This window comes from Streptomyces sp. NPDC001933 (genome assembly GCF_042890955.1).
Classification (GTDB): Bacteria; Actinomycetota; Actinomycetes; order Streptomycetales; family Streptomycetaceae; genus Streptomyces.
The window spans coordinates 1-57671 of sequence record NZ_JBIASS010000019.1 but is presented as its reverse complement, the minus strand read 5'-3'; the positions used below and the strand labels follow the sequence as shown (position 1 = coordinate 57671).

The following is a 57671-nucleotide window of genomic DNA, read 5'->3' as shown; positions in this document are numbered from 1 at the left end:
ACGGTCATGATCACCGTTCCGGCGACCGTGCTGGTCGTCGTGATCGGCTCACTGGCCGGATACGCCTTCGCCTGGATGGAGTTCCCCGGCCGCGACTGGTGGTTCCTGGTGGTCGTGGGGCTGTTGGTGGTCCCGGTGCAGGTCGCCCTGGTCCCGGTCTCCAAGCTCTTCGGCGCGGTCGGGATCTTCGAGACGACCTTCGGCGTGATCATCTTCCACACGGCCTTCGGGCTGCCCTTCGCGATCTTCCTGCTGCGGAACTTCTTCGCGGAGATCCCGAGGGAGCTGCTGGAGGCGGCCCGGCTGGACGGGGCGGGCGAGATCCGCCTCTTCACCCGGGTCGTGATGCCGCTGGGCGGTCCGGCGATCGCCTCGCTCGGGATCTTCCAGTTCCTCTGGGTGTGGAACGACATGCTGGTGGCGCTGATCTTCGCCGACTCGGACTCACCGCCGATCACGGTGGCCCTCCAGCAGCAGGTCAGGCAGTTCGGCAACAACATCGACGTGCTGGCGCCCGGCGCCTTCGTGTCGATGGTGATCCCGCTGGCGGTCTTCTTCGCCTTCCAGCGCCAGTTCGTCTCCGGCGTGATGGCGGGCGCGGTGAAGTAGCGGCGGGTGGAGCGGGGCGGCGCCGCCGCCGGACGGGCCGGGGGGCCTGACCGGCGGCGGCGCCGTCAGCGTTGCTGGCCCGCCATCACCGTGATGAGGCCGATGACCACGAGCAGCGAGCCGCCCCAGGTCCACATCGAGGTCCGTTCGTGCAGCACGGTCGCCCCGGCCAGCACGATCAGCAGGTACCCGAGGGCGTTGAACGGGTAGGCGATGGACAGCGGCACCTTGGCCAGGGTCGCCATCCAGGCGAGGGCGGACACCCCGAAGACGACCAGGCCCAGGACGACCCAGGGGCTGGTCGCGGCGCGCAGGGCGACGGACCCGCCGCCGTGTCCCGCGGCCGCCGCCGCGCCCTTCATCCCGTGCTTGAGCATGATCTGGCCGCCCGCCGAGGAGAACACGGCGAACAGCAGCAGCATCAGACTGGGGAGTGTCAAGACCTTGCTCCTGACTGCGGCGCCCGGGGACTGCGGCTCCGGGGCGGGGGCGGGGCGGGGGACGGCGGCCTCAGACGCCGACCCGGTCGGCACGGACGTACTGTCGGTTGAGGATGTCCTGTACATCGATGTGCTCTCCAGCGATGATCGTCTCGGCCGCGTGCGGGGTGAGCAGTGCGACATGCTGATAGCCGAACAGCGTCGGCCGGATACGGGTGAGCAGCTTCGACGCCCCGCCCAGGACCGCGGGGAGCGGTCCGCCGCCGAGCAGCGCCCAGAACGGGGCCCCGGTCGACGCGATGTTCAGGACGTCGTAGCCCGCGTCCCGGACCGTGCGGCGCAGGCTGGCCCGGGTGAAGAAGCGCAGATGCGTTTCGTCGAGGATGCCGCGCCGGTCGTATCCGAAGACGCCGAGCGCGACCCGCAGCCGTGAGTACCAGTGGCTGAAGTTCGGTACGGAGAGCAGCACATGGCCGCCGGGCCGCAGTACTTCGGCGACCTCGGCGAGCACCCGCTCGGGGTGGGAGAGGTGTTCGATGACGTCGCCGGCGACCACGTAGTCGTAGTCGACACCGATCTCGGCCGGCAGCCCCTCTTCCAGGTTGGCGAGGTGGAAACGGGTGCACCTCTCGCGCACGCCGGGGACCTCGACGTAGTCCACCCCGGTCACCTCGTGGCCGAGGGCTTCGAGGCGCTGGGCGAACAGGCCGCCGGAGCAGCCGAGATCGAGGACCCGGCCGGGCGGGAGGCTGCGCATCTTCTCCAGGATGACGGCGTGCGAGGAGCCGTCGCCCTCCTTGAACGCGTACTCGACGGGTTTGGGGATCCAGCCGCAGGTGCCGAATCCCTTGACGGCGAGCCGGTATTCGAGGACGTCCTTGACGACGTCCTTCGCGTACTTCATGCCGTTGACGTAACAGATCTCGTCGCCGTAGTACGTGGGGACGGGGATCTCCTTGATCCGCATCCCTTCGTTGAGCAGCTGGACGATGATCTGGGTGTCGAAGTCGAACGCGTCGGTGTTCCGGTGGATCGGCAGCTTCTTGAGCGCCGCGACGCTGTAGGCGCGGTATCCGGAGTGGAATTCGGTGAGCTGCGATCCGAGGAGGGTGTTCTCCAGACGGGTGAGAATGCGGTTGCCGAGCCATTTGTACATCGGCATGCCGCCCTTGAGCGCGGATCCGGATTTCATCATTCGCGATCCGAAGACGGCGTCGCATTCGCCGCGTTCGATGGGTGCGACCATGTCCGGGAGGAATTCCGGGGCGTACTGTCCGTCGCCGTGCAGCAGCACGATGATGTCCAGTCCGTGCTCGGCGGCCAGCGCGTATCCGGCCTTCTGGTTTCCGCCGTATCCGAGGTTCTTGGTGTGCCGCATCACCACGGTCCGCGGCATTCCCTCCGTCTGCGACCAGCGGCAGCCCGCGGTGAAGGTCGCGTCATGGCTCGCATCGTCGAGAATGAGGATTTCGGCGACCTTGGACCGGAAGTCCTCCGGAATGCGGTCGAGGGTCCGCTCCAGCGTCGTCTCGGCGTTGTACGCGACCACCAGGATGCCGATCCTGGGGCTCGGGCTTTCCTTCACGGGACGTTCTCCAGTTGCGCTCGGTACTCGGTGCTCGGTGCTTGTTGCTCGTTGTCTGGCGCTTGCGGGGAGGGTCAGTTGACGGCGCAGTCGGTGGGCTGCGAGGTGCAGGGCGCCGGGAGCGGGGCCCGCCCGGCGGGCGGCCGGGCGGACGGCTCCGGCCGGGCGGCGAGGATCTTGCGGACTCCGCTGACGAGGCCCGCGGCGAGAACCACCCAGCCGAGCTCGGCGAGGTGAAGGACCGTTTCGCTCCAGTGCACGGCGGACCGTCCCCGGTACCCGAGGACCGCCGTCAGGCCGAGCAGGCAGCTGTACACGGCGCCCTCCCAGAACCCGACGACGAACAGTCCGGCGGCGGCCCAGGTCAGGTACTGGAGCGCGGACGCGGTGGAGAGCAGCAGCAGCAGGCCCGACGTGACGGCGACGACGACCGGCAGCTGCGCGGGCCGCAGCCAGGCGAGCCAGACCCCGGCGGCCACGCAGACCAGCACGAAGAGGAAGTGGCCGTCGCCCTCGATGAAGGTGATGAAGGACTGCGGCAGGCCGAACAGGTCGGCGAACCGGACGAGCCCCCAGAGGCGGTAGCCGCCGCCCGCGTACTCCAGGACGTTCTCCTTGAGGTTCTGCGGAACGGTCAGCAGGACCGGCCCCCAGACGACGGCGGCCAGGGCCGCGAACCCGGCGGAGAAGCGGACGAACGCCGGCCGGCCCGCCCGCAGCGCGACCAGGAACAGCGCCGGGATCACCACCACGGGGATGAACTTGATGCTGATCGAGAGCGCGGCGGCCACCCCGGCGGTCAGCGGTGCCTTCCGGTCCACGAGGAGGTGGGCGGCGACCAGGGCGAGGGTGATGGCGACCGCGTCGGTGTTGCCGTGGTACCCGGAGGTGGCGATAAGTACGGGGCTGGCGGCCACGCCCACACCGCAGGCGACGGCGGCGCCGAGCGAAGCGCGCCTGCGCACGATCTCGAACACGACGAGTGCGCAGAAGAAGTCGGCGATCGAGGCGGGCGATCTGATCAACGTGCCGAAGGGGATTCCGAGTTCGGACAGTTCATTCAGCCCGAGAAGCATCCAGCCGGCCAGTGGCGGATGGTTGTAGACGGGCAGCCCCGGCAGCGGCTGTTCGTAAATCCGAATGGGCCCGTACCGCACGATCGCCTTTGCGAAACCATGAAAGATTCGCACATCGGCCGGTCCCGGCATATTCGCCGCGATCAGCATTCGGGTGATAAGGCCCGCGGCTGCGGCAATGAGCACCACCGCCCTTGCGCGTGACACGTTCCAGGTTTCGCATCGCATTCGGATACCCATGAAAGCAGAACGTAGCAACAAGAAGACGCTGAGCGACGCACCGATGGCCACGCTTAGATGGACCATTACTCGAATGTTTCGCGCATTCGCGCAAACATTCGCATCCCTGAATCACTCGAACGGTTCAGGGGGCATGTGGTGGTGCGAGGGATCTGCCCGGCCGGCAGCGGCACGGCCGGGCAGTCCGGATCACAGCATTCGGCCGACCGCGGACCACGGGGTCCGGCCGGCTGCGGATCACAGCATTCGGTCGACCACGCCCGCCGCCGCGCGCCCGTCGTCCAGGTCGCAGAAGTCCCGGCGGAACGCCTCGTACGCCTGCGCGTGTCCCGCGGTGGCCCGTTCCGGGTCGCGCAGCGCCTCGATCAGGCCGGTGGAACCGGGGATCAGCGGGCCGGGGGCACGGGCCTCGAAGTCGAAGCAGAAGCCGCGCATGGTGTCGCGGTAGTGCGCCAGGTCGTGGGTGTGGAAGAGCATCGGGCGGCCGGTCCGGGCGAAGTCGAACATCAGCGAGGAGTAGTCGGTGACCAGGGCGTCGCTGATCAGCATCAGTTCGCCGACGTCCGGATAGCGCGAGACGTCCCGGACGAAGCCGCTGCCGCTGTCGGGCAGGCGGCCGGTCACCAGGTAGTGGCGGCGCACCAGCAGCACGGTGTCCCCGCCGAGTTCGCGTTCGGCGGCGGCCAGGTCGAGCTTCAGGCCGACGGCGTGACGGCCGTCGCCGAGCGGCTGGTCCTCCCGCCGGGTCGGCGCGTACAGCACGACCCGCTTGCCCTCGGGGAGGGCGAGCCGCTCGCGTACCGCCGCGGCGATCTTGATCCGGTCCGAGGCGTGGAACAGGTCGTTGCGGGGGGAGCCGCACTCCAGGATCTCGCCCCGGTAGCCGAAGGAGCGTCGCAGGACCGGGGTGGCGAAGCTGTTCGGCGAGACCAGGAAGCTCCACTGGCGGGCGCGGTGCTCGATGGCGGCGGTACGGGCGGCGTCGGCCCGGCCGGTGCCCGCCGGATCGAGGCCGATGCGCTTGAGGGGGGTGCCGTGCCAGGTCTGGACGACGCACTGGCCCTCGCGCCGCTCGAACCACCGGGGCAGCTGGGTGTTGGTGACGACGTACCGGCTGCGGGCCAGCGCCTCGTGCCAGGCGGCGGAGCCGTGCTCGACGGCGGTGGCACCGGCCGGGATACGGGCCTGCTGGTCGCGCACCGCCCACAGGTGTTCCAGCTCGGCGCCGCGCCGGACCACTTCCTCGTGGACGGCGCGCGGCGAGTCGGAGTACTGCCGGCCGTCGAAGCTGCTGTACAGCACCGTGTCGCGCAGCGGTGCGGTGCGCCGGGCCCGGTAGCGCTCGCGCAGCAGCCGCTCGGCGCGCGGGCCGCGTTCCGCCGCCGTGAGCACCGGCGCGCTGTCGATCAGCAGCTGGTCGTGGCAGCGCCGCTCGACGGTGTACGTCCGGCCGCCGAGGGTGCGGGCGGCGGGCAGGGTGCGGTGGGCGGCGGCCGGGATGCGCAGCGCGGCGTCGTCCGCCTCGTCCAGGGCGCCCCGCTCGCGGAGGAAGAGGTACCAGTGCCCCTGGCCCAGCGGCAGTTTCCCACCGGGGCCCTCGACGGCGTCCGGCCGCAGCGCGGCCCTGAACCGGCGGGCGCCGGCGGCCCCGGAGAGGGTGAGGGCGAAGCGGGCCTCCTCGCCGTGGCCGCTGTGCCTGGCCACCAGGTCGACGGGCCGTTCCGGGAGGTCGGGGAAGGTGCCCTCCAGGAGGATCTGCCCGTCCTGCGTCCAGGTCGCCAGGTCGACGGCCGGCTGCACGGGGCGGTCGCTGATCAGCAGATCGCCGCGGGGACCGGCGGTGAGGCCGAGTTCGCGCCGCTCCCCGCCGGTCCCGGCCAGCGGGTAGCGGCCCGGCAGCACCGGTCCCGGCACATCGACCGGGGTGCGGCGGCCGTCCGGTCCGGCGAGGTGGAGGCTGTACGGCACCTGGGCCCGGCCCTCCCCCTCTCCCATGTCCGGCCGGGCGTCGGCGAAGGCGCCGAGCGGGATGTCCGCGGTGAACCGCCGCCAGCCGGCCGCGGATGGGGCGGCGCCCTCGTGCACCGTCACCAGGCGGTCGAAGGCGGTGCCGGAGGGGTGGTGGGTGAGCGCGAGGCGCAGCGGCCCGTTGCCGAGCCGGTCGCGGATCATGCCGTCGATGACCACGGTGGCGGTCCCGTCGCCGGTGTCGCCCGCGCGGTGCGTCTCGAAGCGGGCGTCGATCCGCTCGGCGTGCAGCACCAGCCTGCCGCCGTCGAAGGCGGGCACGATCCGGTGGTCGCCGTCGGGGCGGTGCACGGGCGGCGGGGCGGCCGCCTCGTCGGTGGAGAGCTCCGAGCGGCGCAGCATGCCGTGTCCGGCGATGCCGATCTCCGGCCGCCAGGTGAGGCGTTCGGCGCTGCCGCCCGGGTCGATGCGGAGCCTGGCCGGGTCGACGACGGTCTCGAAGCCGGACCGGTCGTAGTCGTGCAGGCTCTGCCGGGACCGGGCGGTTGCCTCCGGCTCGTCGGCCGTGCGCAGCCGCAGCGGCACCACGTGCCGGCGTCCGGCCCGCAGCCAGCCGGCCCGGAACTCGGCGGTGCGCGGTCCGGCGGGCAGGTTGCGGATGTACGCGTACCCCTTGAGGTGCAGCTTGCCGCCCTGCCAGTGGGCGTCGAGCAGCCGGGCGGTGAGCGGCAGGTCCCGCGCGCCCACGCGCAGCACCGAGCGCGGCACCGGCCGGGTGAGGACCGGGTAGGAGGCGCTGCGGCGGCGTACGCCCCGGACCGTGAAGGCGCCCGGTTCGGCCTTGTCGAGGGCGAGCAGGTCCAGCAGTTCGCCGGTCCGCCGTTCGCGCACGAGGTGCCACATCAGGCGCAGCCGCAGCGGCAGTGCGTCGAGGACGGCCGGGTCGACCTGGTCGGTGAACTCGTTGGCGTACGTGACGAAGGCGCGCCGGTACTCCTCGTCGCCGTCGGGCAGCGCCTCCATGAAGTACCAGAGGTCGTCGGCGAGCACATGCGCCTCGTACCGCCGTTTGTCGGCGGCGTCGCGGTGTTCGTCGAGGAAGGCGGAGACGCCCAGCAGGTGCGAGACCCGGTCCTGGACGCCGCGGACGACGGCGCGGCGGGTGGTGCCCGAGCCCGCCCGGTCGCGCCGGTGGCAGACGGGGTCCTTGAGCACGTCGACGGAGCGGGCCAGGAAGTGGGCGGGCAGGACGACCGGGATGTCCTCGTGGAGGGCGCCGACCGGGAAGGCGAAGGCGTGCTCGTCCCAGAACGACCGGCGGAAGACCTTGTTGCAGGCGGTCCGGTCGGCGGTCAGGTCCCAGTCCCGCGAGATGTGGGTGCGCAGCCGGGTGGTCGCCATGGGCCGGCGGAGGTCGGGCGCCTGCTGGAGCCGGCCGTCGGCCCGCAGCCGCAGCACGTTGCCGGACGCGATGTCCGAGCCGGTCTCGTCCAGGGCGCCGACGAGGAGTTCGTACGCGCGGGGCGGGAGCACGTCGCCGCCGTCGACGAAGGCGAGATGGCGGGCGCCCGGGTCGCAGTTGCGGACCCCGGTGTTACGGGCGTGCCCGAGCCCGCCGTTCTCCTGGCTCACCAGCCGGAACCTGCCGTCCCGTACGGCGAAGGCGGCGGCCAGGGCCGCGCTGTCGTCGGTGGAGCCGTCGTCGACCATCACCACCTCCAGGTCGGTCATGGTCTGCTCCGCGAGGGACTTCAGGCAGTCCGTCAGATGGAGCTCCACGTCGTGGACGGGTACGACGACACTGAGCCGTGGCGACATGTTGGGCACATCCGTTCATCGGGGGCCTGGTTGTCCGTGAGGCTCAACCCCGTGACGGGCCGGGGGTCACCGGTCCCGGTCTCTCCCGAACGGGTGACATCGGCCTTGCCCCGGTTGCCGTACGGTCCGGCTCCGCGTCGCCGTAGCCGTCGCTGTCGCCGTCGCGGTCACCGTCGCGGTCGTCGTCGCCCAGGAACAGCCGTCGCACCACGCGTTCGGCCGCGTGCCCGTCGTCGTACGGGCAGAAGCGCTCCCGGAACGCCGCCCGCAGCCCGGCCGTCCGCGCCGAGCACCACTCGCCGGTCCGGAACAGCTCCAGCAGCTCGTCCTCGGTGGTGGAGACGGCGCCCGGGGTGTCGCCGGGGCGCCCGGAGAGCAGGTCGAAGCAGGTGCCGCGCGAGGCCCGGTGGGCCTCCCGGTCCAGAAGGCGCGGCGGTAGAGGCGCGGGACGTCGGTGCGGAGGTGGTCGGCGGAGAGGCCGTCGATACGGAGGGCGCCTGCGCGGAGGGCGTCGGCCTCGGAGCCGCCCCCCACCAACCCCGGGGCCGGGACCGTACGGCCGCCCCCACCGGCCCCGGGGCCGTGACCTCGCCCCACCAGTCGACGCGGTCGTGTCCGAGCAGGAGCACGTCCGGTTCGCCGGTGGACAGCCGGTCGGCGACCGCGTCCAGCGCGCCCGGTCGCAGCAGGTCGTCGCCGTCGAGGAAGAGCAGGTAGCGCCCGCGCGCGGCGGCCGCCCCGGCGTTGCGGGCCGGGCCGGCACCGAGGTGCCCGGGGAGGGTGATCACCCTGACCGGGCGTTGCGGGCCGGGCCGGCACCGAGGTGCCCGGGGAGGGTGATCACCCTGACCCGGGGTCGCGCCGGGCGAACTCGGCGGCGATCCGCGCGCTGCCGTCCCGGGATCCGTCGTCCACGACGAGGAGCTCCGGCTCGCCGGGAATCTGGTCGAGCACGGACTCGATGGCCGCCCTGAGGTACCCCTGCACTCGGTGGACGGGCACGACGACACTGAGAAGCATGGCAGCCGAGCCTAATTGCGCGGTTACCGTGTGCCGAATCCCGTGTTCACCCGTTCGGGGCAGTGCCGGTGACCCGGCGCGTCCGCCCCGGTTGACCGGGCATGAAGCCGCGCCTCAGTGTCGTCGTCCCCGTCCACAACGTCGAGGACCACCTGGAGGACTGCCTGCGCTCGGTGGCCGGACAGTCGGTCACCGACATCGAGGTGATCCTCGTGGACGACGGGTCGACGGACGGGAGTTCGGCCATCGCGGAGTCGTTCGCCGCCCACGACCGCCGCTTCCGCCTCGTGCGCCGGCCCGACGGCGGGCTGGGCGCGGCCCGCAACACGGGCGTGCGGCACACCACGCCGGGCGTGCCGTACCTGGCGTTCGCCGACAGCGACGACTTCGTCGTCCACGACGCCTACGCGCGGATGCTGGCCTCGCTGGAGTCGACCGGCTCCGACCTCGCGACCGGCAATGTGTGGCGGCTGACCGGGCAGGGGCGGCAGCAGGCCGGGCAGTACCGCTGGCTGACCGGCAGCCGGGCCCGCACCCACATCGGCCGCGACCCCCGGCTGCTCGCCGACCGGGCCGCCTGGAACAAGGTGTTCCGGCGCTCCTTCTGGGACCGGCACTCCTTCGCCTTCCCGGAGGGCGGGCTCTGCGAGGACACCCGGGTGGTGATCCCGGCGCACTACCTGGCCGGCTCGGTGGACGTGCTGCACGAGCACGTCTACTACTCACGGGTCCGGGAGGGTTCGGCCACCCGGCGGCGCACGGACGTGCGGGCCGTACGGGACCGGATCTCGGCGTGCGAACAGGTCAGCGCGTTCCTGGCGGGCCGGGGCGGGGTGGCGAACAACGCGGCGCGGCGCCGCTACGACCTGTCCTGCCTGCGCGACGACTTCGTGTACTTCCTGGAGGGGCTGCCCATGGGCGGCCCCGAGTACCGGAAGGCGTTCATGGCGGGTGCCGGGGCGTTCCTGGACCGGATGGAGCGGATGGACGGGGCGGGGCGCGCGGACCGGGCGGTGGCCCATGAATTGCCGGTGACGCTGCGGATCAAGTGGCAGCTGGTGAAGGAGCGCCGGCTCCCGGAGCTGCTGGAGGTGCTGGCCTTCGAGCGGGCCAACGGTGCAGGAACGTTCACGGTCGGCGGGGTGCCGGGGCTGCGACAGGCCGGTTTCCCCGGCATCCCGGACGCCGCCCGCCTCGCCCGTACCGATCTGCCGGCCGTGGCACGGCTGTTGGAGGCGCGGTGGGGCGACGACGGAAAGCTGCGGCTGCGCGGTTACGCGTACATCCGCAATCTGCCGGCCGCGACGCCGCGCCAGTCGCTGAAGATGGGCATGGTGCGCGCGACCCTCGGGCAGCAGCTGCGGAGGGTGCCGGTGCGGAGCGTGCCCGCGCCCGAGGCGACCATCGACTCCGGCCAGCAGCTGCACCGTTACGACCACTCCGGCTTCGAGATGACCCTCGACCCGCGTCGGCTGCGGCCCGGCGGCTGGCTGGTGGGGATGATGGTGGCCGCCCAGGGCACGGCCCGCCGGGTGGCGGTGCGCGCCGTGGAGGCGGGGGCCGCCCAGCCGCACGTCCATGACCTGGGCGACGGACGCCGGGCGGTGCTCGACTTCCGGGGCGGGCGGCTCCGGCTGACCCTGGAGCGGCTGCCCGCCCGCTGCGAGTCCCGCCGCTTCGGCAAGGACCTGGAGCTGACCGGCCGGCTGTACGGGGGCGCCCGGCCCAAGGCCCTGGTGCTGACCTGCGACGGAGTGGCGGACCAGGAGTTCGGCCACCCCGTCGAGTACCGGCCGGACGGCCGCTTCACGGTACGGATCCCGCTCGCCGACCTCGCCGGTATGGCGGCCACGCCACCAGTGCCGCACCGGGCGCCGCGCGAGGTCGAGCCGGAGCCCGGCGGGCGGTGGCGGGCCCGGCTGGTGCTGGCCGACGGGGCGCGGGTGCCGCTCGCGGTGGCCCCGGAGTCGGCGCCGCCGGTCGTGGCCGACGCGGTGGGCGAACTGGTGCTGGACCTGAGCGGGCAGCCGTTCGTGGACGGGGCGGTGTGGACGCCGGACGGGGCGCTGAGGGTGGAGGGGGTGACCGGCGCCGGTACGGGCGTACGGCCGGGCGAGGGCCCGGACCGCCTGGTGCTGCGGCACGGGGCGCTGCGCGAGACGGTGTCGGTGCCCGTCACCCATGACGAGCGGCGCGCGGGGGTGCCGGGGGGTGCGGACGGGAGGGCGTACGAAGGGGTGTACGGGGGGCGCCGGTTCACTGCGTTCCTCGCGCCCTCGGTGGCCGCCGGGCTGCAAGAGGGCCGCTGGGAGGCGTATCTGGGCGGCCGGCCGGTCCGGGTGCTCACCTCACTGGCCGCGCGGCTGCCGCTGCGCCGGAGCGGCCCGGTCGCCACGGGCCCCGTGCCCGGACGGGAGTTCGCCCTGGACCGCCGCTCCGGCGACCGGCTGACCGTGCAGGCCGGGCCGGTGCTGACGCCCGCCGAGCGCGGCGCGTACCGCGGGGCCGAGCTGCGGGGCAGCCACTATCCGGCCCGGCGCGCGATGCCGCTGCGGGACGCGGTCCTCTACACGGGCGGCGACTCACCGCGCGCCGTGCACGCCGAACTCCTGCGCCGGGGAGTGGAGTCGGAGCACCTGTGGGTCACCGACGGGGTCCACGGGCACGTACCGCCCACCGCCGTCCCGGTGATCGAGCACAGCGCCGCCTGGTACGAGGCGCTGGCGCGGTCCCGTCGAATCGTCACGGCGGACCAGCTGCCCGAGTGGTTCGAGCGGCGGCCCGGCCAGACCGTCGTGCAGACCTGGCACGGCACCCCGCTCGGCCGCTTCGGCGCGGATCTGGCCGGCACCCCGTACGCCGACCACCAGGAGCTGGCCACGCTGCCGCGCCGGTCGGCCCAGTGGTCCGTCCTGGTCTCCCCGAGCCGCCACTCCACCGCCCTGCTGCGGCGCGCGCTCGACTACCGGGGCGAGGTCCTGGAGGCCGGCTCCCCCGCCAACGACCTGCTCTTCTCGGCCGACCGCGCCAAGACCGCGGAGCGGGTACGGCGCAGGCTCGGCATCCCGGACGGCCGCCGGGTCGTGCTCTACGCGCCGACCTACCGCGACCGGCTGGCCCACCCCTTCGGCGCCGACGGCGCGCGGCTCCGCTACCGCTGGGACCGGGCGCTCGACCCGGCCGCGCTGGCGCGGTCCATCGGTACGGCCCACACGGTGCTGGTGCGCCGCCATCCCCGGGTGACCGGGAGCGTGCCCGAGCGAGCGGGCGTGCGTGACGTGTCGGCGCACCCGGACACCGCGGAGCTGCTGCTGATCGCCGATGTGCTGGTCACCGACTACGCGGGCCTGATGTTCGACTTCGCGCACACCGGCCGCCCGATGCTCTTCCACACCTACGACCTGGCGCACTACCGCGACACGGTGCGCGGTTTCTGCCTGGACTTCGAGACCCGGGCGCCGGGCCCGCTGCTCGCCGGGGCGGACGAGATCGCCGCGCTCCTTCGCGACTCCGGTTCCCTGGCCGCGTCGGCGGTCCGGCACGCGGACGCGTACGAGAGCTTCCGCCGGGACTTCTGCGACCTGGACGACGGCGGGGCGGCGGGGCGCGTCGCGGACCGGCTGCTCGCCGAGGGTTAGCCCGACTTGAGCGCGGCGACCGCGGCGGCGGCCAGGTCGTCGAGATAGCCCTTGGGCAGCGGGCCCCGGACGACGGCGAGCCGCCAGTAGAGCGGGCCGACGATCAGGTCCAGCGCCCGGTCCGGGTCGCTGTCCGCGGGCAGCTCGCCGCGGGCCACGGCGTCCCGTACGACCACGGCGGCGATGCCCTGCTGCGGGTCCAGCAGGGCGGCCTTGATCGTGTCGGAGATCTCCGGGTTGCGGGCCGCCTCGACCAGCAGGTCCGGGATGACCTGCGAGGCGACGGGGTGGCGCAGGGCGTACGAGGCGAGTTCGAGCACGGCGCGGACGTCCCCGTACAGCGAGCCGGTGGCCGGGGCGGGCATGCCCTGGACCGCGACGGCCGAGACCAGGTCGAGGACCAGGGCCAGCTTGGACTTCCAGCGGCGGTAGACGGCGGTCTTGCCGACGCCCGCGCGCCGCGCGATCCCCTCCATCGACATCCGGGCGAAGCCCACCGCGGCCAGCTCCTCGAAGACGGCGCTGCGAATCGCGTCGGTGATGTCCTCGCGCAGCACGGCGGCTCCGGCGGGGACACGGCGGCGGGTTCCCGGGTCGGTGGTCATGGCCGAATCATAGTCCGTGACGACGGAACGGTTGCGTTGCGACGTAAATGCGTCCTACCCTCGGCGTTGCGACGATACGGTCCCGTTCCGTCGGACGTCGCTCCCCCGCCCCCGTCGAAAGCGATCGTGGTGAGCCAGACAGCAACCCCGCCGGCCCCGGCCGACACCCCAGCCGGTGCAGCCCTCCCGGTGTACGCACCGGGCGAGCTCGCCGCGCTCGCCGCCCGGCACGGACTCACGATGAGCGGGGCCCGGCCCTCGCTGGCGGCGTACGTCCGGCAGCTGTGGGGGCGGCGGCACTTCATCACGGCGTTCGCCACCGCCAAGCTGACCGCCCAGTACAGCCAGGCGAAGCTCGGCCAGATCTGGCAGATCATGACGCCGCTGCTGAACGCGACGGTCTACTACTTCATCTTCGGCGTCCTGATGAACACCAAGCGCAACGTCGAGGACTTCGTGCCCTTCCTCGTCACCGGCGTCTTCATCTGGACCTTCACCAGCAGCTCGATCACCGCGGGCACCCGGGCGATCAGCGGCAATCTGGGGCTCGTCCGGGCACTGCACTTCCCACGCGCCTCGCTGCCGATCGCCCTGGCCCTGCAACAGCTCCAGCAGCTGCTGTTCTCGCTGGGCGCGCTGGTGCTGATCCTGGTCGGGTTCGGGCAGTTCCCCAAGCCGTCCTGGCTGCTGGCGGTCCCGGCGCTGTTCCTCCAGGCCGTGTTCAACACCGGCGTCTCCATGGTGGTGGCGCGACTGGCCGCCCGGACGCCGGACATCGCCCAGCTGATGCCGTTCGTCCTGCGGACCTGGATGTACGCGTCCGGGGTCATGTGGAGCGTGGACACCATGCTCAAGGGCGACCGGGTCCCGCACTTCGTGATGGTGATGCTGGAGTGCAATCCGGCCGCCGTCTTCATCGATCTGATGCGGTTCGCGCTCATCGACAGCTTCGGCGCGTCCCACCTCCCGCCGCATGTGTGGGCGATCGCCGCGGGCTGGGCGCTCGTGTGCGGCGTGGGCGGATTCGTGTACTTCTGGCAGGCGGAGGAGCGGTACGGACGTGGCTGACCACATGACCGACATCGACGAGCGGGTGCCGACCGTCGTCGTGGACGACGTCCACATCACGTACAAGGTGAACGGCGCCCGTACCGGAAAGGGCAGCGCCACCTCGGCGCTCAGCCGGATCGTCTCGCGCCGGCAGGCCCCCGGGGTGCGCGAGGTGCACGCCGTGAAGGGGGTGAGCTTCGCCGCGTACAAGGGCGAGGCCATCGGTCTGATCGGCTCCAACGGCTCGGGGAAGTCGACCCTGCTCAAGGCCATCGCCGGTCTGCTGCCCGCGACGAAGGGCCGGGTGCACACCCAGGGCCAGCCCTCGCTGCTCGGGGTGAACGCCGCGCTGATGAGCGATCTGACCGGCGAGCGCAACGTGGTGCTCGGCGGCCTCGCGATGGGCATGACGCGCGCCCAGATCCGCGAGCGCTACGAGGGGATCGTCGACTTCTCCGGGATCAACGAGAAGGGCGACTTCATCACCCTGCCGATGCGTACGTACTCCTCCGGCATGGGCGCCCGGCTGCGCTTCTCCATCGCCGCCGCCAAGAGCCATGACGTCCTCCTGATCGACGAGGCGCTGTCCACCGGCGACGCCAGGTTCCAGCGGCGCAGCAAGGAACGGATCATCGAGCTCCGCAAGGAGGCCGGCACGGTCTTCCTGGTCAGCCACAGCAACAAGTCGATCACCGAGACCTGCGACCGGGCGATCTGGCTGGAGGCGGGGACGCTGCGGATGGACGGTCCGGCGGACGAGGTCGTGGCGGCGTACGAGAAGTTCACGTCCGGCAAGAAATGAAGTCCGGCTCCGGCAGGAAGCAGGGCGTCGCGGCGGGGGCGATAAACTCCCCTGCCGCACAACGGGGTTGCGTCGTGGGGGTCGCGCCCCCGGATCCGCTCAGGGGGGACACATGCAGGACGGCGTGCCGGGACCACTGCGGGCGGAGGATCCACACGAGATCTCCGGCTATGTGCTGCGGGCCCGGGTGGGCGCGGGCGGGATGGGCACCGTCTACCTCTCGCACACCCGGGGCGGCCAGCCCGTCGCCCTGAAGGTGATCCGCCGGGAGTACGCGCAGAGCGCGGAGTTCCGGGTGCGGTTCGCCCGTGAGGTGGCCGCCGCCCGCCGGGTCTCCGGGTACCACCTGGTGCCCGTCGTCGACCACGACACCGAGGGGCCGCGGCCCTGGCTCGCCACCCACTACGTCCCCGGCCTGCCGCTGGACGCCGTCATCGGCGGGCACGGTCCGCTGCCCGTGGACGCGGTGCTCCGGCTGACCGGCTGCCTGGCCGGTGCGCTGGACGCAGTCCACGGCGCCGGGGTCATCCACCGGGACATCAAGCCCGGCAACATGCTGCTCGCCGCGAGCGGCCCCTGGCTCCTCGACTTCGGGATCGCGCGGGCGGCCGACACCCGGACCCTCACCACGGCGGGGCGGCTGATCGGCAGCCCGAAGTACATGTCGCCGGAGCATGCGCTGGGCAGGCCGCTGACGCCCGCGTCCGACGTGTTCGCGCTCGGGCTGCTGGCCGCCGAGGCCGCCGCCGGGGAGCACCCGTACGGCCGGGGCCACGGCCTCGCGGTGGCCGCCCGCATCGCGGACACCGAGCGCGAACCCCCGCGGCTGGACCACCATCCGGAGCCGCTGCGCGGGCTGCTCGGTCGCTGTCTGGCGGCCCGGCCCGAGGAGCGCCCCGCCGCCCGCGAGGTCGCGGAAATGTGCCGGCGGGCGCTCGGCTCGGACGGCGAGCGGGGGCTGCGGGTCTTCACCGGCTGGCTGCCGGACCCGGTGGCCTCGGCCGTGGCCCGGATCGAGGCGGCGACCCGGCCCCGCCCGTCCGCGTACACCCCCACGTACGTGCCGACCGTGCGCGACCCGATGGCCGCCGAATGGAATCGCCGGGTCCGTCGAACTCCGTTGCAGGATCGTTGATTGACGACCCGGAACTTGTCGTAGTCTCGTCCGGCACACTTGCAGTGATGAGCGGGGGAGGCTCCCATCAGTACCGGCACCGGCGACGTGCTCACACCTCTCGGCCCCCAGGATCCGCGCGAAATCGCCGGGTACCGGCTGATCGCCCGGATCGGCGAGGGCGGTATGGGCACGGTCTATCTCTCGCACACCCGGGGCGGCCAGGCCGTCGCGCTGAAGCTGATCCGCCGCGAGTTCGGCGACGATCCGGAATTCCGCCGCCGGTTCGACCAGGAGGTGCAGGCCGCCCGACGCGTGCAGGGGTACCACCTGGTGCCGGTCGTCGACCACGACACCTCCGGCCCGCTCCCCTGGCTGGCCTCGGCGTTCGTACCCGGCCTTGCGCTCCAGGCGGCCGTCGAGTCCCACGGCCCGCTGCCGCTGCCCGCGGTCTTCCGGCTCGTCGGCAGCACCGCGCAGGCGCTGACCGCCATCCACGCGGCCGGGGTCGTCCACCGCGATCTGAAGCCCGGCAACATCCTGCTCGGCGCGACGGGCCCGTACGTCATCGACTTCGGGATCGCCCGCGCCGCCGACGCGACGCAGCTCACCGGCAGCGGAGTGATCGGCACCCCGCAGTTCATGTCGCCGGAGCACGCGCTCGGCGAACAGGTCGGGCCGGCCACGGACGTGTTCTCGCTGGGGCTGATCGCGGCCGTCGCGGCGACGGGACAGCACCCTTATGGCACGGGCGGGGCACTCACCGTCGCCACCCAGATCGCCAACACCGCCAGCCGTCCGCCCAGGCTGGACGGCTACCCGGCCGAACTGCGCGCGCTGCTCGAACGCTGCCTGGTCGCCGACCCGGCCGCCCGCATCACCCCCGCCGAGCTGGTGTCCCTGTGCGAGCGGGCCGCGGGCGGGCCGCCGCAGGAGTCCGGCAGCTGGCTCCCCGAACCGGTCGCCGCGGAGATCGCCCGCCGCGAACAGGCCGCGCAACTGCCCCCGCAGCCGGCCGACCCGGCGGCGCAGCCCACGTACCCGGCGGCGCAGCCCACGTACCCGCCGGGCCCGCCGCCGTCCGGACCGTACGCCACCGGCACCGTGCCGCCCGCCGATCCCGTACCGCCGTACGGGCCGTACGCCACCAACACGGTGCCGCCCGTCCACGCCACGGGCGCGAGCACCGGACCGCTCACGGCGCACCAGCCGCCCCCGCAGGCCCCGGCGACCGGCACCGCCAAGCCCCGCAGCAGGCGGCCGGCCCTGCTGATCGCCGCCGTGGCGGTCGCGTTCGCAGCAGGCATCGGCGGCACCCTCTGGGCGGTCGGCGACAAATCGGACGACAAGAACAAGCAGAGCACCGACGGCAGGGGACCGGACCCGCAGCAGTCCCGGCAGACCGGCACCGGCGGCGGGTCCACCACGCCCGATCCCGCCGGTTCGCCGTCCGGCACCAAGCCGAAGAACCCCCCGGCCCCCTCGTACACCCTGGTCTTCCAGGACAAACCGCTGACACTGCGCACCCCGTCCGGCCTGGACTGGACGTACGTGGACCTGGACGCCCCGAAGGTGGACCCCACCGCGGAGATCGACTCGGAGGATCTCGAATTCAGCGCGGGATACGACACCCTGCGGCTCGACCGGGCCCTGGGCAAGGCGAGCGGTGCCTCGCCCGAGGAATGCCGGACCGCGGCCGAGCAGAACCCGCTGCCCAGCTCGGTCCCCAGTGAGACGCTGGTCAAGGACAAGACCATCGCGGCGGGCGACCTGATGTGCAGCGTGACGTCCGAGGGCAATCTCGCCCAGTGGAAGATCGCCGAAGTCGTGGTCAACGACAACAAGGAGACCCCGACCTACGAGGGCTCGCTGACCCTCTGGAAGATCAACGGATAGCCGCCCGCCCCCACAGCCGCAGCAGCACCCGCTCCTCCGGCTCCCCGCCCGCCAGCAGCGCCGCCGCCCGTGACCAGGTGGCGACGGGCAGCCCGTGTGCGGTGATCAGCCGGTGGAGTACGGGCGAGGGGCCCGGCAGCATCAGCAGTTCGCCGAGCAGCCGGGCGTCGGCGGGCGGTGCGCCGGTGGCCAGGACCAGATCGAGCGCGTCCGCACCGAAGCGCTCCACCAGCGCGAGCCCGTCCTCGCCCGCCGCGAGCAGCCACGGGGTGAGCCGGCCGCTCTGCCCGCCGTGCCGCTCCCGCTGCTCGACCAGCAGCCGCAGCACCCGCTCCCCCGCCGGGCCGGCGAGCAGCGGCAGCCAGCGCGGGCCCCAGACGGTCAGGGCGTCGGCGGCGCCGGGCAGCCGTTGTTCGACGACGGCCGCGGTGACGGCGACACGCGGTCCGAAGCGGACGCCGACAGTGAGCACGGCCTCCAGCGAGGGCGGTGCCAGCACCCCGGTGAGCGGGGCGAGTCCGGCCAGGGCGCGGCGCTGTTCGGGGCTGAGCCGCAGCCGGTCGGCGAACTGCTGGGCGATCACCCCGAGCCCTTCGCGCAGCAGGGTCCGCAGCGCCTCGGCCGGGTCCGGGGCGGCGAGGATCATCGGGAGTTCGCGCCGGGCCCTCGGATCGAGCACCGCCTCGGGCTCGGCGGCGTACAGATCGAGAAGCGCGGCGCGCTGGCGCGGGCTGCCGAGACCGGCCAGCAGGGGCAGCAGGGCCGGGGTGGCCAGCAGTGAATCCAGCACCGGGGCGGCCGTGCCGGGCGCGCCGAGCACCGCCTCGGTGACCCGGCGCCCCAGCCCCGTGCCGTCCACCGCCCAGTCGCGGATCTTGCCGGGGCGCTCCACCACATTGCCGACGACCCAGCCGAGCGCCTTGCCCCGGCCCAGTTGGAGCCGCGACCACTCCACGGCCGCCGCGGTGGCGAACGGGCCCGCCTGCTCGCTCTCGTAACCCCGCTCCTGGAAGGCGACGAGCACCTCGTCGAGCGGGCGCCGCAACCCTTCCGCGTAGCCGCTGAGGATGGTCATCGCCCGTTGGTCCAGGCCGAGTTCGTGGGCGTGGCGCAGTCCTTCGGTGCCGAGGGCGGCGAGGGCGGCGGCCGGGTCCGGGAAGCCGGCGACGATCTCGGCGATGTCGAGGTCGCCCTGTTCGGCGAGCCAGCGGGCGGCGAGCCGCGGGTGCGCGCAGACGGTGGCCCAGTGCTCGGGGCCGGTGCCGAGCAGGGCGCGTACCGCGTCGGGGCCCGGGACCTCGGCGTCGGCGGCGATCCGCAGCAGCACCCGGGCGTCGACGGCGCCCGCCGGGTCCTGGGCGGCGATCTGGACCCAGCCGAGGCCGAGGGCGCCGAGGTGTTCGGGCTGGCGCAGCCCGTCGAGGAGCATCCGCCACATCTGCGGGGTGTAGCGGGCCAGGAGGTCCAGGTCGTCGCCCAGGAGGTGCGGGCCGAGCAGTTCGAGCAGCTCGGGGTCCTCCAGCCGTCCGGCGAGGAACTGGAGGCTGGGCGCCGGGATCTCGGAGAGCACCGCGACCAGGGTGTCGTCCATCGAGGCGACGGCGGCGGCGAGCCTGGCGGGGTCGACCTCGGTGACGGCGGTGCACAGCCGCCCGTACAGGCCGACCCGGCGGATGCCGGGGCGCTCGCGCAGGGCGTCCTCCATCGGCAGCGCCCCGGCCGCGACCGGCCGGTCCGGGTCGAAGACCGTCGCGAGCCGGGTGGCGACGGGGAGCAGCCGGCGGGCCGCCTCGTCGTAGAGGTCCTCGGCGGCCGGGCCCAGCAGCGCGGACATCAGGCAGTCGCGGAAGACGGAGCCGGGCACGCCGGACAGGGCGGCGACCAGGCGCCGCATCCGGGCCTCGTCGAGCAGCCGGTTCTGCTTGCGCATGCCGGGGGCGTTCTGCCGGGCGCGCACCGCGACGAGCAGTTCGGTGTTGGTGCCGAAGCAGTCGGTCATCTGGTCCAGGAGCTTGCCGCGCTGGCGGGGCGGCAGCTGGTCGGCGCCGCCCAGCGCCAGGGTCCAGCCCGCCGCGAAGGTCCGCCGCCGCATCGCCTGGCCTCCGACGCCGCCGAGGAGTTCGGCGGAGTAGGCGTCCATGTCCCGGTCGGTGAGGTAGGGCAGCTGGTCGGCGGGGCGGCCCGCGATGCGTGGTACGGAGCCCGCGAGGTCGTCCGGGTCGACCCGCTGGGCGCGCCCGCCGCGCACCGCCTCGATCCGCCGCAGGTCCTCGCCGCCGATCCGGCCCGCGACGACGAGCCGGGCCCGGGGCGCGGCGGCCGCGGCCCGGCAGACCTGGGCGGCGAAGTCCTTGGGGTTCAGCAGCACCCAGCCGGCGCCGGAGAGCAGGGTGGCGGTACGGGTGCCCAGGCGCCGCTGCTCGAACGCGGCCAGCGCGATCACCTTGGGCCCGTGGTCGTGGAGCAGGCCCAGGCGCAGCACCTCGGGGTTGATGTCGAGCCGGTTGCCGCCGCCGGAGCCCTGGGCCGCGTCGTCGTACACGAGCAGCGCCTCGGCCTCGGCGAAGTCGCGCACGGCGCGGGCCTCCTCCTCGTGCCGGGCGGCGCGGGCCAGGGTGTCGGCGAGCTGCCCGGGTCGCAGCGCGGGCACCCGCTGGAACCCGGCGGACGACAGATAGCCGCCGAGGTCGGCGGGGCCGTGCACCGGGCCCCAGGCGGCGGGCGGCAGTCCGCAGGCCATCCAGCCGGCCAGCCGGGTCAGGGCGCGCAGCTGCACCTCCCGCCAGCGCACCGCGGTGTCCTGGCCGGTGGCGGAGGCGGGCGGCAGGTCCTCGCCGAGCAGCAGGGCGCTGGGCAGTGACATGCCCTGCGGCCCCGGCATCCGGCCCTCGGACGGTACGTATCCGTGCCGTCCGAGGCCGACGAGGGCGAGCGAGCCGGAGTTGAGGACGAGGTGGTCCGGGGAGAGTTCCAGCGGGGTGAATCCGGCGTGTGCCATGTCGTCCAGGGCGCGCCCCAGCGGGACGAGGGTGTGCAGCGCCTCGGCGGGGGTCCAGCGGTGGCCTGCGGCGAGCATGGTGTCGAGGTCGTCGCGCTCGCGCAGCGCGTGCAGCGGGATGGAGGAGGCGCCGGGCGACCAGGCGGTGACGAGGGCGGGCGGCAGCCCGGGGTGGTCGACGATGTCCAGGAGGGCGGGGGTGACGGGGCTGCCGGCCGCGAGGAGGGCGGCGGCCCGGCCGCGCTGCTTGCGGTTCGGGAAGACCCTCAGCGCGCCGTACGCGTCGGCGTCCTCGTCCTTCACCAGCCGGGTGGCGCGGACGGCCGCGGCGCCCGAGGAACGCAGATGGCCGGGGCGCAGCTGGACGGTGTGCGGCTCCCAGGTGCGCCCGGAGCGGCCGGGGATGCGGGTGAGCAGCCCGGTGAGCGTGGCATTGGCTCCGGTGCGGCGGGACGTCGCGGCTCGTTGCTGGTGCGTGGCGTCTCCCTGCTGGTTCGTCCCGGATCCCTGCTGGTTCATCGGGGCTCTCCCAGGGTGCGGAGTGCGGACTCCAGGGCCGTTGCGCTGCGGGCGCGGGCGAGGTCGATCCGGACCCGGTCGACGGTGGCCAGCCGGAACTTCTTCGCCGACAGGCAGGTGGTGAGGGCGTTGGTGAGGATCGGCCCGTAGCGCAGACCGGCGATGAAGCGGCGGGCCGGGGCGCTGACGTCGAAGTCCTCCGCGTACAGCTCGCGCGCCTGCCGGTCGGTGAGCCTGCGCAGCGCGGCGGCGTGGGCGAGGGTGGCGCCCAGCATGTAGATGTCGAACCGCTCGGAGGCCGGGGCGAGTTCGGAGGGTTCGTCGGTGCCTTCGGCGGAGGGCGGGGCGTAGGCGCTCGTGGTGGTGCGGATGCGCTCGCCGATCCGGACGGCGGCGTCGTAGTCGATGAGCACGTACCGGGCGGGCGGCCCGAGGACGAGGATGTTCTCCGGCTTGATGTCGGCGTGGATCCAGCCCTTGGAGTGCTCGTCGCCGTTGTGCCGGTCGGCGTGCAGCGCGGCCAGGGTGTTGCACAACTGCTCGGCCAGATCCAGGAGTTGATCGCGCGTGAAGCGGCGGTGCGATTTGGCCCGCGCGTCGATCTCCTGCTGGAGGGTGCGCGAGACGCCGCCGCGGTGCCCGATGAACTGCTGCACGAGGAAGCTCTCGTAAGGCACCTCACCACCCCGCTGTCCGTCGTGTCCGCGGTTCGCGAGCAGGGAGGGGGACGGCTGGGACTCGACGCTGATCACGACGGGGCACTGCTGGGTGAGCTGGGCGGCCTGCCGGGCCGCCCGCAGCCCCTGGTCGCGCTGGTTCTTCTGCTCGCCCAGCGCCCGGTGGACGCTGCGCGGGTCGTCCAGGTCCGTCTGCGACCACCACATGCCCTTGATCACCACATCGCCGCCGGACCAGCGGTCCTCGGCGAGCACGGCGTACCCCTGGCCGGCCCCGGCGAGGAGGCTCTTGGTGAGGAAGCGGCCGTCCTCCCCGTAGCTCTCGGGCAGCCAGGCCAGCCGGGGCGAGCCCAGGTTGTCGGGATGCTCGGCGTGCACCCAGCCGGGACTGAACCCGCTCACTCGGCCTGCTCGCTTCCGTTGCTGATCCGCAGCCGTACGGTGCCCGGCCCCAGGTGGAGTTCGTCTCCGTCCTCCAGCGCGTACGGCGTCCGGGCGGCCAGCCTGGCCGTGCGCGGCAGCCCGTCGAAGTCGAGCTCCGGGTTGAGGAAGGAGGCGTTGTTGTCGGGCAGGTGCTCGGCGAGCGGCCTGCCGTCGTCGTCGAGGAAGATCCGCAGATGGGCCCGGCTGATCTCGGCCGCCCGGTCGGCGCCGAGCCCTTCGGTGACGTCGGTGGTCCCGGGGCGGCTGCGCGAGGCCCGGCCCAGCGTCAGCCCCTGCGGCGGCACGGTGACCGTCGCGCGGACCGTGTAGCCGTGCTGCACGGTGACCTGGACCGGCCCCGCGTCCAGCCCTTCGGGCACCGGCGGTTCGACGACGACCTCGACCGCCTCGTAGCCGCACGAGCGGCAGAACCAGCGGCTGCCGTCCTTGTTGACCTGGCGCGGCAGCAGCACCGTGCCGCCTCGCAGGCAGGTGCCCGCCGGGTCGGTGCACCGGAAGCGCTCCTCGGCGTCCTCGCGCAGCAGCCCGGCCTTGTCGAGCTTGTGGAGCCGGTCGCGCTCGATCTCCTCGTCCGTGGCGACGCCGAGGTGGCGGGGGCTGAACACCACCCGGCCGTGCACCCTGCGCACCGACCAGACCCGGGAGTTGTTGCCCTGCAGCCAGGAGTGCTCCCGGCGGGCGAAACGGAAGTTGTCGCTGGAGACGATGGCGGCCCCGAACTGCGCTGCGAGCGCGAGGATCCGGTCGTCGGCGTCCCCCTGGTGGACTTCGAGCCACTGCTCGCGCTCGGCCTGCTTCACCAGATGCTGTTCGTCGAGGAACGGGCGGACGGTGGCGTCGAGCACCGCGATCGCGGCGCTGCCCGGGTGGTCACGCAGCCAGCCGTCCCGCACCTCGACGACCCGGGAGAAGGGCCAGGGCCGCTTCCTGGTCGCCGCGACGTTCGAGGCGTCGATGATGACGCCGGGCACACTCACCGCGGACCCCGGCCGGGCGGCGGCGTGGTGGGGGCGTCGGGCGGAAGGGTGGGCGGACCACCGTACGTACCACTGCCCCGGTCGTACGTGCCACTGCCGCTGCCACTGCCGTAGGTGCCGCTCCCACTGCCGTACGCGCTGCTCCCGCCGCTCCCGCTCCCGCCACTCCCGTACGTTCCACTCCCGTACGTGCCGCTTCCGTACGTGCCGCTTCCGTACGCGTCGCCGCCGCCGTACTCGTCGTCATCGTCGTCGTCGAGGCTCTGCTGCCGGCGCCGGGCCCGGATCTCGTCCGGTGTCTCGACCGGGATCTGCTGGAACCACTCCCGCTTGGACTTCGTGGAGCTGCGGCTGGACGCCGCCCGTGCCTCATTCGCCACGTCCTTCGGGTCGAGCCCGTCCCGCAGACCGCCGCTCGCCCGCTGGTAGGCGGCGGCCAGATCGGGGTCGGGGATGCGCCGGGCGCGCCCCACGCCCTCCTGGTAGATCCGCTCGCGCTCCGCCTTCGAGGCGGCCGCCGCGATCCGGCCGTTGATCTCCCGGTCCAGTTCGATGGCGTCGATCTGCCGCTTGAGGTCGGGCTGGAGGATCGGCGACATGGGGTTGTCGACCGTGCGCAGGGCGATCTGGCCGGGCGCGAGCTGCCGCGCGTCGCGACCCGTGCCGATGGAGCCGGTCGCCTTCAGCACGGGCATCGGGCCGGCGCTGATCCGCTCGGGCGCCCGCAGCTTGAGCGCGTACAGCGGCTGCCCCTCCTCCCCCGCGCCGATCGCGCCGAGCTTCAGCCGGACCCGGCTGGGCCGCCGCCCGCCGCCGTCCGCGAGCGCGCCGTCGACCCGGCGGCGGGTCGGGTCGAGCTGGTAGACGCCGAGCACCGGGAAGCTCGGGTTGATCTCCAGGGACAGTTCGCCGCTGCCCGCCACGACGTCCCTGCCGAAGGCCGCGAACCTGGCCGTGATCTGCTTCATCGCCTCGGCGGCGCCCGCGCGGGAGGCGACGTGCTCGGGCAGCCCGGTCGGCGCGAGGCGTTCCAGGAGCCCGAAGTCGGCGCCCGCGCCGATGCCGATCACATCGGTGTGCAGCTCGCGGTCGGCGGCGTCGCGGGCCAGGGCGGCCAGCCGGCCGGGGTCCGTCTCGCCGGAGTTCGGGATGCCGTCGCTGAACAGCACCACGCGGCGCGAGGCGGCCCGTTGCTGGTCCAGCTGCTGGTACGCGCGTTGCAGCGCGCCCTCGATGTTGGTCCAGCGGCGCTCGTCGTCGATGTTGCCGTTCCACCGGCCGCGGCGCTGGAGCTCCCCCGCCGTGCCGGAGAAGCGCAGCCCGGTGTTCTGCGCGAAGGTCAGCACATCGACGTGGGCTCCGCGCGGAAGTGCGGCGACCAGCTCCCGCACACCGGCCTCGGCGACCTGTTTGCGGCTCGCGTCGTCGGGGTTGGCGGGGTCGGCGAACTCGTCGGTGCTCGAATCGGCCCTGATCTCCATGGAGTAGCTGTCGTCGACGGCGATGACGTAGGCGACGCCCTCGACGACGCGGTCACCGCGGCCCAGCTCGCGCGGGGCGATCAGTACGGTGAACTCCTCGCCGAGGTGCACCTCCTGCCGGTCCGCGGTGATCTTGATGTCCTCGGTGGTCATCAGTCATTCGCCTCCCCCACCGCGCACACCAGCGCGGTCGCGTTGTCCCAGCCGCCCAGGGCCTCCGCCCGTTGCACCAGCGCGGCGGCGAGCGCGGGTGCGGTCGGCCGGCCGGACGCGTCCAGCTGCGCGGTCAGTTCCGCGAGCACGGCACCGAACCACCGGTCCCGTTCCGGTTCGGTCGCCCCGTCCGACGCGAGCAGCAGCAGGTCCCCGGGGGCGACCCGCAACGTCCGGTGGGCCCAGCGGGCCGTACCGCCGCCGAGGAAGGAGACGAGCTGCGACTCCTCGCCCTCGGCATCGGCGGTGACCCGGAGCCGTTCCGCGAACCCGGTGTGGGCGGGCGTCAGCTTCCATGCGGCGTACGGGATTTCGTTGGCCGGTACGCGTACCGGCCGGATCAGCCAGGCCTCGGCGTCGCCCACCGAGACGACGGACGCCGTGCCGTCGGGCCGCACGGTGGCGAGGACCGCGGCCGCGCTGCCTTCGGTGGTGGCCCGCCCCACGGCGGCGTCCAGCTCGGCGATCAGCTCACCGGGCCGGAGCGCCTCCCCCGGGACCGGATCACCGGGCGCCGCGTCGCCGCCCGTGCCACCGCGCCCCGTCGCCGCCTCCTCCAGCCGCCACCGCCGCACCGCCTGCTCCAGCGCCGCCCGCGCGGCCGTGCCGCCCGAACCGTCGCCGTCGCCGGTCACCCCGTCGAAGACCGCGCACCGCAGCACCCCGCTCGGCCCGGCCAGCGCCCCCGAGGTGTCCTCGTTGTCGGTGGCCGGATCACCCTTGGCCTTGCGCGAGCCGACCGCGCTCTCCCGGTAGCAGAGCGTGGAGACCCCGCCGGGCGCACGCCGGTCGAGCGCCTCGTGCAGCGGGGCGAGCCCGGCGGCAACCCCCTGGCGCAGCTCATGGCCGAGGAGCCGGCGGCAGACCGCGTCCAGCCCCGGCGGGAAGTTCCCGGCGAACACATCGAGCATCTGGAGCGCGTCCCTCAGGTCCAGGCACGGCCGTTCGGCCACGGCGCCCACCAGCGCCCGGACCAGCGCCCGCCGGTCCCTGAGCTGCGGCGCCCCGTGCTGCGCGCCGTCCCGGCGCCCACGCGGGCGGATCCGTCCGTCGAGGTCGTAGCGGGGCAGCGCGGCCACCTGCCAGCCCTCGTACGCGTCGTGCCGCACGGACTCGGCGACCAGGGTTCCGGGCCCCGCCAGATCGAGCGCCGAGTCCACCGCCCGCCACAGCCCGGGCAGGGCCGCGACGAGCTCCTCGCGGTCCAGGCTGTGCGTCTCGACCACACTGTCGCGCAGGGCCGGGGCCAGCGCCTCCGGCCACTCCACCCTGATCTCCGGCAACGCGACGGCCCCGAACTCCGACGCGGCACCGTACCCGGACGCGGCCCCGCGTTCCGGCGCGGCACCGAACCCCGGCGCCGCGCCGAAGCCCGAGACGGTGCCGGACGCCGACGCATCCACAGACTCCGGCAAACCCGACTGCGGTACACCCGACCCCGGCACACCCGACTGCGGCACACCCGACCCCGGCACACCCGACCCCGGTAGACCCTGCCCCGGCACACCCGACTCCGGTACATCTGCGGGAAGTTCCACGCTCATGCCCCCCTCGCGCCCCCTTGATCACGCCCGCCCCCGGCGCGCCGGCGGCGGTCCAGTACGTGCCGCAGGACACCCGCCTGCTCCGCCTTCGCCAGCTCGTCGCTCAGCCGGGCGATCTCCGCCTCGGCCCGCTGGGCCCGGTCCTGCCAGTGCCACACCACCTGGGCGACCTCGTCTCGGGCCTTCCCGATCTGCTGCTCGGCGTACTCCTGGGCGCGCCGCGCGGCCTCCTGGGCCCGCTGCTCACGCTGGGCGGCCCGCTGCTCGGCGGCCTCTGCCCGCTCCCGTAACTCCGCCTTGGCGGCGGTGAGTTCCCGCTCGGCGCGAAGGGAATCGGCCTCGGCGGCGGCCCGTACCCGGGCCCGCTCCTCCTCCTGCGCGCGGTGCAGCAGGGCGTCGAGATCGGGGCCCTGCCCGACCGGGAACGCCCCGGCCCGTCCGGGCTCGGCGGCGGTGTACGGCTCGGGGTCCGCGTACAGCTCCGCCACGGGGGTCGCGGTGCCGACGGGCGGTTCGGCGAGGGCCAGCGGTACGAGCCGTACGGTGAGCGCGGCCGGGTCGACCACCGTCACCGGCCGCCAGCCACTGAACCCGTCCGCGGCCGCGCCGGTTTCCCCGTCGCCGCCCCGCACCACCGCCACCCGGCAGCCCGAGCCGAGCACGGCCTCCGCCCCGTCGACCTGCGCCCACAGAGTCTCCCCCGCGGTCAGCAGGGACGCGGCGACCTCCGGGGAGGGGACCGGAACGCCGTACGGACGCGGAGGTGCAGGCGGCGGCCCGGAGGGCGGTGGCGGCGCGCCTCCCGCCACCGGTGTCTCGTCGGCGAAACTGCCCCAGCCGTCGTCCCCGCCGGCGCCCGCCCCGGCGGGGGCATGGTCGGGCGGTGGTGGTGGCGGAGACTGCCCCGACGGCGTCTCATCGATGAACGAACCCCACTCCGACACTCAAACGCCCCCACGTTCTCGTCCCTGCCGTCCCACGGCCGCCCGTCCGACCGCGTCCCTGCCGGAACTCCGCGACCGTCGAGGACGTCAATATAATTGCACCACCACGGTATTAACATGCCGTCAGCTTCCGATCAGAGACTTCAGAAGTACTTCGAGAAGCACTTCTGAAGTACTTCAACGGGACTTCCGGGAAGGCGATCTCGATGGAGGACCACCTCACCACCGACTTCAGCGCGGCCTGTTTCCTGGTGGATCTGTCCAACGTCGTGCGCAACCGCACGCTGGGCGAACCCGGTGCGCGCTCCCTGCGCCGGCTGCGGCTCCTCGTGGACGCCGCGAAGAGGCTCGCCCGGGATCCGGACGTCAAGCTGTATCTGGTCGCGGACGCCAGCCTGCGGCTCGGCGGACGCCGGGAGTTCACCGATCCCGCCGACATCCGGCTGCTCGGCCGCTGGGTGGACCGCGGCCTGGTCGAGGAGCTGCCGGACGCCGACGACCGCCTGCTCGAACTGTGCGCGTACACCGGCATCCCCGTCATCACCGGCGACCGTTTCCGCGGCCACCGCGAGTCTCACCCCTGGATCCAGGGCAATACGGACGACTTCCTGGAGCCGGTCCCGGTCGGTGGCGGCAAGGTCGGGCTCCTCCCCGTCGACATGGGGGTGGCCAGCGCGCTGGACATCTCCAGGAAGATGGAGGAGGACGTGCTGAAGAAGATGGGGCTGCTGGGCCCGCACCGCACCCCCCGATTCGACGTGGTCAGCCGCAACTGGCGCTGTGCGGAACGCCGTTGCACCCTCTACGACACCCAGAAGGGCAGCGCCGCCCTGCTGCCGCGCGTGCTCAGGGGCGTACCCCACTGCCAGAGCCACGGCACCCCGCTGGTCGACGACGGCCCGCGCACGGCGACCGTCCAGCTGAAGCTCCTGGTGGAGGGCGACGTGAAGGCCCGGTTCACGCTGGAGGACGGCACGACGGTGAAGGTCGGCCGGGCCCCCGGCGAGGGCGGCATCTCCCTGCACGACCTGGTCCCCGAGCACCGCACCGCCGGCCTCAGCCGCGCCCACGTCGAGCTGCGGGTGACCGGCGGCATCGTCCACGTACGGGACCACAGCACCTACGGCACCCGGTGGCGTTCGACGGCCGGCAGATCGGGTCCGGGCCCGTGGAAGAAGCTCGGCACGACCGAGCGGCAGTACCACGGCGGGGACGAACTCCGGCTGGTCGAGGGCGTGATCCTGGCCCGCAGCGGCCGCCGCTTCCCGACCGAACTGGCCCAGGAATGGCAGCGCCGCCGGCCGCCCCCGCCGGACGCGGCAGCCGAAACCCGCATGTACTGACGCCCCGCACCGCGACAACGGAGGGGAGGCGGCCACCGGACCCCCGGCGACCGCCTCCCCTCAACCACCAGCCCTCAACCGGCTACCCGTGCGTACGGAGCAGAGTGCGCATCGTCCGCATCGCCACCGACAGGTTCGCCAGGTCGAACGCGTCCGACCCCTGGATCTCCTCAAGGGTGGAGCGGGACCGCGTCAGGATCGCCGCGTTCTTCTCCTCCCACGCCTTGAACCGCTCCTCCGGCGTCGAGGTCCCGTTGCCGACCGCCAGCACGTCCGCGGTGAGCGCGGCGTGCGCGGCGTACAGGTCCTCGCGGATGGAGGCGCGGGCCATGGACTGCCAGCGGTCGGCCCGCGGCAGCTCGATGATCCGGTCCATCAGCTGGGTGATGCCGAGCCGGTCCGCGAGGTCGTAGTACACCTCGGCGACGGAGAGCGGGTCCTTGCCGGTGCGCTCCGCGATCGCCACGATGTCCAGCGCCGGGAAGACGGAGGAGAACCCGGCGACCCGCTGGGCCAGCTCGCCCGGGACGCCCGCCTCGGTGAGCTCGTCCAGGATCGACTGGTACCACTCCAGGTCGGTACCCCTCAGCATCTTGGGCAGCTCTGCCCAGACCTTGTCGACGCCCTCCTTGAAGAAGTCGATCGTCGCGGCGATCTCCAGCGGCTGCGGCCGGTTGCCGAGCAGCCAGCGCGAACCGCGCTCGACGAGCCGACGCGAGTGCAGCCGGATCCGGGTCTGCACATCGGCGGCGACCTCGTTGTCGAGCGCCTCGACGGCGTCCCACACCTGGCCGAGGCCGAAGATCTCACGGGCCGCGAACTGGGCCCGCACGATCTCCTCGATCGAGGCACCGGTCTCTTCCCGCAGCCGGTGCAGGAAGGTCGAACCACCGCTGTTCACGGTGTCGTTGACCAGGACCGTGGTGATGATCTCGCGCCGCAGCGCGTGCCCGTCGACCGCCTCGGGGAACTGCTGGCGCAGCTGCTCCGGGAAGTAGGCGTGCAGCAGCTTCTGCAGGTGCGGGTCGTCCGGCAGGCTGGTCCGGATCAGCTCCCGGGCCGCCGTGATCTTGGTGTACGCGAGCAGCACGGCCAGCTCGGGCTGGCTGAGCCCCTTGGAGGTGTTGAGCAGCTCACGGATCTGGCGGTCGGCGGGCAGGAACTCGAGACCGCGGTCGAGGTCGCCGTCGCGGCCCAGCCGGCGCATGAAGCGCTGGTGGGCGTGGAGCAGCGAGGGCGACTGGGCGGTGGCGTTGGCGAGCGCCACGTTCTGCGCGTAGTTGTTGCGCAGCACCAGACGGCCGATCTCGTCGGTCATCCCGGCGAGCAGCTTGTTGCGCTGCTTGACGGTCATGTCGCCGTCCCGGACCAGGCCGTTGAGCAGGATCTTGATGTTCACCTCGTGGTCGGAGGTGTCCACGCCGGCGCTGTTGTCGATCGCGTCGGTGTTGATCCGGCCGCCGCCGCGGGCGAACTCGATCCGGCCGAGCTGGGTGGCGCCGAGGTTGCCGCCCTCGCCGACGACCTTGGCCCGCAGGTCCTCGCCGTTGACGCGGATCGCGTCGTTGGCCTTGTCGCCGACGTCCGCGTTCGACTCGGCGGAGGACTTGATGTACGTACCGATGCCGCCGTTCCACACCAGGTCCACGGGGGCCTTGAGGATGGTCTGCATCAGCTCGGCGGGCGTCATCTTGGTGATGCCCGGCTCGATGCCGAGCGCCTCGCGGATGTGCGCGTTGACCGGGATGGACTTGGCGCTGCGCGGGTGGATGCCACCGCCCGCGGAGAGCAGGTCCTTGTTGTAGTCGGCCCAGGAGCTGCGCGGCAGCTCGAACAGCCGGCGGCGCTCGGCGTACGAGGTGGCGGCGTCCGGGGTCGGGTCGATGAAGATGTGCCGGTGGTCGAAGGCCGCGACGAGCCGGATGTGCTCGGAGAGCAGCATGCCGTTGCCGAAGACGTCACCGGACATGTCACCGACGCCGACGACGGTGAAGTCCTTGGCCTGGGTGTCGTGGCCCAGCTCGCGGAAGTGCCGCTTGACGGACTCCCAGGCGCCGCGGGCGGTGATGCCCATGCCCTTGTGGTCGTAGCCGGCGGAGCCGCCGGAGGCGAAGGCGTCGCCGAGCCAGAAGCCGTACCCGACGGCGACCTCGTTGGCGATGTCGGAGAAGCTCGCGGTGCCCTTGTCGGCGGCGACGACCAGGTAGGTGTCGTCCTCGTCGTGCCGGACGACATCGACGGGCGGCACGACCTCGCCGGCCACCATGTTGTCGGTGATGTCGAGCAGCGCCGAGATGAAGGTGCGGTACGAGGCGATGCCCTCGGCCATCCAGGCGTCACGGTCGACGGCCGGGTCCGGGAGCTGCTTGGCGACGAATCCGCCCTTGGCGCCGACCGGCACGATGACGGTGTTCTTCACCATCTGTGCCTTGACCAGGCCGAGGATCTCCGTACGGAAGTCCTCCCGCCGGTCCGACCAGCGCAGACCGCCTCGGGCGACCTTGCCGAAGCGCAGGTGCACACCTTCGACGCGCGGCGAGTAGACCCAGATCTCGAAGGCCGGCCGGGGGGCCGGCAGGTCCGGGATGGACTGCGGGTCGAACTTCATCGAGACGTAGCCGTGCGGCTTGCCGCTGTCGTCGCGCTGGAAGAAGTTGGTGCGCAGGGTGGCCTTGATGACGGTGAGGAAGGACCGCAGGATGCGGTCCTCGTCGAGCGAGGCGACCTGGTCCAGGGCCCCGTCGAGCTCTTCGAGGAGGCCGTCGATCAGCTCGGTGCCGGCGTGCTGCCGCTCCGGGGACATCCGGGCCTCGAAGAGCGAGACCAGCAGCCGGGTGGTGTGGACGTTGTTGCGGAGAGTGCTCTCCATGTAGTCCTGGCTGAACGTCGAACCGGCCTGGCGCAGGTACTTCGCATAGGCGCGCAGCACCATCGCCTGGCGCCAGTTCAGACCGGCGCCCAGCACCAGCGAGTTGAAGCCGTCGTTCTCGGCCTCACCGGTCCACACGGCGGCGAAGGCGTCCTGGAAGCGGTCCCGGGCGTCGTCGGCGAGGTAGTTGCCGTTGCCGCCCGCCTGCGGCATCCGGAGCCCGAAGTCGTAGATCCAGGCGTGCGTACGGTCTGCGCAGCGCAGCTCGTACGGGCGCTCGTCGACGACCTCGACACCGAGCTGCTGGAGGGCCGGGAGCACGGCGGACAGGGAGACCTGCTCGCCGGTCCGGTAGATCTTGAAGCGGCGTTCGCCGGGGGCGGCGCCGACCGGCTCGTACAGGCTGAGGGCGAAGTCCTTCTCGTCCTGCTTGAGCGCTTCGAGGTGGACCAGGTCGGCCACGGCGGAGCGCGGCGTGTGGTCGGCCTTGTAGCCCTCGGGGAAGGAGTGGCCGTACTGGCGCAGCAGCTCGGCGGCGCGTTCCTCGCCGCATTCGGCGCCCAGCGCCTCCTGGAAGCCGTCGGCCCAGGAGCGGGCGGCCTCGACGAGCCGGGCCTCGATGCGGTCGGCCTCGGAGTCGGTGAGGTCGGGCAGCTCGGTGCCGGGTGCGACGCGGACGACGAAGTGCAGCCGGGAGAGGATCGACTCGGTGTTCCAGGCGGTGAAGTCGACGCTGGTGCCGCCCAGTTCCTCCTTGAGGATGTCGATCAGGCGCAGCCGCACACCGGTGGTGTAGCGGTCGCGCGGCAGGTAGACGATCGCGGAGTAGTAGCGCCCGTACTCGTCCTGGCGCAGGTAGAGCCGCAGCCGGCGGCGCTCCTGGAGGTACAGCACGGAGGTGACGACGGAGCGCAGCTGGTCGACGGGCGTCTGGAAGAGCTCGTCGCGCGGGTACGTCTCCAGGATCTGGAGCAGGTCGCGGCCGTCGTGGCTGTTGGGCGAGAAGCCCGCGCCCTCCAGCACCTCGGCGACCTTGCGGCGGATGACGGGCACCCGGCGCACGGACTCGGTGTAGGCGGCGGAGGAGAACAGCCCGAGGAAGCGGCGCTCACCGATGACGTTGCCGTCCGCGTCGAACTTCTTCACGCCGACGTAGTCGAGGTAGCTGGGGCGGTGGACGGTCGAGCGGCTGTTGGCCTTGGTGAGGATGAGGAGCTTGCGCTCGCGGGCCTTGGCCCGGGCGTCGGCGGGCAGCCGGTCGAAGGACGGGCTGACGGGGTGCGCCTCGTCGACGCTGTGGTGCGGGTCGGAGCGCAGGATGCCGAGGCCGGTGCCGGGGACGGCGGCCAGCGCGTCGGTGTCCTTCAGCTCGTACTCGCGGTAGCCGAGGAAGGTGAAGTGGTCGGCGGCGAGCCAGCGCAGCAGTTCCCTGGCCTCGTTGACCTCTTCGTCGGCGAGGTCGTCGAGCGGCTCGCCGGGCAGGTCGTCGGCGATGCGCAGCGCGGCGTCGCGCATCTTGTCCCAGTCCTCGACGGTCTCCCGTACGTCGGACAGCACGCGGAGCAGGTCGGCGGAGATCTGCTGGAGGTCGGCGCGGTCGGTCTCGCGGTCGATCTCGACGTGGATCCAGGACTCGACGAGCGCGTCGTGCGGCAGCTCGCTCTTCTTGTCGTCGGCGCCCTTGCGGTCCGCGGTCAGGCCGTTGCCCTCGGCGAGGACCTCGATGAGCTTGCCGGTGACGTCACGGCGTACGACGACCTGCGGGTGGATCACGACATGGATGCCGCGCCCCTGCCGGGACAGCTCATTGGTGACGGAGTCGACCAGGAACGGCATGTCGTCGGTGACGACCTCGACCACCGTGTGGCTGCACGTCCAGCCGTTCTCCTCGACGGTCGGGGTGTGCACCCGGACGTTCGCCGTGCCCTGCGGACGCGTCTCGGCCAGCCGGTAGTGGGAGGAGGCCGCACCGAAGACGTCCACGGGGTCGCGGCCCGCGATGTCCTCCGGGGCGGTGTGCAGGTAGTAGCGCTGGAGGTAGGAGAGGAGCACGTCCTGTCCGGGGCGCTCCTGCTCGGCCCCGGTGGCCGCAACACGCACCCGGGAGGTTCCGCCCGGGCCACCGACACCACCGCCCGGGCTGCTGTCAGCTACCTGCGCCGCCCGTGCGAGCAGCTCGGCCTTGGCTTCGTCCAGCTTGGTCTGCATGTCCTCTGGCTCCTGTCGCGCGCCGTTGCGTGACGTAGGTGGAAAAGACGACGTACCGCCACGACACGGGGTTTCCGGTCTGAGTCGACGCTATGCCGCTATGAGAGATGCCCGGGGCCGAATCGTCCATTTTTGACGTTCGGCCGGGGTTGGGGGAATCAGCGACGGCCCGGGTGCTGTGGCACTCCGGGCGCAGACCGGGGGCTTCGCTGCCCCCGAGGCGTATCGCGCTGATCACGGGGTCCAGGCTATATCGGCTGCCCCCATGACCGTCACGAGCCGTTTGTGTAAAAAGATGGACCCGAACTTTGACACTCTGGACAGCGCGCGCGTCCGTATTGCCGCACTCTGGTAGGCGGAACAGGCCGACGAACCGTGGGAGCCCCGCCATGGCACCGAAGATCCTGATCGTCACCGGCGACGCCGCCGAGTCCCTGGAAGTCCTCTACCCCTACCAGCGGCTGCGCGAGGAGGGGTACGACGTCCACATCGCGGCCCCCACCCGCAAGACGCTCCGCTTCGTGGTCCACGACTTCGAGCCCGGCTTCGACACGTACACCGAGAAGCCCGGCTACACCTGGCCCGCCGACCTGGCGTTCTCCGAGGTCGACCCCGGGGACTACGTGGCGGTGGTCGTCCCGGGCGGCCGGGCGCCCGAGTATCTGCGCAACGATCCCGAGCTGCGCAAGATCCTCAAGGCGTTCTTCGACTCCGACCGGCCGGTGGCCCAGATCTGCCACGGTCCGCTGATGACCGCGGCGGTCGGTGCGCTGACCGGCCGGCACGTCACCGCGTATCCCGCGCTGGAGCTCGACATGCAGACGGCGGGCGCCACCTTCGAGGACCACGAGGCGGTGGTGGACGGCGTACTGGTCTCCTCCCGCGCCTGGCCGGACCACTCGGCGTGGATGCGCGAGTTCCTGAAGATCCTCCGCACAAAGGCCCCGGTGACGACCTGACGCTCCCGCCGGGCCCCCGCTTCTCACCCGGCGATCTGCTCGGCGAGCTGCGCGGCCTCGGCCAGACTGTCCACCACCGGCACCCCGGCCGCCTCCAGGCTGGCCCTGCTGTGCGACCCGCCGGTGTAGAGCACCGCCTTCGCCCCGACGTGGGCCGCGGCCACGGCGTCGTCCACCGCGTCGCCGATGACCACCGTGTACTCGGCGGATATCCCGTCCAGCGCGGCGATGTGCCGCTCCATGTGGCGGGCCTTGCTGCCGCCGGAGGGCCCGGTGCGCCCGTCGACCCGCAGGAAGTGCCGCTCGATGCCGTACCCCCGCACCACGGGGACCAGCTGGTCGTGGCCGTACATGCTCAGGAGCGACTGGCTGCCCCCGCCCAGTTGCCACTGGGTGAGAAGCTCCTCGGCCCCTTCGGTGAGCCCGCAGGCGGCCCGCCGCTCGGTGTAGTGCTGGTGGAAGATCCCGTCCATCCGCTCCCACTCGGCCTCCGTGGGCTGCCTGCCCATCAGCCGTTCGTAGAAGCGGGGTATCGGGATGCAGTACATCTCGCGGTACTGCTCAAGGGTGATCGGCGCCAGGCCGACCTCACCGAACGCGGCGTTGGTCGCGCCGATGACCGCGTCGTTGTCGTCGAGCAGTGTGCCGTTCCAGTCCCAGACCAGATGAGTACGGTGCTTCCCTTGCTTCCCCATGCATAGAAAGTACCCGCCCCCTAGGACACCCGTTCGCCTCTGCCCTCGGGCGATCGGCCCCTCTGGCGATCGGCCCTCAGGGAATCAGATTCGGAATCTCCTGGATGCCGAACCAGAGCAGCTCGTGGTCCTCGGCGCCGTCCACGGTGAACTGCGCGTCGTCGTCCCCGAGGTCCGCCGCCCCCAGCGCCGCGGCCGCCGCCGTGACGTCCTTCTCCGCGTCGTCCGCGTCGACATGCACCGCGGCGGCCCTGGCGAGCGCCACGGGGGACGCGATCCGCACCTCGCCGAGCGAGGACGGGTCCAGGCTGTGGTCCGGGTCGGCGACGGCCGTACCGTCCGGCACCTCGACGGCGATGACGACGCGCCTGCGGACCGCGCCGGGGTTCTGCGCGATCATGCGCAGCGAGGCGGAGGCGGCCCGGTTGAGCGCCGCGTACTCCAGCTCCTCGATGTCGTCCGAGACGTACCACTCGCGCAGTGCGGGGGTCACCGCGTACGCGGTGAGCGGACCGGGACCGATTTCGCCCGCCCGGTGCGCCGCTGCGAGACCGGACAGGGTCAGGGGGACGTACACGCGCATGGCCGGGCCGCTTTCGTAGTCGGAAACGCCCTCAGGATACGTGTGACGTCCCCCTTTGGGGTCACGTGCACCGATGCCGCCCCGTCCACCCGGCAACCACCCCTCACCCTCCTCGCGCCCGCCTCACACCCCGCCCGACACCGGCCTCATCACCCGGATAGGTGATTCCTCCCGGTCGCTCCCGCCGCTCCCGTGCCGCTTGCGGCCTCCTCGGCCGTCGCCGTAGAAGGTCCACAGCAGAAGTTACCGCCCGGTATTTCACCGGGCCTCTGAAGCACGGGGGCGATGAGCGATGAGCACGAACAGGACCCGGCCCGCCGGACGACGCGACCAGCGCAGGCCCGAAGCCGTACCACCCCAGCGCACCCGGGCTCCCCGGCGCGTACGCCCGCACCACTGGTTCGCCGACCGCCTCCTGGCGGTCCTCAGCGGCCAGCGCCCGGTGCACTGGATGCTCGGTCACACCATCGGCGAGGCCTACGACCAGCTGACCGAACTGGCCCCACGCACCCCCCTCAGGGCCCGCGGCGCCCGCCCCGTCATCCGCATGTGCCACGGCGCCCAGCCGGCCCCGGGCGTGGTGGAGGCCTTCGCGAGCATCGCGGCGGGCGAACAGGTACGCGCGATGGCCTTCCGCCTGGAACAGGGCACCGACCTCCGCTGGCGCTGCGCGGCAGTGGAACTCGGCGACGAACACCTGCGGACGGCCCAGCCCCGCTAGCCCGGCCGAGGCCGGCAGACGCAAGGACCCAAGAAAGGAACGCCGAAACAAGACGGGGCACAGAACCGCCCCAACACAAGAACCACCAACCCCACCCACCTCCACCCACCCCGTTCCGCCCTCCCCCAGCCCCCGCGGCCCCCGGGAGGGCGGGCGGCCGACAGGGAGAGCCCACAAATCCCTACCCCACCCGGTTCCTGCCCCCCTGCCCCCCACCAAGCCCTCCTCGACCCCACCTGGCCCCCTCCGACCCCTCCAGCCCCACCTGGCCCCCACCTGGGCCTGCCCGGCCCCTCGGCCCCCTTCACCCGTCCGGGTCCTACGTGGCCCCTCCATCCGCCCCGGTCCTGCGTGGCCTCTCGCTGGCCACACCTCGGCGCCTGGGCCCACTCAGGCCCTGCCCGGCCTCCTCAGCCCCACCGAGGGCCTGCCCGGCCCTCCTCGACCCCGTCCCGGCCCTCTTCCGCCCCGCGCGGTCCTGCCTGGCGTCTCCGCCGGGCTGTTCTGGCTCCGCCAAGCGCTCGACCGACGGGCTGCCGGTGGTCCGCGCACAAGCGCAGCCAGCGAGAAGAGGCCGTCCGAGGACCGGGGGAACGGTCGTCCGACCGTTCGAGGGAGGTGGGGCCACTGGCTCCGTCTCTGTGGGGCCAACGAGCCCCGCTCAAGACGAGCCTGGCCCCACTTCATCCCGTCTCGACGCCTGGGCCGACTCGGCCTGCCTGGCCCACCTCAGCCCCGCCCCGGCCTTACCAGGTCTGCCTCGGTCCTACCAGACCCATCCCAGCACTCCCTCAGCCCCACCTGGCCCTGCCTGGCCCCGCTCAGCGACGCCCGGGTTCAACCTGTCCCTCCTCAGCCTTGCCCTGGCCTCGCTCAGCCCCGCCCCGGCCCTACCAGGCCCGACTCAGCCCATCTCGACGCCTGGGCCGCCCGTCCCTGCCCCAGGCCCCTCTCAGCCCCGCCCCAGCCCTCCTCGGCCCCGCCCGGCCCTGCCAGGCCCCATCCAGCTCATCTCGACGCCTGGGCCGCCACAGCTCCGTCCCAGGCCCCTCTCAGCCCCACACCCCCTCCTCCTCGCCCCCGCCCAGAGGCTCCAACCCCACATGGCCCCTCGCAGCCCCTCGCCCCCCTGGCCCCTTCTCAGCCCCTCCGGCGATTGAGGAGCGGGGTCCGGGGCAGAGCCCCGGTTTCGGGAAGGGGCGGGGAGGGGACAGGCCCCGCGCAGCGACCCCCACCCCACCGCACACGCCCACAACCCGGCCCGACCCGACACGACCCGCCCCACACCGAACACACCCCCACCGAACGCACCCCCACCCCCACCTCACCCCCCACTACCCGCAAACCAAGAAACCGGAGCCGGACGCCCAATCCACGCGCGCCCGACCCCGGCTACAACCCAACTACGACCCGACCACCGCAACGACGTCCAAAGACGTCACCGGCGCCTGCCGCTACCGCTACTTCTTACGGCGCCGCCCGCCCCCGCCATTCTTCTGGGCCTTGCGCCGCTCCGCCCGGGTCAGCCCATCGGACTCGGCCCCGACCCCAGCCGTACCCTCACCGTTGGAGAAGTCGCCCTCGACGACCCCACCCTCCCCATCCACCGTGGGAGCGGAGAAGTGCAGCCGGTCCGGACGCTGCGGAGCATCGAGCCCCTTGGCCCGGATCTCCGGACGCGCCGCCGGCACGGCGTCCTCCTTGACGAGCGAGGTCCGCTCGGCCTCGTCCTGCACCGGCACCTCCTCGACCTGCTGCTCGACCTGGACCTCCAGGTTGAACAGGTAGCCGACGGACTCCTCCTTGATGCCCTCCATCATGGCGTTGAACATGTCGAAGCCCTCGCGCTGGTACTCGACCAGCGGGTCCTTCTGCGCCATGGCACGGAGGCCGATGCCCTCCTGGAGGTAGTCCATCTCGTAGAGGTGCTCACGCCACTTGCGGTCCAGGACGGACAGCACCACACGCCGCTCCAGCTCACGCATGATGTCCGAGCCGAGCTGCTTCTCGCGCGCGTCGTACTGCTCGTGGATGTCGTCCTTGATGGACTCGCCGATGAACTCGGCCGTGATCCCGGCCCGGTCGCCGGCCGCGTCCTCCAGCTCGTCGACGGTGACCTTCACCGGGTAGAGCTGCTTGAACGCGCCCCACAGCCGGTCCAGGTCCCACTCCTCCGCGAAGCCCTCGGCGGTCTCCTGGCGGATGTAGTCGTCGATCGTGTCGTCCATGAAGTGGCGGATCTGGTCCTGCAGATCCTCGCCCTCCAGGACCCGGCGCCGCTCGCCGTAGATGACCTCACGCTGCCGGTTGAGCACCTCGTCGTACTTCAGGACGTTCTTACGCGTCTCGAAGTTCTGCTGCTCGACCTGCGACTGGGCCGACGCGATCGCCCGCGTCACCATCTTGTTCTCGATCGGCACGTCGTCCGGCACGTTGGCCATCGACATGACGCGCTCGACCATCTGGGCCTTGAACAGCCGCATCAGGTCGTCACCGAGCGACAGGTAGAAGCGGGACTCGCCCGGGTCGCCCTGACGGCCGGAACGACCGCGCAGCTGGTTGTCGATACGCCGCGACTCGTGCCGCTCGGTACCCAGGACGTACAGCCCGCCGAGCTCCTTGACCTCTTCGAACTCCGCCTTGACGGACTGCTCGGCCTTCTCCAGCGCGGCGGGCAGCGCGGCCGCCCACTCCTCGACGTGCTCGACGGGGTCGAGGCCGCGCTGGCGCAGCTCCGCCTCGGCGAGGTCGTCGGGGTTGCCACCGAGCTTGATGTCGGTGCCTCGTCCGGCCATGTTCGTCGCGACCGTGACCGCGCCCTTGCGGCCGGCCTGGGCGACGATCGTCGCCTCACGGTCGTGCTGCTTGGCGTTGAGGACCTCGTGCTGGACGCCGCGCTTGGAGAGCTGCTGCGAGAGGTACTCGGACTTCTCGACCGAGGTGGTGCCCACCAGGATCGGCTGGCCCTTCTCGTGCTTCTCGGCGATGTCGTCGACGACCGCGGCGAACTTCGCGACCTCGGTGCGGTAGATCAGGTCCGACTGGTCGGCACGGACCATCGGCCGGTTGGTCGGGATCGGCACCACGCCGAGCTTGTAGATCTGGTGGAACTCGGCTGCCTCGGTCATCGCCGTACCGGTCATGCCGGAGAGCTTGCCGTAGAGGCGGAAGAAGTTCTGCAGGGTGATCGTGGCGAGGGTCTGGTTCTCGTCCTTGATGTCCACCCCTTCCTTCGCCTCGATCGCCTGGTGCATGCCCTCGTTGTAGCGGCGGCCGGCGAGGATACGGCCGGTGTGCTCGTCGACGATCATGACTTCGCCGTCGATGACGACGTAGTCCTTGTCCTTCTTGAAGAGTTCCTTCGCCTTGATGGCGTTGTTGAGGTACCCGACGAGCGGCGTGTTCACCGACTCGTAGAGGTTCTCGATGCCGAGCCAGTCCTCGACCTTCGAGACACCGGGCTCGTGGATGGCCACGGTCCGCTTCTTCTCGTCGACCTCGTAGTCGCCGGTCTCCTCGATGCCCTTGAGCGGGTTGCCCGCCTCGCCCTTGGTCAGCCGCGTGACCAGCTTGGCGAAGTCGCCGTACCACTTGGTGGCCTGGTCGGCCGGGCCGGAGATGATCAGCGGCGTACGGGCCTCGTCGACGAGGATCGAGTCGACCTCGTCGACCACGGCGAAGTTGTGGCCGCGCTGGACGAGCTCGTCGGCGGACCACGCCATGTTGTCGCGGAGGTAGTCGAAGCCGAACTCGTTGTTCGTGCCGTACGTGATGTCGCAGGCGTACTGCTCACGGCGCTGGGCCGGCGTCATGTTGGCGACGATGCAGCCGACGGTCAGACCGAGGAACTTGTGGACACGGCCCATCAGTTCGGAGTCGCGCTCGGCGAGGTAGTCGTTGACCGTGATCAGGTGCACGCCCTTGCCGGAGAGCGCGTTGAGGTACGCCGGCAGGGTGCCGACCAGGGTCTTGCCCTCGCCGGTCTTCATCTCGGCCACATAGCCGAGGTGGAGGGCTGCGCCGCCCATCATCTGAACGTCGTAGTGGCGCTGTCCGAGGACCCGCTTTGCGGCCTCACGGACGGTCGCGAATGCCTCGGGGAGCAGGTCGTCCAGGCTCTCGCCGTCCGCGTACCGTTCCTTGTACTCGTCGGTGAGCGCCCGCAGCTCGGCGTCGGAGAGGTTGACGAAGTCCTCTTCGATGGAGCTGACCTGGTCCGCGATGCGGTGCAGTTTGCGCAGGATCTTGCCTTCGCCTGCACGCATGAGCTTGTTGAAGACGGACACTGAGGCTGGTCTCCTTGCCGGTCGGGCCTGGCACTGGGTCGTGTTATGGACTCTGGCGCGGGCACGGCAGGTGGGCCCCACCGCAACGGCCATCGTAAGCGAGGACCCCGCCGCCCCGGGAGGGCTGCCGCCGCGTTGGCCCTGCTGTCCCCATCCGATTCAACGGCCGGGGAGCGCCGAAGGTGCCGGGAAGTCCGAAAAGTGTTCGCTTCCCGAGCACTCCCTCCCCAGAATCCCTGCATGGAGCCGATCACCCTGACCAGCGACCGCCTGCTGCTGCGCCCCTTCGCCGAAAGCGACGCGGAAACCATCCACGCCGCCTGTCAGGACCCGGATATCCAGCGGTGGACGGTCGTGCCCTCCCCGTACAGCCGCGCGGACGCGGAATTCTTCGCGGGAAAGCTGTCTCCCGGCGGCTGGCACGACGACTCCATGTACAACTTCGCGGTGGTCCTGCGCGAGACCGGGGCCCTGACCGGCGCCCTCGGCATAAACCGCCGCAACCTGCCGGGCACGTACGAGGTGGGTTTCTGGACCGCCGGGGAGCACCGGGGCCGCGGCTACACGACGGAGGCGGTGCTCTGCGCCGCCCGCTGGACCTTCACCGCACTGGGCGGCGACCGGCTGGAGTGGCGCGCCGAGGTGGGCAACGCCCCCTCGCGCACCGTGGCGCTGAAGGCCGGATTCCTGATGGAGGGCGTCCAGCGGTCGGGCCTGCTCAACAAGGGTGTACGGCGCGACTCCTGGATCGGTGCACTGCTCCCGTCCGACCTCGGCCTGCCGGGCGCCGACACCTATCTGCCCGCTCCCTGACCCTTCGGGCCGGGGTTCCACAGGAGCCCCGGCCGGCTGTCAGTGCCTGCCCCTAGGGTTCGGGGCATGACGCCTGTGCCGCCTCCCGCCGTTGAACTCTCCGCCGACCAGGCGCGCCGGATCGCCCTGCGCGCCCAGGGTTTCCTCGGCGCACCGGACCGCAGGGCCGGGGTTCCGGGCGTGCTGCGCCATCTCGGCGCCGTACAGCTGGACACGATCTCGGTGCTCGCGCGGTCGCACGAGCTGATTCCGTACGCGCGCCTCGGCGCGGTCGGCCGGCGCACCGTCGAGGAGGCGTACTGGTCGGGCGGCCGCACCTTCGAGTACTGGTCGCACGCGGCCTGCATCCTGCCGGTCGAGGAGTGGCCGCACTTCGCCTTCCGCCGCCGCGCCTACCGCTCCCGCCCGCACTGGCACCACGACCTGCCGGACGGCGCGTACGAGACGGTGATCAAGCAGCTGCGCGCCGAGGGCCCGCTGACGGCCACGGAGCTGGGCGGCGCGAAGAACGGCGGGGAGTGGTGGGACTGGTCGGCGTCGAAGGTCGCCGTCGAGCGCGCCCTGATGTACGGAGAGGTGGTGTGCACCGAGCGGCGCAGCTGGAAGCGGGTGTACGACCTCGCCGAGCGGGCCCTGCCCGACGACGTGCTGCACGACGATCTGGAAGACGCGGAGTGCCTGCGACGCCTGGTCGCCCTCGCGGGGCAGTCCCTGGGCGTGGGCACCCGCGCGGACATCGCGGACTACCACCGGCTCAAGGCCGAGCAGTTCGACGCGGTGGTGGCCGACTCCGGGCTGGTACCGGTGACGGTGCAGGGCTGGGCCAAGCCGGCCTGGGCGGACCCGGCGGCACTGGCCTCGGAGCCGCGCGGGCGGCACCGTACGACGCTGCTGTCGCCGTTCGACTCGCTGGTCTGGGAGCGGGCGCGCACCGAGCGGCTCTTCGGCTTCACCCACCGGCTGGAGGCCTACGTCCCCAAGCCCAAGCGGGTCCATGGATACTTCGCGATGCCGCTGCTGGCGGGCGGAAAGCTGCAGGGCCGCGTCGACCCGGCGCGCGAGGGCAGCACGCTGGTCGCCCGGCAGGTGTCGTTGGCGGGCAGGAAGGCCGTGGCGCCGATGGCCGAGGCACTGGTGGAGGCGGCGTCCTGGGTCGGCTGTACGGATGTCCGGCTGGAGCGGGTCGACGCTCCGGAACTGCGCGGACCGCTCGCTCAGGAAATCGCCCGCGCCCTGGCCTGAGCACACATTCCCGTGCCCCCGACCGGCCCTTTGCCGGGTGACCCGCGCCTTCCCGGCCGGGTCACCTGATCTCCAGGATCTTCTCCCGCATGGCATAGACCACGGCTTCCATCCTGGAGTGAAGCTGCAGCTTCTCCAGAATGTTGCGGACGTGGTTCTTCACGGTGTTCTCGGAAATGAACAGTTCCTTCGCGATATCGCGATTGTTCATGCCCGTTGCAACGAGTTTGAGGACTTCAAGTTCCCGGTCGGTGAGCCGGGGCGCCGGCACCAGTCGGCGCTCGTCGGTCCGCTGGATCATCGATTTGAACTCGGTGAGCAGTTTGGACGCCATGGAAGGGCTGATCTGCGACTGCCCGTCGGCGACCGCGCGAATGGCCGTGGCCACCTCGTCCGTGGAGATCTCCTTGAGGAGATAGCCGGTGGCACCGGCCTTGATCGCGTCGTAGAGGTCGGCCTCCTCGTCGCTGATCGTCAGCATGATGATCTTCGCGCTGGGGGCCACCTCCTTGATCGCCGTGCAGGCCTCGATGCCGCCGCGCTTGGGCATCCGGACGTCCATCAGCACGATGTCGGGGAGCAGATCGGCGGCCTTGTCGACCGCCTCCGACCCGTCACCCGCCTCGCCGACGACCTGGATGTCCTCCTCCTGGGCGAGGACGATCTCCAGACCTCTGCGGAAGAGCGCGTGATCGTCCACCACGAGGACCCTGATCGGCTCCCTGTGGAAACCGCTGTCCGCGGCGGTACCGGCACCGCCGATGTCGTCGGCGTCATTCGCATCGCGCACGGGCCCGAAGGCGTCCGCCATCGTTCCTCCCCCTGAAGGCCATGGCCTGAAGTTCACACGGTCCGCCAACGGCAGTTCACAGAGCACCGATTGGCCTGGGACGCCATGATTCCATGCCTGGACGTCAGAGCGGTGATCCTGTGGCCGCACGCTGGTGCCCCTGGGGGCGCACAGGCGCTCCAGGGGCACCGCGGAAGCGTGGCGTCAGCCGCCGAGCGCACCGCCTGCGCCGCCCGCCTCATCGGCGGCCAGCGGGTCGGTCCTCAGGTGGATGACACCGTAGTCATAGGCATGCCGCCGGTAGACGACACTGGGTTCCTTCGTCTCGGAGTCGACGAACAGATAGAAGTCGTGCCCGACCAGCTCCATCTCGTAGAGCGCCTGGTCGAGCGACATCGGTGCGGCGACGTGCGTCTTCTCGCGCATCACCAGCGGGCCCTCGCCCTGAACCTCCAGCGAGCCGAACCTCGTGGTCGGTACGGAATCGGCCGACTCATCGGCGATCAGATCGCCCTCGCCGTTGAACGACGCCGCCCCCGGCACGGTCTCGCCGACCTCGGCAGCGGGAATCCGGCCATTGCCGCGGCGGCTGTAGCGCTTGTCGTGCTGCTTGCGCAGCCGCGCCTCCAGCTTGCCGGTGGCCAGGTCCAGCGCTGCGTACGGGTCGCCTGCGGCCGCTTCAGCCCGGATGACCGGACCACGCGAGCGGAGCGTGATCTCCACCCGGTCGGAACGGTCGGCCTGACGGGGGTTCGGCTCCTTGGACACCTCGACGTCGAGGCTGATCACCTTGCCGTCGAACTTCTGGATCTTGTCCAGCTTCAGCTTCTCGGCCACGTGCTTGCGGAACCGCTCGGGCACCTCGGTCTTGCGGCCCTTGACGACGATGTCCACGCAGAACTCCGTTCCCGGATCGCTCCGCTCAGCGGCGGAGCATCTCCCTTTTGCACCAGGCCCCGGTGACAACCGGAGCCGCGGACTCGGTGACTTCCACCTCCTCCTCCCCCATCGGCAAGGTCTCCGCCCCACCGAATTCCCAGCTTCTGGACTACTGGTGCTTCGCCTGCCCGAAACCTGGCGGTGCATTCATCGAGGTCCGGCATTCACCATTCCTCACAACCGAACATAGCCTGCTCGGCCGGATGTCGGCACCCGCTACTCGCACGTACCTCCGTTCGGGACGTTTTTCTCACTCACTACCTGCAACGATGCAAGTTCATTGACAGTTCCGGTTTATTTCGAAGGCCGACGGAGATACTGCGACAACGGCCGCCTGCCCGCTGCCGGGGACGCCATCGGCGTGCCCGCTCGCCGCCACCGCTCTGGCCGCCTCGGCGAGCGAGGCACCCGTCGTCAGAAGGTCGTCCACCAGCACCACCCGTCCGGCCGCGAGCAGCCGCTCGCCCCCGGCCACGACCTCCAGCGCCCCCGCCAGATTCGCCAGCCGCTGACCGGCGCCCAGCCCCGCCTGGTCGGCCACCGCACGCCGCTGCCGCAGCACCGCGACCACCCGGGCCGGGGTGCCGCCGCGTCTCAGCTCACCCGCCGCGGCCAGCGCGATCCGGCGCGTCGGATCGTGGCCGCGTGCCGCCACCGCACGCCGCGCCGACGGCACCGGCACGAGCAGCAGCGGGCCGCCCACACCCACATGCCCCGTCCCGGCCCGCACGGCACCCGCCAGCGCCTTGCCGAGCGCTCCGGCCAGCCCCATCTCGCCCCGCTCCTTATGGGCGAGCAGCACCGCACGTACCGCGTTCTCGTACGCGGCGGCCGCATGCACCACCGGCAGGGCCGGCGGTTGAGGAACGGGCCTCACCCGGCGCGGTGCCCCGCCATGGAGCTCCGCCCGGCATTCCTCGCACAGCTGCACACGCGTCCTGCCACAACCGCCGCAGGACACCGGCAGCACCAGGCCGGAGATCTCCCGCCACCACCCCCGCATGACTCCACTGTGCGCTTCCCGGAGCGACCGGGCCACCCCTGTGGAAAACGCGGACCGGGCCCTGCGGCTCCCGCCCCGGGCCGGCCTGCGGCTCCCGTCCGCGGGGCGGCTCTCAGCCCGGGTAGACCAGTGACGAGCCTGCCTTGACCACCGTCTGCCAGTTGTCACCGGGCGACAGCTTCACGATCCCGTCGCTGGACGTCGCCGCCATCAGCGGGAGCTGCTCGTCGTCCGCCGCCGCGACCGACAGCACCTGGTTCACCCCGGGCAGCACGCCCGATGCGGATGTCGAGCCGTCCGCCTGCACGTAACGCACCTGCTGAACGCCGCCCTGCTCCTTGCCGACCACCACGAGGCGGCTGCGACCCGACCACGACATCGCGGTCACGTCCGTCAGCTGCGGCGCGGCCTGGCGCAGCTCCACCACCGAAACCTGCTGCGCCGATTCCCGCCCACGCCGTTCGATGCGGCCGATCTTCAGCGTGTTGTGGCCGTCCTGGGTCACCAGCAGGGCGATCCGCACTCCGTCCGCGGACACGCGCAGCGCCTCGATCCGCCCGCCGTCCAGGTCGGGCACGGCGACCTCCTCCGGCGCTCCGGTACCCCCGACCAGCCTCAGCAGTCTGGGCCTGTCACGATCCCGGTCGGCCACCCACAGGTCGCCCCGGCCGTCCCAGCTCGGCGCCGACAGACGGTTCTTCACCTCGTGGGACCTACTGGTCACCGAGGCCACGGGAAGTTCACCGTCCGAGACGATGGACGACACGTACAAGGACGCCCCGTCACGCGAGACCGCCGCCGCCGACTGCTCGTCCCTGGCCACACCGACCGTGCCCATCCGCACCGGTCCGTCGCCGAGCGGACCGGCCACCGCCTCCGGAGTCCCACTGCCCTTGTTGCTGCCGGGAATTCGCTGCACATGCCCCTTGTCATCGACGAAGTACTGGCTGTCCGGCCCACTCGACGAACCGTCAGGAGCGAACTCCTCCGCCTGGTCCGCTCCGAGCAGACACAGCGCGGAGCCGTCGGAACGCTGGAGTTCGACCTGCTCGACCCGGGCGGACGTCAGGTCCCTCAGGGTGTAGAGGATCTGCGAGGCCATCATGCGGCAGGAGCGCTGCCCGACGCCGTCCGCGTTCTTGTCGAGCGGGACCTTCAGTACGTTGCGGTCGTCGGGCGCCAGCGAAGTGACCCCCTTCTTCAGCGCCGTGCCGGGCGGGAACCGCGATGCGACCACGGGCTGCAGCCAACTGGTCGGCCCCGCGAGGAGGCTGCGGACGGACTGTGTCACGGTGTCCATCCCCGTGACGGGGTCCGTCCGGCTGCGGAGATAGACGGGGTCGGCGACCAGCGTCGGCTGTCCCTCGGACCGCCCCGCCGCGAAGTAGTACTTGTTGACGGAGCGGTAGAGACGCCTGAAGTCGGACTGCCCGAGCAGCAGACCGTCCGGCACGTGGTCGATCCGCCACTCCCTGCCGCCCGGTCCGTTCTCCCTCACCAGGTGCAGGGTCTCGTTGTAGTCGGTGGGCGCGAGCGGCTGATAGGCGCTCTGCTCGTCGACCGTCGCCACCTTCTCGCCGGTCAGTGTGTAGGTGACGTCGGTGACGTTGCGGTCGCTGTCACGGAAGGGGCGGTCGTTCCGGTTCGGCGCCTTGGTGAGCACGGTGGTGACCGCGTCCGGCTTCCACGTCCCGGCCGCCTTCTTCGTCAGGTACCGGCGGGTCGTCCTGAACTGCGGGTCATCACTGGTCATGGACTCCAGGAAGCCGTCGACCACCTCGTTGGGCGTGGCGTTGTCACGTGGCGCGACGGCGTAGACCTGCACCTGGGAGTCGCCCGGCTGCGAGGCGTCGACAGCCTTGACGTCCCCGGTGACGGGCATCGAGCCGCACGCGGAGAGCAGCACAACACCGCACCCGAGCAGCGCGAACAGCGCCGGCACGCGTCCTTGGCCGTCCTTGCGACGGTCAGTCCCCACGATTCGTGTCCCCCCGCTCCGGGTCCTGCACCGCAGTGTCGAATTCGCCGCCCGACCGGTCCTCGGCGTGACGCGCGACCACCCGTGCGCCGCTCCCCGGAAGGGCCGCCGGATGCACCGAGGCCGGCGTCGTCCGCGAAACCACCGGGGTGCGGGACGGCACGGGCAGCGCGGATCTGTCGTTGCTGCCGGGCTGGGTCGGCACCGCCGTCAGCCGGTGCTCGCTCCCGGCCTTCGGCGCGGCCTCGGCCCGCTCACGGTTCTCCCGGTTACGACGGGAGTCCTCGGGTTCCAGTGGTATCGGCGATCCGCGCAGCGGCTCGTCCGCCGTACGCGGCAGAGTCAGCCGGAACTGCGAACCGCCGCCGGGCTCACCCCACGCCTGGAGCCAGCCGCCGTGCAGCCGGGCGTCCTCCACCGCGATGGAGAGCCCGAGACCGGTACCGCCGGTCGTCCGCGCGCGGGCCGGGTCCGCCCGCCAGAATCGGTTGAACACCCGCGTCGCCTCGCCCGGCTTCAACCCCACCCCGTAGTCCCGGACGGCCACGGCGACCGCGCCTCCGGCCACCCCCATCCGCACCACGACGTCGCGGCCCTCGCCGTGTTCGACGGCGTTGACCACCAGGTTGCGCAGGACGCGCTCGACCCGTCGTGCGTCGGCCTCCGCGATCACCGGCTGCTCGTCGCCGACCACCCTGATCCGGGTGCCCTTCCGCTCGGCCAGCGGCTCGGCCCCGCCTATCACCCGTCGTACGACCTGCCGCAGATCTATCGGCTCCGCTTCCAGCGCCGCGGCCCCCGCGTCGAAGCGGCTGATCTCCAGCAGATCGGAGAGCAGCGACTCGAACCGGTCGAGCTGGTCCCCGAGCAGCTCCGCGGAGCGCGCCGTCACAGGATCGAAGTCGCTGCGGGCCTCGTGGATGACATCGGCGGCCATCCGGACGGTCGTCAGCGGGGTCCTCAGCTCGTGGGAGACGTCGGAGACGAAGCGCCGCTGCATCCGGGAGAGCTCCTCCAACTGCTGGATCTTCAGCTGCAGGTTCTGCGCCATCTTGTTGAATGCCTCACCGAGACGGGCGATGTCGTCCTCGCCGGTGACCTTCATCCGCTCCTGGAGCCGGCCGGCGGAGAGCCGCTCCGCGATTCCGGCCGCCATGCGCACGGGCGTGACGACCTGCCTCACCACGAACCAGGCGATGGCCCCGAGCAGCACGACCACGAAGAGTCCAGCGGTCGCCAGCGTGGTCTTGATCAGGGTCAGCGACTTCTCCTCCTGCGTCAGCGGGAAGAGGTAGTAGAGCTGATACGGATTGTGGTCGTTGTCGTAGAGCCGCTTGCCCACGACAAGTCCGGGCTGCGGTTGCTGCCCGTTCGCGTACTGGATCTCGGAGTACGTCTGGAACGCCCCGGACCCCTTGTTCACCGCATCCCGCAGGCGCTGCGGAATACTCACCGCCTCCACGCTGCCCGAGCCGCGTGGGGCACGGGTTCCCTCGTCGGCGCTGAGCGCCACCACGTTGAAGGCGTTCTTGCCGCCGCTGGCGAGCTGGTCGACGAGCTCGGTCCGCCAGGAGTTGTTGGCAGTGGCACCGTCCGCCGCGTCGCCGCCCTGCCCACCAGGGGTGAGCGGGGCGTTCGCCTTCTCCTGGGCCGCGGCGAAACCGCCGGCCGCCTGCGTCTGGGCGGCCTTTCCCTTGGCTTCGAGCAAGCCGTTGCGCACCTGACCGATCACGACCAGCCCGAGGAGCAGCACCACACCGAGCGACATGAGCAACGTGCCCGCGACGACGCGCAGCTGGAGATTGCGCCGCCAGAGCCGTACGGCGGGCAGCAGCGGACGCCGCACCCAACGCATCAGCAATCGCGGCACAGGACCACCGGGCGCCCGGTCGTGGAACAACCGGCCGCCCTGCAGAAGGCGCCCGATCCGGAACGCCCTGTGTCCTGGACCGGCAGCCCGCTCCGCACGGGCTCCCGGCTCCCCGGGCTGCGGAGCAGCGCTACTCGGGGGCATCTCAGCTCGGTCCGGCCTTGTAACCGACTCCTCGGACGGTCACCACGATCTCCGGCCGCTCCGGGTCCTTCTCGACCTTGGAACGCAGTCGCTGGACATGCACATTCACCAGCCGGGTGTCGGCGGCGTGGCGGTATCCCCACACCTGCTCCAGCAGCACCTCACGGGTGAAGACCTGCCACGGCTTACGGGCGAGCGCGACCAGCAGGTCGAACTCCAGCGGGGTGAGCGCGATCGACTGCCCTTCCCGCTTCACCGAGTGACCGGCCACATCGATGACCAGGTCCCCGATGGCCAGCTGCTCCGGCGCCGGTTCCTCGGACCTCCGCAGACGTGCCCTGATCCGGGCAACCAACTCCTTAGGTTTGAACGGCTTGACGATGTAGTCGTCGGCCCCGGACTCCAGACCCACCACCACGTCAACCGTGTCGCTCTTGGCAGTGAGCATGACGATCGGCACACCCGACTCGGCCCTGATCAGCCTGCAGACCTCGATGCCGTCCCTACCGGGCAGCATGAGATCGAGCAGGACCAGGTCCGGCTTGGCCTCACGAAATGCGGCAAGTGCCTTGTCGCCGTCCGCTACGAACGACGGCTCGAACCCTTCACCACGCAGCACAATCCCGAGCATCTCGGCCAGTGCGGTGTCGTCGTCGACGACAAGGACGCGTCCCTTCATAATCGACATCATCCCATTAGCTAATCGTTACCTGCGATGATCTGGCACACAGCTCTGCCAGTCCGGCCCTCGTGACCGGGGAAACCGCACCCTCCTCCGTGACGATCGCCGTGACCAGCTCCGGCGGCGTGACATCGAACGCGGGGTTGTACGCCCGGGTTCCAGCCGGTGCCACGAGCACTCCGCCGGCGGACTCGCCCGCCACTCCGACCCGCGGCGATGTGAGCTCCGTCACCTCGACCCCCGGCCGCTGCTCGACGACGATCGACGCTCCGTCCGCGGTGTCCAGATCCACGGTCGTGGTCGGCGCGACCACGATGAACGGTACGTGGTGGTACTTCGCGAGCACTGCCAGCGGATAGCTCCCCACCTTGTTCGCGACCGACCCGTCCGCGGCGATGCGATCCGCCCCGATGAGCACGGCATCCACCTCGCCCGCGGCGAACAGCGAACCTGCGGCGTTGTCCGTGAGCAGGCTGTACGGCATTGCGTTGCGCGCCGCCTCGTAGGCCGTCAGCCGAGCGCCCTGCAGCAGCGGACGCGTCTCGTCCACCCACAGCTGCCGCAGCCGCCTCTCCCGGTGTGCGGCGAGCGCCACGGCGAAGGCGGTGCCCTCACCACCGGAGACGAGCGCCCCCGTATTGCAGTGCGTAAGAAGGCGGTGCCCACCATCACCGGGCAGCAGCTCGTCCAGCAGGGCAAGGCCGTACCGCGCCATGCGCCCGCTGGCCTCGGCGTCCTCCCGGTGCAGCGCCCTGGCCTCGGCCAGCGCCACCGCCGCGGCCCGCTCCGGACCCGCCCCCCTCCCGACGGCCTCCCGATATGCCCGGTCGGCCCGCCGTACCCCGTACCCGAGGTTCACCGCGGTGGGCCGCGCCCGCCCCAGCAGCTCCGCGGCCCCCGCCACGTCATCCCCACGGGCGGCTGCGAGAGCCACCCCGTAGGCCCCCGCGATACCGAGCAGCGGGGCGCCGCGCACCGCCAGCGTCCGAATCGCCCGCACCAGCGCGGGCACATCGGTGCACACCAGCACGGCTTCCTCCGCCGGCAGTCGCGTCTGGTCGAGAAGCACCAGAGCGGGGCCTTCCGGCGGCTCGGCCCAGCGAAGTACGGGAAGCGCGGGAGGCTCGATGCCCACCGGCGATTGCGCGTCCTGATCAGCCATCCGCCCAGTCTGCCCGGTGAGCCGCCCGCAAATGAAGGCCGGAAGGAGATGGAACGCCCGGCCCAGACCTGGGCAACGCGTGGCACGATGGCTGCCAACCTGCCGCCCCGATGAGCGGGCAGGACCGTGAAGGAGCGAGAATGAACGACACTCCGGGCTGGGCCTCGCCCGGATCTGCCCCCTCCGAGGGTCAGGGGGCCGGTGTCCCCCGGCCCTCCGAGCCCGTCGACGGCAGCGGCCCGGCAGGGAACTGGTCTCCCACGCAGCCGCCCGCAGGACAGTGGTCCCCACCGAGCCCTCCCGGCTCCGGTCCCGGCGCACCGCCTCCCCCTGCGGGCTGGGGCGGCGGACCTCAGGGCCCCGGCTGGGGACAGCCGCCCTTTGCGGCCAAGCCCGGCGTCATCCCTCTCCGGCCTCTCGGCGTCGGCGAGATTCTTGACGGCGCGGTCTCCACGATGCGTGCCCACTGGCGCACGGTCCTCGGCATCACACTCGCCGTGTCCGTGATCGCCCAGATCGCGACCATCCTCGTGGAACGGTTCCTGCTGCCGGAGCCTCCGCGGATCGACCCGAACGCCACCGGCTCGGAAGCTCTGCGGCAGGCCACCGAATCGGCTCAGTCGGCTCTGTTCAGCAGTCTGCCCTCCCTGCTCATCACCATGATCGCCACACTGATCACGACATCTGTGCTGACCGTGGTGATCAGCCGCTCCGTGCTGGGCCGCTCCGTGACGCTTTCCGAAGCCTGGGCCGAGGCCCGGCCCCGGCTTCTTCATCTGCTGGGGCTGACCCTGCTGCTGGCCCTGATCAGCTCCGCCATCCTGACGGTGGGCTTGCTGCCGGGCATGCTCCTCGGTTCCGCCGCAGGTGCCGGGCTCGCCCTTCTCGGGTTCATGGTCGCGTTCGTCGTCGTCATCTGGCTGATGGTCCGCTTCTGCCTCGCCTCGCCGGCCCTGATGCTGGAGCGGCAGTCGATCACCACCTCCATGCGCCGTTCCGCGAAGCTGGTCAGGGGCGCCTGGTGGCGGACCTTCGGCATCCTGGCGCTGACCTGGCTGCTGACGCTCATCGTGGCCGTGGTGATCACCATCCCGTTCGGCTTCATCGCGATGACCGTGGACGGCGACGGAATCGGCTCCGCCCTCACGGGCGGCTCCACGGACTTCGGCTGGCCCTTCCTGATCGTCTCCGGCATCGGCGAGGTGATCATCGCGACGATCACGTACCCGCTGTCCGCCGGCGTGATGGCGTTGCTCTACATCGACCAGCGCATCCGCCGCGAAGCACTCGACCTCGAGCTCGCCCGCGCGGCGGGCCTGCCCGGATACGACACCAGGAGCTGATGCCGTGTCGGGGGCGGGGGGCACCACAGCAGTACGGCTACTGATCCGCGCGAGCGGCGACATACCCGTGGACACTCCACGTGGGCCCGCTCGCGGGGCAGCGAAGCACGAACTGTCCAAACCGATGTACCACGAGAACGATCCCAACCTCCTCCAGCGGGGCCTGGACCGGCTCTGGGACTGGATCGGCGATCTCCTGGACACGGCGTCCGGCGCCGCACCGGGCGGCCCGGCAGGTCTTGTCGTGCTCGTACTGATCGTCGTAGGCCTGGTCGCCGCACTCTGGTGGCGACTGGGCACTCCGCGCCGCACCGTACGATCCGCGGACGCCCTCTTCGACGACAGCCCCCGCAGCGCGGCCGAACACCGGAAGGCCGCCGAGGCCCACGCCGCCGCCCAACGCTGGAACGAGGCGGTCCAGGAACGGATGCGCGCCATCGTCCGCTCCCTGGAGGAGCGCGCCCTGCTCGACCCCCGCCCCGGGCGCACAGCCGACGAGGCCGCCGCCGAAGCCGGCCGGCCACTGCCCGCACACGCGACACGACTCCACGCTGCCGCCAGGGAATTCGACGATGTCACGTACGGCGGCCGTACCGCCGACCAGCAGGCATACCTGGTCCTGAGAACCCTGGACCTCGACCTCGAAACCGCCAAGCCTCTCCTGACAACCACGGCCCAGGGGGCAGCCGAATGACCGGGGCCACCGCCGCCTCCACCTCGGCGGCCCTCACCCCTCGCCAGGTCTGGGTCCGCATCCGCGGTCTGCTTCTCGCCCTCCTCGTGCTCATCGCCGCCGGAATCGCCCTGGCAACCGTCCGCTCCGGTGACCGGCACGGCCTCCTCGACCCACGCTCCGCCGACCGCTACGGCAGCCGGGCCGTCGCCGAACTCCTCAAGGAACGCGGCGTCTCCGTTCACGTGGTCACCACGCTCGACGAAGCCACCGCCGAGGTCGGCCCCGACACCACGCTGCTCGTCACTTCCCCCAATCTGCTGGCACCGCGCCAGCAGATCGAACTCCGTGCCGCGACCGACGCCTCGGCCGGACGCACCATCCTGCTCGCCGCGGGCCCGTCTTCCGTACAAACACTGGTCCCCGGCGTCAGGGCGGAGTCCGCCGTACCGGTGACCCCTCGCTCCCCCGAATGCTCCCTGCCCGCCGCCCGGAGTGCCGGCGACGTCGAAACGGGGGGCTTCCGCTACGCCTCGGACGGACTCGACACCATCGGCTGCTTCCCGAGCGGCGGCCTCCCCACCGTGCTCCTGGTCGAACAAGGAGCGGGTGACACCGTGCTCCTCGGCTCCCCCGACCTCCTCCACAACCACAGACTCGCCAACCAGGGCAACGCTTCCCTGGCCCTGCAACTTCTCGGTTCCCGTCCTCATCTGGTCTGGTACCTCCCCTCGCTCGCTGATACGTCCGCTGCCGCCGAGAACGGGGGTTCCGGAGGCGACGGCGCCCTCGACGACCGCAGCTTCGCCGACCTGATCCCCCAGGGCTGGCTGTGGGGCACCTTGCAACTCGCCCTTGCCGCCGTGCTCGCCGCCATCTGGCGCGCCCGTCGACTGGGCCCCCTGGTGACCGAGCGCCTGCCCGTTGCCATCCGCGCCTCCGAATCCACCGAAGGCCGGGCCCGCCTCTACCGCAAGGCGAACGCCCGCGACCGGGCCGCCGAGTCACTGCGTTCCGCCACCCGGACCCGCATCGCCCCACTCATCGGCGTCCCCCCACGCGACGCCCACTCCCCCTCAACACTCGTACCCGCCGTTTCCGCCCGCCTGGGCAGCACGGACGACAGCCTCCAGACATTGCTCTTCGGACCCGCCCCGTCCGACGATGCCGCTCTCGTCCGACTGGCAGACCAACTCGACACCCTCGAAAGAGAGGTACGCACGTCATGAGCGCCCCGCCCCCAGTGCCCGCCGAGACCACCGAGCCCCTCGGGAACGGCGACACAGCCCGCGCATCTCTGGAAGCGCTGCGCTCTGAGATCGCCAAGGCCGTAGTCGGCCAGGACCCGGCCGTAACCGGCCTCGTCGTCGCTCTGCTCTGCCGAGGCCACGTTCTCCTCGAAGGCGTCCCCGGAGTGGCCAAGACCCTCTTGGTACGGGCCCTCGCCGCTTCACTCGAACTCGACACCAAGCGCGTCCAGTTCACCCCCGATCTGATGCCCAGCGACGTCACCGGCTCACTGGTCTACGACGCCCGCACAGCCGAGTTCTCCTTCCAGCCCGGCCCCGTCTTCACCAATCTGCTGCTCGCCGACGAGATCAATCGCACCCCTCCCAAGACGCAGTCCTCCCTCCTCGAAGCCATGGAAGAGCGCCAGGTCACCGTCGACGGAACTCCTCGGCAACTGCCCGACCCCTTCCTCGTAGCCGCCACGCAGAACCCCGTCGAGTACGAAGGCACCTATCCGCTGCCCGAGGCCCAACTGGACCGGTTCCTCCTCAAGCTGACGGTGCCCCTGCCCTCACGGGAGGAGGAGATCAACGTCCTCAACCGTCATTCCGACGGTTTCAACCCTCGTGACCTCAAGTCGGCCGGCATACGCCCCGTCGCCGGCCCGGCAGATCTGGAAGCCGCCCGAAACGCGGTCGCCCGGACCAAGGTCTCTCCCGAGATCGCCGGCTATGTCGTCGATATCTGTCGTGCCACTCGTGAATCCCCCTCGCTGTCCCTCGGAGTCTCTCCCCGAGGTGCCACCGCCCTGTTGTCGACCGCTCGCGCCTGGGCCTGGCTCACCGGCCGCGACTATGTCATTCCGGACGACGTGAAGGCCCTGGCCCTCCCCACACTTCGTCATCGCGTCCAACTACGGCCCGAGGCGGAGATGGAGGGTGTCACCCCCGACTCCGTCATCACGGCCGTCCTCGCCCACGTCCCCGTACCCCGATGAGGCGGTGACCGTGGCCCTCACCGGACGTACCGCCCTGCTGGCCGCCCTGGGGTCACTCCCTGTAGGCATCCTGGCCCCGAGCTGGACCGGAATGCTGGCAGTCAACGCACCGCTCTCTTTGGCAATTCTCTGCGACTACGCCCTGGCTGCACCAGTGCGAACGCTCCATTTCACCCGATCCGGTGACACAAGCGTTCGACTCAACGAGACCGCCGAAGTGCAACTCACCGTAACCAACTCTTCCCGTCGCAAGCTGCGGGCACACCTTCGCGACGCCTGGCCTCCCAGCAGCTGGCCCACAGGCACGGAACAGACTTCCTCACGGCACGCACTGACGGTCCCGGCGGGCGAACGCCGTCGGCTGACCACTTACCTGCGTCCGACCCGGCGCGGTGACCGCCGGGCCGAGCGCATCACCGTCCGCTCGTTCGGACCGCTGGGGCTTGTGTCCCGGCAGGGAAATCACCAGGTCCCTTGGACAGTACGTGTCCTGCCCCCGTTCACCAGCCGGAAGCATCTGCCGTCCCGTCTCGCCAGGCTCCGGGAACTCGACGGCCGCACCAGTGTTCTCACTCGTGGCGAAGGCACGGAATTCGACAGCTTGCGTCCATACGTGCCCGGCGACGACACCCGCTCCATCGACTGGCGGGCCACCGCACGTCAGTCCGCCGTCGCCGTGCGTACGTGGCGCCCCGAGCGGGACCGTCACATCCTCGTCGTCCTGGACACCGGCCGTACCTCGGCAGGGCGTGTCGGTGACGTGCCCCGTCTCGATGCGTCTCTGGACGCGGCCCTGCTTCTCACGGCACTTGCCTCTCGTGCAGGCGACCGTGTCGACCTGCTTGCCTACGACCGCCGCGTCCGCGCACAGGTCCAAGGCCGGTCCGCGGGAGAGGTCTTGTCAGCAGTGGTCAACGCCCTGGCGCCCGTCGAGCCGGCACTTGTGGAAACGGATGCCCGAGGTCTCGTCTCTGCCGTGCTCGCTGGAGCTCCACGTCGCTCCTTGATCGTGCTTCTCACCGGTCTGGACGCAGCCCCCGTAGAGGAAGGTCTTCTTCCTGTACTCAGTCGTCTCACCCAGCGCCATACCGTGCTGGTGGCTTCTGTGGCGGATCCGCATGTCGAGCAGATGACGGGTTCGCGAGGCACAGTGGACGCGATCTACGAAGCTGCGGCAGGCGCACAGGCCCAGACAAGGCGACTCCGCACCGCAAAACAGCTCCAGCGTCATGGCGCGGTGATTGTCGATACCGCTCCGGACAACCTTGCCCCGGCCCTCGCCGATGCCTACCTCGCCCTGAAGGGCGCGGGGCGGCTCTAACTCATCCAACCATTACTGCTAACAAACCGAGCCGCACATCGGGAAGGGCTTCCCGGTCGACCGTCGCAGAACGCAGAAAAGCCCCGTGTCCACAAGGACACGGGGCTTTCCCGTAAAAGGAGTTCGGCGGCGTCCTACTCTCCCACAGGGTCCCCCCTGCAG

The 57671-nt window shown here is 71.7% G+C and carries 39 protein-coding genes and 2 pseudogenes (1 of these 41 running past the window's edge); 16 read left to right on the top strand and 25 right to left on the bottom strand.

What is annotated here, in order from left to right:
- Window positions 1–609 carry the 3' portion of a carbohydrate ABC transporter permease gene (locus ACFYY7_RS34560; RefSeq protein WP_388667786.1) on the top strand. Its footprint begins 303 nt before the window's first position, so only the last 609 of its 912 coding nucleotides appear in the window; the start codon falls outside the window, past its left edge; the stop codon is at window positions 607–609.
- A 65-nt stretch (window positions 610–674) separates the two neighbouring features.
- Here the strand turns inward: ACFYY7_RS34560 and ACFYY7_RS34555 are convergent, their stop codons facing one another.
- From ACFYY7_RS34555 to ACFYY7_RS34525, 7 genes and pseudogenes are all read right to left on the bottom strand, one after another.
- Window positions 675–1049: a hypothetical protein gene (locus tag ACFYY7_RS34555; protein ID WP_376414635.1), complete on the bottom strand. Its 375-nt coding sequence runs from the start codon at window positions 1047–1049 to the stop codon at window positions 675–677.
- Between the two features lie 70 nt (window positions 1050–1119).
- A complete protein-coding gene (locus ACFYY7_RS34550; RefSeq protein WP_388667785.1) occupies window positions 1120–2634 on the bottom strand; it encodes a methyltransferase domain-containing protein in 1515 nt (504 codons plus the stop codon).
- A gap of 74 nt (window positions 2635–2708) precedes the next feature.
- Window positions 2709–3824, bottom strand: coding sequence for a hypothetical protein (locus tag ACFYY7_RS34545; RefSeq protein WP_388667784.1), 1116 nt, complete (start codon window positions 3822–3824; stop codon window positions 2709–2711).
- A 363-nt stretch (window positions 3825–4187) separates the two neighbouring features.
- Window positions 4188–7736 (bottom strand): CDP-glycerol glycerophosphotransferase family protein, encoded by a 3549-nt coding sequence (locus tag ACFYY7_RS34540; RefSeq protein WP_388667783.1) that lies wholly within the window; start codon window positions 7734–7736, stop codon window positions 4188–4190.
- Between the two features lie 43 nt (window positions 7737–7779).
- Window positions 7780–8157 (bottom strand): annotated as a pseudogene (locus ACFYY7_RS34535) (CDP-glycerol glycerophosphotransferase family protein); the annotation flags it as partial.
- Between the two features lie 193 nt (window positions 8158–8350).
- A pseudogene (locus ACFYY7_RS34530) lies at window positions 8351–8524 on the bottom strand (glycosyltransferase); the annotation flags it as partial.
- A gap of 52 nt (window positions 8525–8576) precedes the next feature.
- Entirely contained in the window at window positions 8577–8756 is a 180-nt protein-coding gene (locus tag ACFYY7_RS34525) for a glycosyltransferase family 2 protein (protein ID WP_388667782.1), read from the bottom strand.
- A 101-nt stretch (window positions 8757–8857) separates the two neighbouring features.
- Between ACFYY7_RS34525 and ACFYY7_RS34520 the strand changes: the two genes are divergently transcribed.
- Entirely contained in the window at window positions 8858–12394 is a 3537-nt protein-coding gene (locus tag ACFYY7_RS34520) for a CDP-glycerol glycerophosphotransferase family protein (RefSeq protein WP_388667781.1), read from the top strand.
- On the opposite strand, the gene ACFYY7_RS34515 is transcribed toward ACFYY7_RS34520, so the two are convergent.
- The gene (locus ACFYY7_RS34515; RefSeq protein WP_388667780.1) at window positions 12391–12999 is read right to left on the bottom strand and encodes a TetR/AcrR family transcriptional regulator; all 609 of its coding nucleotides are present in this window, start codon (window positions 12997–12999) and stop codon (window positions 12391–12393) included. The two genes, ACFYY7_RS34520 and ACFYY7_RS34515, sit on opposite strands and share 4 nt — an antisense overlap.
- Before the next feature lie 126 nt (window positions 13000–13125).
- On the opposite strand from ACFYY7_RS34515, the gene ACFYY7_RS34510 reads away from it, so the two are divergent.
- The 4 genes from ACFYY7_RS34510 to ACFYY7_RS34495 all read left to right on the top strand — a co-directional run bounded on the left by ACFYY7_RS34510 (window position 13126) and on the right by ACFYY7_RS34495 (window position 17861).
- The gene (locus ACFYY7_RS34510; protein ID WP_388667779.1) at window positions 13126–14067 is read left to right on the top strand and encodes an ABC transporter permease; all 942 of its coding nucleotides are present in this window, start codon (window positions 13126–13128) and stop codon (window positions 14065–14067) included.
- 4 nt (window positions 14068–14071) lie between these two features.
- Window positions 14072–14851 (top strand): ABC transporter ATP-binding protein, encoded by a 780-nt coding sequence (locus ACFYY7_RS34505; protein WP_388667883.1) that lies wholly within the window; start codon window positions 14072–14074, stop codon window positions 14849–14851.
- 112 nt (window positions 14852–14963) lie between these two features.
- Window positions 14964–15986, top strand: coding sequence for a serine/threonine-protein kinase (locus tag ACFYY7_RS34500; protein ID WP_388667778.1), 1023 nt, complete (start codon window positions 14964–14966; stop codon window positions 15984–15986).
- A gap of 87 nt (window positions 15987–16073) precedes the next feature.
- Window positions 16074–17861 carry a protein kinase gene (locus ACFYY7_RS34495; RefSeq protein ID WP_388667777.1) on the top strand — a complete coding sequence of 596 codons (1788 nt, stop codon included), beginning with the start codon at window positions 16074–16076 and terminating at the stop codon, window positions 17859–17861.
- On the opposite strand, the gene ACFYY7_RS34490 is transcribed toward ACFYY7_RS34495, so the two are convergent.
- From ACFYY7_RS34490 to ACFYY7_RS34465, 6 genes are all read right to left on the bottom strand, one after another.
- On the bottom strand, window positions 17851–21378 hold the full coding sequence (locus ACFYY7_RS34490; protein WP_388667776.1) for a hypothetical protein: 3528 nt from the start codon (window positions 21376–21378) through the stop codon (window positions 17851–17853). The genes ACFYY7_RS34495 and ACFYY7_RS34490 overlap by 11 nt on opposite strands.
- Window positions 21375–22457 (bottom strand): hypothetical protein, encoded by a 1083-nt coding sequence (locus tag ACFYY7_RS34485; RefSeq protein ID WP_388667775.1) that lies wholly within the window; start codon window positions 22455–22457, stop codon window positions 21375–21377. The genes ACFYY7_RS34490 and ACFYY7_RS34485 overlap by 4 nt, the downstream gene beginning before the upstream one ends.
- Window positions 22454–23476 (bottom strand): hypothetical protein, encoded by a 1023-nt coding sequence (locus ACFYY7_RS34480; protein WP_388667774.1) that lies wholly within the window; start codon window positions 23474–23476, stop codon window positions 22454–22456. The genes ACFYY7_RS34485 and ACFYY7_RS34480 overlap by 4 nt, the downstream gene beginning before the upstream one ends.
- A complete protein-coding gene (locus ACFYY7_RS34475; protein WP_388667773.1) occupies window positions 23473–25110 on the bottom strand; it encodes a VWA domain-containing protein in 1638 nt (545 codons plus the stop codon). Before ACFYY7_RS34475 ends, ACFYY7_RS34480 begins: the two co-directional genes overlap by 4 nt.
- The gene (locus ACFYY7_RS34470; RefSeq protein ID WP_388667772.1) at window positions 25110–26585 is read right to left on the bottom strand and encodes a hypothetical protein; all 1476 of its coding nucleotides are present in this window, start codon (window positions 26583–26585) and stop codon (window positions 25110–25112) included. Before ACFYY7_RS34470 ends, ACFYY7_RS34475 begins: the two co-directional genes overlap by 1 nt.
- 125 nt (window positions 26586–26710) lie before the next feature.
- The gene (locus tag ACFYY7_RS34465; RefSeq protein WP_388667771.1) at window positions 26711–27658 is read right to left on the bottom strand and encodes a hypothetical protein; all 948 of its coding nucleotides are present in this window, start codon (window positions 27656–27658) and stop codon (window positions 26711–26713) included.
- Between the two features lie 206 nt (window positions 27659–27864).
- Between ACFYY7_RS34465 and ACFYY7_RS34460 the strand changes: the two genes are divergently transcribed.
- Window positions 27865–29001, top strand: a complete 1137-nt coding sequence (locus tag ACFYY7_RS34460; protein WP_388667770.1) for an FHA domain-containing protein — start codon at window positions 27865–27867, stop codon at window positions 28999–29001.
- 82 nt (window positions 29002–29083) lie between these two features.
- On the opposite strand, the gene ACFYY7_RS34455 is transcribed toward ACFYY7_RS34460, so the two are convergent.
- Window positions 29084–34078, bottom strand: a complete 4995-nt coding sequence (locus ACFYY7_RS34455; protein ID WP_388667769.1) for an NAD-glutamate dehydrogenase — start codon at window positions 34076–34078, stop codon at window positions 29084–29086.
- A gap of 389 nt (window positions 34079–34467) precedes the next feature.
- On the opposite strand from ACFYY7_RS34455, the gene ACFYY7_RS34450 reads away from it, so the two are divergent.
- Entirely contained in the window at window positions 34468–35037 is a 570-nt protein-coding gene (locus ACFYY7_RS34450) for a DJ-1/PfpI family protein (RefSeq protein ID WP_351257019.1), read from the top strand.
- A 23-nt stretch (window positions 35038–35060) separates the two neighbouring features.
- On the opposite strand, the gene ACFYY7_RS34445 is transcribed toward ACFYY7_RS34450, so the two are convergent.
- Window positions 35061–35732, bottom strand: a complete 672-nt coding sequence (locus ACFYY7_RS34445; RefSeq protein ID WP_351257016.1) for an HAD hydrolase-like protein — start codon at window positions 35730–35732, stop codon at window positions 35061–35063.
- 76 nt (window positions 35733–35808) lie between these two features.
- Window positions 35809–36315, bottom strand: a complete 507-nt coding sequence (locus ACFYY7_RS34440; protein WP_388667768.1) for a DUF6912 family protein — start codon at window positions 36313–36315, stop codon at window positions 35809–35811.
- Window positions 36316–36607: 292 nt separating this feature from the next.
- Between ACFYY7_RS34440 and ACFYY7_RS34435 the strand changes: the two genes are divergently transcribed.
- Window positions 36608–37036, top strand: coding sequence for an Rv3235 family protein (locus ACFYY7_RS34435; protein ID WP_376628278.1), 429 nt, complete (start codon window positions 36608–36610; stop codon window positions 37034–37036).
- 1460 nt (window positions 37037–38496) lie between these two features.
- Here the strand turns inward: ACFYY7_RS34435 and secA are convergent.
- The gene (gene secA, locus ACFYY7_RS34430; protein WP_388667767.1) at window positions 38497–41322 is read right to left on the bottom strand and encodes a preprotein translocase subunit SecA; all 2826 of its coding nucleotides are present in this window, start codon (window positions 41320–41322) and stop codon (window positions 38497–38499) included.
- A 240-nt stretch (window positions 41323–41562) separates the two neighbouring features.
- Between secA and ACFYY7_RS34425 the strand changes: the two genes are divergently transcribed.
- Both ACFYY7_RS34425 and ACFYY7_RS34420 read left to right on the top strand, forming a co-directional pair.
- Window positions 41563–42135 (top strand): GNAT family N-acetyltransferase, encoded by a 573-nt coding sequence (locus tag ACFYY7_RS34425; protein WP_388667766.1) that lies wholly within the window; start codon window positions 41563–41565, stop codon window positions 42133–42135.
- Between the two features lie 66 nt (window positions 42136–42201).
- Window positions 42202–43377: a winged helix-turn-helix domain-containing protein gene (locus ACFYY7_RS34420; RefSeq protein WP_388667765.1), complete on the top strand. Its 1176-nt coding sequence runs from the start codon at window positions 42202–42204 to the stop codon at window positions 43375–43377.
- 61 nt (window positions 43378–43438) lie between these two features.
- On the opposite strand, the gene ACFYY7_RS34415 is transcribed toward ACFYY7_RS34420, so the two are convergent.
- The 7 genes from ACFYY7_RS34415 to mtnA all read right to left on the bottom strand — a co-directional run bounded on the left by ACFYY7_RS34415 (window position 43439) and on the right by mtnA (window position 51945).
- The gene (locus tag ACFYY7_RS34415; RefSeq protein ID WP_388667764.1) at window positions 43439–44188 is read right to left on the bottom strand and encodes a response regulator; all 750 of its coding nucleotides are present in this window, start codon (window positions 44186–44188) and stop codon (window positions 43439–43441) included.
- 183 nt (window positions 44189–44371) lie between these two features.
- Window positions 44372–45061: a ribosome hibernation-promoting factor, HPF/YfiA family gene (hpf, locus tag ACFYY7_RS34410; RefSeq protein ID WP_266732488.1), complete on the bottom strand. Its 690-nt coding sequence runs from the start codon at window positions 45059–45061 to the stop codon at window positions 44372–44374.
- 322 nt (window positions 45062–45383) lie between these two features.
- Complete coding sequence (locus ACFYY7_RS34405) at window positions 45384–46109, bottom strand: ComF family protein (RefSeq protein ID WP_388667763.1); 726 nt, start codon at window positions 46107–46109, stop codon at window positions 45384–45386.
- A 112-nt stretch (window positions 46110–46221) separates the two neighbouring features.
- Window positions 46222–48087, bottom strand: coding sequence for an LpqB family beta-propeller domain-containing protein (locus tag ACFYY7_RS34400; RefSeq protein ID WP_388667762.1), 1866 nt, complete (start codon window positions 48085–48087; stop codon window positions 46222–46224).
- The gene (gene mtrB / locus ACFYY7_RS34395) at window positions 48077–50101 is read right to left on the bottom strand and encodes an MtrAB system histidine kinase MtrB (RefSeq protein WP_388667761.1); all 2025 of its coding nucleotides are present in this window, start codon (window positions 50099–50101) and stop codon (window positions 48077–48079) included. The genes ACFYY7_RS34400 and mtrB overlap by 11 nt, the downstream gene beginning before the upstream one ends.
- Window position 50102: 1 nt before the next feature.
- Window positions 50103–50792, bottom strand: a complete 690-nt coding sequence (gene mtrA / locus ACFYY7_RS34390; RefSeq protein WP_187438793.1) for a two-component system response regulator MtrA — start codon at window positions 50790–50792, stop codon at window positions 50103–50105.
- A 4-nt stretch (window positions 50793–50796) separates the two neighbouring features.
- On the bottom strand, window positions 50797–51945 hold the full coding sequence (gene mtnA, locus ACFYY7_RS34385) for an S-methyl-5-thioribose-1-phosphate isomerase (RefSeq protein ID WP_388667760.1): 1149 nt from the start codon (window positions 51943–51945) through the stop codon (window positions 50797–50799).
- A 140-nt stretch (window positions 51946–52085) separates the two neighbouring features.
- Here mtnA and ACFYY7_RS34380 point away from each other — a divergent pair, with 140 nt between their 5' ends.
- The 5 genes from ACFYY7_RS34380 to ACFYY7_RS34360 are packed head-to-tail and all read left to right on the top strand — an operon-like array spanning window position 52086 to window position 57509.
- The gene (locus ACFYY7_RS34380) at window positions 52086–53288 is read left to right on the top strand and encodes a hypothetical protein (protein ID WP_388667759.1); all 1203 of its coding nucleotides are present in this window, start codon (window positions 52086–52088) and stop codon (window positions 53286–53288) included.
- Window positions 53289–53292: 4 nt separating this feature from the next.
- Window positions 53293–53982 (top strand): DUF4129 domain-containing protein, encoded by a 690-nt coding sequence (locus ACFYY7_RS34375; protein WP_388667758.1) that lies wholly within the window; start codon window positions 53293–53295, stop codon window positions 53980–53982.
- Window positions 53979–55190 (top strand): DUF4350 domain-containing protein, encoded by a 1212-nt coding sequence (locus tag ACFYY7_RS34370; RefSeq protein ID WP_388667757.1) that lies wholly within the window; start codon window positions 53979–53981, stop codon window positions 55188–55190. The genes ACFYY7_RS34375 and ACFYY7_RS34370 overlap by 4 nt, the downstream gene beginning before the upstream one ends.
- Window positions 55187–56188: an AAA family ATPase gene (locus ACFYY7_RS34365; protein WP_388667756.1), complete on the top strand. Its 1002-nt coding sequence runs from the start codon at window positions 55187–55189 to the stop codon at window positions 56186–56188. Before ACFYY7_RS34370 ends, ACFYY7_RS34365 begins: the two co-directional genes overlap by 4 nt.
- A gap of 10 nt (window positions 56189–56198) precedes the next feature.
- A complete protein-coding gene (locus ACFYY7_RS34360) occupies window positions 56199–57509 on the top strand; it encodes a DUF58 domain-containing protein (RefSeq protein ID WP_388667882.1) in 1311 nt (436 codons plus the stop codon).
- The last annotated feature ends 162 nt before the right edge of the window (window positions 57510–57671 follow it).

Excerpts from the sequence above, each read along its gene's own strand:
- ACFYY7_RS34540 (WP_388667783.1), bottom strand. The coding sequence starts at position 7,736 with ATGTCGCCACGGCTCAGTGTCGTCGTACCCGTCCACGACGTGGAGCTC.
- ACFYY7_RS34525 (WP_388667782.1), bottom strand. The coding sequence starts at position 8,756 with ATGCTTCTCAGTGTCGTCGTGCCCGTCCACCGAGTGCAGGGGTACCTC.
- ACFYY7_RS34520 (WP_388667781.1), top strand. The coding sequence starts at position 8,858 with ATGAAGCCGCGCCTCAGTGTCGTCGTCCCCGTCCACAACGTCGAGGAC.
- ACFYY7_RS34515 (WP_388667780.1), bottom strand. The coding sequence starts at position 12,999 with ATGACCACCGACCCGGGAACCCGCCGCCGTGTCCCCGCCGGAGCCGCC.
- ACFYY7_RS34505 (WP_388667883.1), top strand. The coding sequence starts at position 14,072 with ATGACCGACATCGACGAGCGGGTGCCGACCGTCGTCGTGGACGACGTC.
- ACFYY7_RS34500 (WP_388667778.1), top strand. The coding sequence starts at position 14,964 with ATGCAGGACGGCGTGCCGGGACCACTGCGGGCGGAGGATCCACACGAG.
- ACFYY7_RS34490 (WP_388667776.1), bottom strand. The coding sequence starts at position 21,378 with ATGAACCAGCAGGGATCCGGGACGAACCAGCAGGGAGACGCCACGCAC.
- ACFYY7_RS34475 (WP_388667773.1), bottom strand. The coding sequence starts at position 25,110 with ATGACCACCGAGGACATCAAGATCACCGCGGACCGGCAGGAGGTGCAC.
- ACFYY7_RS34460 (WP_388667770.1), top strand. The coding sequence starts at position 27,865 with ATGGAGGACCACCTCACCACCGACTTCAGCGCGGCCTGTTTCCTGGTG.
- ACFYY7_RS34455 (WP_388667769.1), bottom strand. The coding sequence starts at position 34,078 with ATGCAGACCAAGCTGGACGAAGCCAAGGCCGAGCTGCTCGCACGGGCG.
- ACFYY7_RS34450 (WP_351257019.1), top strand. The coding sequence starts at position 34,468 with ATGGCACCGAAGATCCTGATCGTCACCGGCGACGCCGCCGAGTCCCTG.
- ACFYY7_RS34445 (WP_351257016.1), bottom strand. The coding sequence starts at position 35,732 with ATGGGGAAGCAAGGGAAGCACCGTACTCATCTGGTCTGGGACTGGAAC.
- ACFYY7_RS34440 (WP_388667768.1), bottom strand. The coding sequence starts at position 36,315 with ATGCGCGTGTACGTCCCCCTGACCCTGTCCGGTCTCGCAGCGGCGCAC.
- ACFYY7_RS34435 (WP_376628278.1), top strand. The coding sequence starts at position 36,608 with ATGAGCACGAACAGGACCCGGCCCGCCGGACGACGCGACCAGCGCAGG.
- ACFYY7_RS34425 (WP_388667766.1), top strand. The coding sequence starts at position 41,563 with ATGGAGCCGATCACCCTGACCAGCGACCGCCTGCTGCTGCGCCCCTTC.
- ACFYY7_RS34420 (WP_388667765.1), top strand. The coding sequence starts at position 42,202 with ATGACGCCTGTGCCGCCTCCCGCCGTTGAACTCTCCGCCGACCAGGCG.
- ACFYY7_RS34415 (WP_388667764.1), bottom strand. The coding sequence starts at position 44,188 with ATGGCGGACGCCTTCGGGCCCGTGCGCGATGCGAATGACGCCGACGAC.
- ACFYY7_RS34405 (WP_388667763.1), bottom strand. The coding sequence starts at position 46,109 with ATGCGGGGGTGGTGGCGGGAGATCTCCGGCCTGGTGCTGCCGGTGTCC.
- mtrB (WP_388667761.1), bottom strand. The coding sequence starts at position 50,101 with ATGCCCCCGAGTAGCGCTGCTCCGCAGCCCGGGGAGCCGGGAGCCCGT.
- mtrA (WP_187438793.1), bottom strand. The coding sequence starts at position 50,792 with ATGATGTCGATTATGAAGGGACGCGTCCTTGTCGTCGACGACGACACC.
- mtnA (WP_388667760.1), bottom strand. The coding sequence starts at position 51,945 with ATGGCTGATCAGGACGCGCAATCGCCGGTGGGCATCGAGCCTCCCGCG.
- ACFYY7_RS34380 (WP_388667759.1), top strand. The coding sequence starts at position 52,086 with ATGAACGACACTCCGGGCTGGGCCTCGCCCGGATCTGCCCCCTCCGAG.
- ACFYY7_RS34370 (WP_388667757.1), top strand. The coding sequence starts at position 53,979 with ATGACCGGGGCCACCGCCGCCTCCACCTCGGCGGCCCTCACCCCTCGC.
- ACFYY7_RS34365 (WP_388667756.1), top strand. The coding sequence starts at position 55,187 with ATGAGCGCCCCGCCCCCAGTGCCCGCCGAGACCACCGAGCCCCTCGGG.